Consider the following 57,671-nt stretch of genomic DNA (forward strand, 5'->3'; position numbering starts at 1 on the left):
TCGGTCATGGTGGAGGTGCTGGCCGCCTGGGCCAATACGGAGCCGTATATGCCCAGCCAAAACAGAATCGACAGGGGATTGGACAGCGACAAAACAAACCCGTAGAGCATGGAGCGCAGCAGCGAGGCCTCGCTTCCCCGCATCGGACCCGACAGAGGTTTACCCGCGTCCTTAATGCTTTCGATCCCGGTATACATCAGCACGAAGAAGCCAAACAGCCACAGCAGAGTCTGGACAAACGGCGTATCCAGCAGGTGGATGACCCCGAGATAGACAAGCAGCATATACAGAATATCCGCGGTGATGGCTCCCAAACCGACGAACCAGGCGTGCCAGAAGCCGCCGCGGATCCCCTTATCCAGCTGTGCGGTGTTGATGGGGCCGATTGGGGCGGATAAAGACAAACCAAGGACGATATAACCGATAAACGTGTTCAAACCAAGTTCCCCCTATACGTCAGGTAATGGCTGTTTGTCCTATCCTATTCGGCGAAGGCGGGTTGTACGACAGGTTTTGTCCACAAAATCGTTTTGCTTTATTGCTTTAACGCAGTACCTTGCAGATTTGCGTTTTTTTGATTAAGATAGCAGAAATGCCCGGCATGACTTCCCGGGCGGCATTACCGAAACGGACAATGACGAAGAGAGTAGGCGCACGATGCGAGTCGTGCCAGGGAGAGCGTGCCGGAGACTGGGAGCATGCTCGGATAAGCCGGCGCCGAAATTCACTTCCGAGTCGGCTCCTGAAGTGCCCGCTTGCAGAGCGGACATGCGTAGGGAGACCCGCGCCCCGCGTTACAGGGATACAAGTGAGAACAGACCGGCATGCGGCTGCAGCCGAAGAGAACGCGTAAACGCGGGAGCTTCGTCCAACCGTCCACCGGATACGTTCTAATTAGGGTGGTACCACGGCTTCTTCGTCCCTTGCGGCGAAGGGCCTTTTTTGCGTATTTTCGCAGGGATCTACAAGACAGGGAGTCAACACATTTAAAGGAGCGGGATAACGATGAGCAATAAAGAATTGGACCAACTGAGAGAACGCCTTGACGAAATCAACGGGCAGCTGCTGCAGCTGATCTCCGAGCGCGCTGAAATCGTACAGCAGATCGGCGACGTAAAAGAGAAGCAGGGTGTGCCGAAATTCGATCCGGAACGCGAAAAACAAATGATGGAAAAGTTGGTGGCAGCCAACCCGGGTCCGTTCACTGCGGAGACGATCCGTGCTTTGTTCAAGCAAATTTTCCAGGCGTCCTTGAATCTTCAAACCGAAAAGCACAAAAAGAACCTGCTGGTCAGCCGCAAGAGCCGCAAAGAAGATACGGTCATCGAGCTACCGGGCAATGTGCTGATCGGCGGCGGCGCTTCGCTGATGGTTGCCGGACCGTGCTCCGTAGAGAGCGAGGAGCAAACCCGGACAGTAGCTGCGGCGCTTAAACAAGCTGGCGTGCGCGTCATGCGCGGCGGAGCGTTTAAGCCTCGTACCTCGCCATACGACTTCCAGGGGCTTGGCATGGACGGCCTGCGCATTTTGCGTGAAGCCGCCGACGAATACGGCCTGCTCACAATTAGCGAAATTGTCGATCCGGCGCATATCGAGCCTTCGCTGGATTATGTCGATATCATCCAGATCGGCGCCCGCAACATGCAGAATTTCGAGCTGCTCAAAGCAGCCGGTGAAGTGAACAAGCCGGTGCTGTTGAAGCGCGGACTTGCCGCAACAATGGAGGAATTCCTGCATGCGGCCGAATACATCATGTCCCGCGGCAATACGCAGGTCATGCTGATCGAACGCGGTATCCGTACCTATGAGAAATGGACGCGCAACACGCTGGACATTTCCGCTGTGCCGATCCTGAAGCAGGAAAGCCATCTGCCGGTGCTGGTCGATGTTACCCATTCCACCGGACGCAAAGACATTCTTGTGCCTTGCGCCAAAGCAGCGCTTGCCGCCGGCGCGGACGGGATTATGGTTGAGGTTCACCCTGATCCGGCGACTGCTTTGTCGGATGCGGCCCAACAGCTCAACATTGACGAATTCAACCGCTTCTTCGATGATGTCAAGGCATCCGGCCTGTACCGCTAAGCGGACTTGAGAAGAACTGCGAAAAAACGTAAAAATTGAAGCATAACCAAGCTGCGGCATGTAAAAGAACGCTTACATGCCGCTTTTTCTTTTTGTGGATTAGGAAGAGGTCCGGTACAATACAAAACATTGGCGTTGCACCGGACCCGTGCCTCTGACGAAGCGGAGGCTTACTAATCATACCGCAGGAGGGAAACTCTCAACTTTATGAACACCAAACTAAATAGCAACGGATGGTTCACCAATGTCCGCAGCGACGTGTTGTCGGGAATGACGGTGGCCATCGCTCTGATTCCGGAAGCGATCGCTTTTTCGCTGCTGGCGGGGGTGAGCCCGATGGTGGGACTCTACGCGTCGTTCTGCATCGCGGTGATTACCGCATTCGCCGGAGGCCGGCCGGGAATGATTTCCGCGGCGACCGGAGCGATGGCGCTGCTGGTCGGCTCGCTTGTGCTTCAGCACGGCATTGAGTATTTATTTGCCGCGACCGTCCTGGCCGGTCTGTTTCAGATCCTGATGGGGTATTTGAAGCTCGGCAGGTTTATCACCTTTCTCCCGCAGCCGGTAATGACCGGCTTCGTTAATGCGCTGGCGATTCTTATCTTCATGTCGCAGCTAACGCATTTTAAGGGACAAGGGTGGATCATGTATGGACTGGTGGCGCTGACGCTGCTGATTATCTATACCGTTCCCCGTCTGACCAAAGCAGTGCCGTCCGCGCTCGTAGCCATTATCGTTGTATCCGTTCTTAGCATCGTGCTGAAGCTGGACGTGTATACGGTCGGCGACATGGGTGAAATCACGGCCTCCCTGCCTGTGTTCCATCTTCCGTCCGTTCCGCTGTCGCTGGACACGCTGCTGATTATTTTGCCGTATTCGCTGTCGCTGGCGGTGGTTGGTCTGTTGGAATCGCTGATGACGGCTACATTGATTGATGATATTACCGATACGCCCAGCGACAAAAACCGGGAAGCCAAAGGCCAGGGTCTTGCCAACGTGGTTACGGGCTTTTTCGGCGGCATGGCCGGCTGCGCCATGATCGGACAATCGATGGTTAATATGAAATCGGGCGGCCGGACCCGTCTGTCCACCTTTGTATCGGGGATTTTTTTGCTGTTCCTGATTCTGATTCTTGGCGATGTCGTGAAGCAAATTCCGATGGGCGCGCTAGTCGGAGTGATGATTATGGTGTCCGTTAGCACGTTTGAATGGAGTTCGCTGAAATCGTTGACCCGTGTTCCTGTGGCGGATGCGCTCGTTATGGTCGTCACCGTCGTGACGGTTGTAGCCACGGACAACCTGTCGATTGGCGTTCTGTTCGGCGTATTGCTCAGTGCGCTGACCTTTGCCTGGAAGATGGCCACGATCCGCGTGACGGCCAGCGAGGAGAAGGGGACCAAAACCTATATCGTCCGCGGACAGATGTTTTTCGGTACGATGAGCCATTTTGTCGACAGCTTCGACTATGCGTCTGATCCCAAGCAGGTCATTATTGACTTCAGCCACTCGCATGTATGGGACCAGTCGGCTGTGGGCGGTATTGCTAAAGCCATGGACAAATACACCCAGCAGGGCAAGGCTGTTACGCTCACGGGATTAAATGAGGAGAGCCGGCAGCTGGTCAACAAGGTTGGCCTGTCCTTCAGCGGGTCGCATTAAGTTACTAGAGCTCATCATTTGAATCATTTAAGTAATGCTGCAGAAGCCGTTCCCGCCGGGGACGGCTTTTTGGCGTACGGGAAAAGCGACAAAAAGGTAACCGTATCCTATCAATCCGGTAACGTAATTGCGCCTGCCATTAGGTATAATGCTGGGGAATGTACAGGTACAGCAATTCATGAGAGCGAGGATATCATCAATGAAAAATAGTTCCCGGCCGCCGTCCAGGCTGCTTGCGGGGATGCTGATAGCCGGAAGCATAGCGGCGGTGCTGGCTGCCTGCGGTTCGCCGTCCCCGAAGGCAGCGCCGCCCGATTTTGTAAACTCGGATTCGGCGCCCCCGGCATTTTCGCCGCTTCCTGCCGCATCGCCGGAGCACAAGGCGGTTCCCCCGGTTCAACTGGAATGGGAGCGGGTGGAACAGGCGCCCGAGGCGGTGCCGGACGCACCGCTTCCCCCGGACGCCGAGGTGGTCGGCACGCTTAACTTGCAGCAGTTTGGCGGGGTAAGCCTTGAACTCTACACGCGCAGCGGCGACATGGATTATGTCTATGCCCGCCTCCTGACCTCGTCAAAGAAGAGGATTCAAAGAATCCCTTTACAATCGCGGCACCTTTTTCTCATAAGACCGTATATACCGTAAAGCATTACGGCTATTATGGAGAAGGAGCAGATGAATTATGGAAGTAAATCCAAAGCTGAAATCATTTCGTCCCGGCAAAATCGCAGGCACGGCAGCCGCGCTGCTGGTGATCGCTGTGCTTGGGGTCAATTCGTTTACGTCCGTGGAATACGGTCATGTCGGATTATACAAAACATTTGGCAAGCTGAATGACAATGTGCTGTCCCCCGGCATTCATTTTAAAATTCCGTTTGTGCAGACGGTGATTCAAGTGAACACGCAGGTGACAAAAGCGGAGACCGATACTTCCGCCTCGTCCAAAGATCTGCAGCCGGTATCGACCCATGTGGCGGTCAACTATTCGGTTAACAAAGAATCCGCGTATAACCTGATGAACAATATCGGCGGCCGGTTTGATGCCGTCATCATCAATCCCGCGATTCAGGAAATCGTGAAGGAAGTGACGGCCCGCTATCCGGCCGAAGATCTGATTACCAAACGCGATTTGGTATCGGGCGAAATCAGCGAACATTTGACGAGCCGGCTGGCAAAATACGATCTGATTGTCAATGATATTAACATCGTGAACTTCCAGTTCTCCGAGGCATTTAACCAATCGATTGAAGCAAAGCAGGTTGCCCAGCAGCAGGCGCTTAAAGCCGAAAACGATCTGAAACGGATTGAAATCGAGGCGAAGCAAAAGGTTGCTCAGGCTCAGGCGGAAGCCCAATCGCTGAAGCTGAAAAAACAGGAAGTGACGCCCGAGCTGGTGCAGCTGAAGCAGATCGAAGTGCAGGAGAAGGCGCTGGAGAAGTGGGACGGCAAGCTGCCGAGCGTTACCGGCGGAGCGACACCGTTCATTGACCTCGACTCGCTGGCAGCCAAGTAATTCCCACAATGGGGCGTACCGGAAGTGATTTAAGTAAAAAAGACAGCTCCCAAGATACACGATTTGCCACTAAAAAAAGCCGTACCGAAGACGAGGAGCATATCATTCCTCGTGCGGTCCGGCTTTTTTTTGGCGGGCCATCGTATTGGAATTTACAAAGGATGAGGATTCAGTAGAGCGGCTCAAGCCGCATAAATGACGATCAATCCGATGAGGGCTTACGCGGCGCACCCATGGCTCTTTTGTACAAATAATCGTACAAATTTCCCCAAATGTCACACAATACGACTTATGGGCAGCCCCTTATGCAAGATTTTCCGGCCGGTTCCTGCTTACGCGCTACACTTCGATAATTTCGTAATTTTCTAGTTTGGCGGTCCGGGCGACACGTCCCAGCTGCATTTTGAGGACCGGGTTACGGGCGATGGCGAATATGATTTGATGAAAACCGGCATCCTTGTATAGACCGTAACACTGCTCCAGCACCGGCACGACGCACGGGGCGTTGACGTTCATGGAAGTGCAGTCAAGATAAACCGCGTATTCGGCGGGATTAATTCCCGCAATGTGTTCATTGGAAGCCTCGATGAAGCGGGCGGCGTCTTCCTGAGAAAAGGACCCTTCTACAGTTACCTTGAGTTCACGTTCGGAAGTGATTGGCTCAAACACGAATCTGCCCATGTCGAATCTCCTTTCATAACGGACTTTGATTCAGAGACGAGTGTTATGAAGCATAAGTACCATTATAAACCATGGCTTTTGGCGCATAAAGTATATAATGGAAATACTTATGGGTAGAGGCGCCGTATTCCGGTCCGGCTTTGCAAAGTTTAAACCAATTGGTATGATTACATAAGACCGAATCTACAACAACCCATTTTCCGGAGGAATAGATATGAGCGAAATTTCCATTACCCGTATGATCGATCACACCTTGCTGAAAGCGGATGCGCGCCGGGAAGACATTATCCGGCTGGCCGAGGAAGCGAAAGAATACAAATTTGCTTCGGTTTGCGTAAATCCCGCGTGGGTTTCGACTGCATATGAAGTGCTGAAAGCTACGCCTGAGGTAAAAGTATGTACAGTTATCGGCTTCCCGCTTGGAGCATCGACACCGGAGACCAAAGCGTTCGAAACCTCAAATGCCATTGCAAACGGCGCCGAAGAAGTGGACATGGTCATCAACATCGGCGCGCTGAAGGACGGGAATGATGAGCTGGTGAGACGCGATATTGCCGCCGTGGTGGAAGCTGCGCGCGGTAAAGCGCTGACCAAGGTAATTATCGAAACCTGCCTGCTGACGGATGAAGAGAAGACCCGCGCCTGCAAGCTGTCCGTGGAAGCCGGAGCAGACTTTGTGAAGACATCCACCGGGTTTTCTACCGGCGGGGCGACCAAAGAAGACATCGCGCTGATGCGCCAAGCGGTTGGTCCGGACGTAGGCGTCAAGGCATCCGGCGGCGTGCGGAGTGCAGCAGACGCACAGACGATGATCGGCGCCGGTGCAACCCGGATCGGAACCAGCGGCGGGGTAGCCATCGCCAAAGGCGAGCAGAGCAGCAGCGGCTACTAAGTGAATGCAGTCCGGCAGCTCAAAAACCGGCTGCGCTTTCCTTGTATAAAGGACGGCGCAGCCGGTTTTTTTCAAATGCAGAGTTTAATACTAGCGATTGTTTCATTAAGACAGTCCGGACTAGACCAGGCCTCTGTCCATGGCTTTGACGATCAGTGTGGCGAACAGGCTGTTGGACCAGGCGAACCACTCGCGCGAAAAATCGGCAGGGTTGTCAGGGTGGAAACCTTCATGCATATAGCCGGTATCGGCATCGGTCCGGATCAGCATATCGATCAGTTCCTTGATCTCCTCATCATTGTCTGCGGTCAGCGCCTGCATGGACAACGCCATATGCCACACGTAACCGCCCGGCGTATGCGGACTGCCGATGCCTTTGGCATGTTTGCCTTCAAAATAAAACGGATTGTCAAAGCTAAGGGCAAACCGGCGGGTGTTCTGGTAAATTTCATCCTCTACACCCACGTAACCAATATAAGGAATGGACATCAGCCCGGGTGTGCCGGCATCGTCCATCAGCGAATAGTTGCCGTAGCCGTCCGTTTCGTAGGCGTAGATTTTGCCGTATTTCGGATGGTTTACAATGCCGTAAGTCCGGATGCCGAAGTCGATTTCCTTGCGCAGCTTTGCGGCCCGGGCGGCCAGTCTTTCATCCTTGTACACCTCGGTTGCGATCTCCCGGATATACCCGAGAATCACCACGGCAAACATGTTGGAGGGAATATTGTAGCCGAACTCGCAGCTGTCATCGCTCGGACGGAAGCCGGACCAGCTCATACCGGTATAATTAACGGGCATGCCTCGTCCGTTGTTGTACAAGGTCTCTGTATCCTGAAGCGTCTGCCGGATGAAGTGGTACGGAGATTTTTCCCCGTGATGCTGCTCCGTTTCGATAACATTCACAATCGAGGTCAACGCCTGATAGCAGGCGGGATCGAAGATATCGGACTGCTCCGCTTCCTTCCAGTACATATAAGCCAGCTGCACGACGAAGCAGAGGGAATCCAGCTCGTATTTGCGCTCCCACATCCACGGATTCAGATTGCAGTCGTCGGTATCCCGGTAATGCTTGTCGCTTGCCGTTTCGTTAAAGGCATTGGTGTACGGGTCGATATTGACGTAGAACATCTGCCGGGCAATCAGGCCGCGGAGAATCCGCTGCAGCTCAGGGTCATTTTTGGCAAAAGGAATGTAATGGCGTACCTGTTCCGTGGAATCACGCAGCCACATGGCCGGGATATCCCCTGTAAACACAAAGGTTGTTCCGTCATCAAGCAGTTTTGTTGTGGTCTCCAGGGTATTCGGAAAACAGTTGCGGAACATTTTTTGCAGTTTCGGATGGTGGGCTAGGCGTTTGTCGGCCTCGTTCAGATATTCGGTAATGGAAGCTGGCAAATTCATCGTTTGTCTCCTCCTGGCATGTTGAGATTAAGACTGCACCGGCTGTAGCGCATAGGTAACAATTTGGGCTTTGCTGACAGAGCTGCGGAGGATACCTTCGTCTAAGGCTTCTTGGTGCTTCCGCCGCTCCAGAATATCGCTGGCATATACAGTCTTTACGGGAAAATGGACCTTAAGCGCAAAATCCTGCGCCTGATGCGCCAGATTGTACCACCGCAGGACAACGTCCTCATGGTTTTCCGACATTTTGAAGGCGGAGAGCGCAAGGGTGCGGCCCTGCCACTCCAGCGGCTGATAGATGGCAGGCAGGGAGCCCTGCTGCCGGCCGGTCTGGACGGTAAACCACGGGACCTGATATTGATAGGCCCAGGACCAGGCTTCCGGCTCCGCGGCGTCTCCGGCATAAGGCCGGACCGCAAATTCCACGGTATGTTCGCCCAGACACTGGGCCTCCGGAGTAGGGAACACGCCCCAATCTCCCATCTCTGACACGCAGCGCAGCAGAGTTACCGCAATGGTGTTTTTTCCGTCGCGTAGAACTTCGTATTCATTTAGCCCTTTATTTGCAACCAGAAGTCCTGCGCTGCCGTCCGACACGCTGACAAAAGCCTGCTGATGCTGCGCGTTGCTTGGATTAATCCAGTCAGGGGCCGGTTCAATGTCGCGCTGGGCTGCCTCAAAGATGGAATCAGCCCGCAGGGTAGAGGCGGTCAGGCCGGTTGGAAAAAGCACGCGCAGCCTGTGGTCCTTCGCCTGATTATTCAATCTGGCAGAGACTTGAACGCCGGTTCCCGAAGCCTCCAGGCTGATCCGGGTCACGATCCGCAGCGGCACTTGTTCAGCGGCACGTCCTGCTTTGCGCTGCCGGAAAGGAACCATACGGCGTTTCTCTTCTTCGAATGAAGCATCGGCTGAAGCCGGTATTTGCCATTCATGGACGATTTCGTAGGTAATGCGGTAGGGCTCATGCTCGGCCAGCGAAATGCGGGCCGTCAGACCACGGGTAGTTAGGGGAGTATCGCCCTCCGGCTGCCGGAAAACATACTCATTCCCGATATCCCCGCAGTTCTCATAGACGCCAAGTCCTTCAAAGACTTTACCGGTCCGCTTGTCTGTCACCTCATAAGAGCCGTCCTCCCGGATCTGGACAGCAAGGAAGTTGTTAGCCATTCCCCGCTCCGTGAGCTTCAGCGGACTGACAGCCGCTTCGGTGCGGGTGTCCGGCGACGGTACCCAAGCGTAGGTTTTGTAGCCAAGCGGCGGTACCTGTGCGGCCTCAAAGGTCAAGCGAAGCTTGCGGGCCATATACGGCTTGCGGAACTGGTCGTCCGGCAGCTCATAACCAAAGCTGGTGCCCAGATCCTCCGCCAGGCAGGAGAGGGTCCGTCCTTCACTATCCAACAGCCGGCCGCTCGACAGATCAAGCGGGAGCTGATCCAGCGCCTCGGCAATGGCCGCCGGATTTGGCCCTTCTTTGAAATAGCGTTTGGCGGCAATGACCTCCACGCTTACCGTACCGCTGCGCTCCCAGCCTGTTGTGTTAAAGACGGCTGCCGGAAAGGCGGATTCGCCCCAGGAAGCCACATCCAAAGTACCGATCTGTCCGATAATAGCCTTCAAGCTCTCTTCAATGATGGCTTCCCCTACATGCCTGCTTTTTTCGAAGCGAGCAATCATTTCCTGATGGACTTCATCCACGCTGCAGCCGCAGATGCTGTCATGCGGATGATTTTGCATCAGGGTCTTCCATGCGTAGGTTAGCAGGGCATAAGGATAAGCTTGTCCGCTGACCAGATAAGCCAGCGTGGCAAGCGGCTCGGCGCCTTTCTCCAGCAGGGTCTGGCCGCGCTGGTTCATCTGTTTCAGGTAGACACGGGCGGAAGCGGTGTTCACCAGTGTCCCCCAGCCGTCAGTGTGCTGGCTGCGCAGCTCGCCGTTTACGGTCACGAGATTTTCAGGCAGCGAAGCTTTAAGCGCCTGCAGATACTCTTCAAAACTGGAGTGGACAAAATCCACATCCGGGTATAGCTCCTTAGCAGTCTCCAGGGCATCGGCGAGATTTCGCTGCACAGGTTGATGGTCACAGCCATTCATGAACAACAGCTCAGGGGTAGAGGCGTATTTGCCGGCATCGGCCAGCTTTTTGTCCCAGAAGGCCGCAGCTTCCTGCGCTCCCACAGGCACCTCGTTACCGTTGCTGTACCAGTTCGCAAACAGCAGGCCAAGCACGCGGGAGCCGTCGGGAGATTCCCAGAACATTTCGGAATAAGGCGATTCGTAGCTGGTACTGTTCAGCTCACCGACCATATTGTCAAAGCCTGTCGGCTTCACGCCGCGGCCGAAGACGGCTGTCTCAATATCCGCCTGCCGGAGCAGCTGCGGCGCTTGTCCCATGTTGCCAAAGGAATCCGGAAAATACCCCAGCTTCGAGATGACGCCATACTTGGCCGCATCCTGATGACCGATCAGCAGATTGCGGACATTGGCTTCCGAGCTGGTCAGGAATTCATCCTGCAGCACATACCAGGGGCCGATGACAATCCGTCCCTCGCGGATGAACTGCTCCAGGAGTGCTCTTTTTTCAGGGTGAATCTGAAGAAAGTCCTCAATGATAATGGTTTGTCCGTCCAAATGGAAAGAACGGTAGCGGCCCTCCTTCTCCAGGGTCTCCAGAAGTTCATTCATCAGCTTGGCCAGCAGAACATGGTGACGTTCATAAGGCATGTACCATTCCCGGTCCCAATGCGTGTGGGAGATCAGATGGGCGGTTGTACGGGTCATGACAGAAACCTCCTATATCGTCCTGTATCGTCAGTCCATTTATGAGTCAGGCATTCGTAGCAAATGTTTGCATACCCGCCCTGCGATCACAATATGTAACTTTTGCAGCCTAGGGAAAGGTTCATAATTCACACATTTACGCCGGTTGGCCGCAGAAAGGCAGCAGTGGCGGGGCAGGCCGGAAAGTGCCGGAGCGGCGCGGTTTTACACTCCCTTAAGGTGACAATGCAGAACCTACATATTTACGATGTCAGCTAAGTTTCACTACACTTTGTGTTGTAAGCGTTAGCAGGAATTGCATTGTGAAGAATGCGAAGCAGCTACACGACTTAATGTTATGGAAACTAACATAGTGAGGAGTGGGAGAATGAAGGGGAGTAACGCTTCGGGTTCCGGAAGTCCTTCATTGAAGAATAATTCCCTGGGCAAAAGGATCTGGAAAAACTGGGAGCTGTATCTGTTTATGCTTCCGGCATTATTGTATTTCTTCATTTTTCATTACGGTCCGATGTACGGTATCCAGATTGCTTTTAAGAACTTCGTGCCTTCCAAAGGAATCACGGGGAGTGAATGGGTCGGTTTTGACCATTTCGAAAGGTTCTTCAATTCCTACTTTTTCTGGGACCTGCTCTGGAATACGTTCAGCATCAGCTTCTATGAACTGGCGCTTGGATTCCCGCTGCCGATTATTCTGGCATTGGCCTTCAATGAGGTCCGCAACGGCCCGTTCAAAAAGACAGTCCAGACCGTCACCTATGCGCCGCATTTCATTTCTGTAGTGGTCATGGCGGGGATGATTATTACCTTTTTATCCCCTTCTAGCGGAATGATTGTGCGGGTCATTGAGTTCCTCGGGTTCCAGGCGCCACAGTTTCTGACCGATCCAGCCTGGTTCAAGACGGTGTATGTCCTCTCGGGCGTCTGGCAGAGCACCGGGTGGGGAACGATTATTTATCTCGCGGCCTTGTCGGGTGTAGATCCCCAGCTGCATGAAGCAGCCATAGTGGATGGGGCCAGCCGGATCAAACGGGTGCTGCACATCAACCTGCCGACCATTATCCCTACAATTACAATCATGCTGATATTGAATATGGGGAATATTCTTGGGCTTGGCTTCGAAAAAATCCTGCTGCTGCAGAACTCGCTTAATATGGAAGCTTCAGATGTTATATCCACCTATGTATACCGCGCCGGCCTGGTGAACGCCCAATACAGCTTCTCGACGGCTGTCGGATTGTTCAACTCGGTGGTCAACGTCATTCTGCTGGTTACCGTTAACCGGATTGCCAAACGCACCAGTGAAAACAGCCTCTGGTAGAAAGGAGTGAAGTTTTTGGTTACTGCCATGAAAGAATCCAAGGGAGACAAGCTGTTTTTGATCAGCACCTACATTTATCTGTGTCTTGCGCTGGTGGTTGTCCTTTATCCGCTGGTTTATATTCTCAGCGCTTCGATCAGTTCGCCGCAGGACGTCAATTCGGGGGCCATGTGGCTGTTTCCGAAAAACGTGACACTGGACGGTTACAAGCTTATTTTTGAGAACCCCAAAATATGGAGCGGGTATTTGAACACCATTATCTATACAGTGTTAGGTACGCTGCTTAATCTTGCCGTTACTCTGCCAGCTTCCTATGCGCTGAGCAGGGCTGACTTTGTGGGACGGCAGCTGTTTATGGGCATCATTTTGTTTACGATGTTTTTCAGCGGCGGACTGGTGCCAACCTACCTGCTGGTCAAAAACCTGGGCCTTATCAACAGCATGGGCGCTTTGATCCTGCCGGTGGCCGCTTCCGTTTGGAACATTGTCGTGGCCCGCACGTTTTTTCAGACGACAATCCCCAAGGAGCTGCAGGAGGCGGCGCATATCGACGGCTGTACGAACCTGAAGCTGTTCATCCGTATCGTTCTGCCGCTCTCCGCACCAATTATAGCGGTTATGGCCTTGTTCTATGGTGTAGGGCACTGGAACAGCTATTTTCCGTCTCTGATCTATCTGAATGATGAAGCCAAGTATCCGCTGCAGATGGTTCTGCGCCAGATTCTTGTCCTTCAGGAAATGTCGGCTGAAACCACGGGCGCCGCAATTAACGGCGAGGTGGCCATGGCTATGAACTCGAAGGCAGAAACGGCATCGCTGATCAAATATGGAGTTATCGTCGTCTCCACCCTGCCCATTGTGGCTGTCTATCCGTTCCTGCAGCGTTATTTTGTCCAAGGGGTCATGATTGGCTCTGTCAAAGGGTAAGCGTTTAAAATGTAATGATAACAAGGGAGGAATTACTTATGCAGTCCACACGTAAACCATGGAAGCTTCTGGTGTCTTCGGCCTTGATCCTGGCACTGCTGGCCGGCTGCGGCAGCGGCAACTCAAATGAAGGAGCGGCGAACAAGAATGCCGCAAAGACGGATGCCGCTGTGAACAAAGAAGGATTCCCGATCGTTAATGAGCCCATTAAGCTGACGATGATGGCGCCGGATGTAGGGATTCAGAACTGGGAGAACATGCCTGTGCTGCAGCAGATGCAGGAGATGACCGGCATTACGCTGGAGTACCAGAATGCGCCGAAAGACAGCTTTGACACCAAAAAGAACCTGGTGTTTGCGAGCGGGAATTATCCGGATATCTTTTATGCTGCCGGTCTGACGACTGCGGAGCAGATGAATCATGGAGAGCAGGGGATCCTGATCCCCCTGGAGGACCTGATTGATGAATACGCCCCGAATTTTAAGGCGCTGTTGGAGGAGAATCCGGATGTCCGCAAGTCGATCACGGCGCCGGACGGGCATATCTACACCTTGCCGGTCGTTGAGCTTAGCCAGCATTGGTACCGCAACCCGATGTGGTATAACGGGGATTTCTTGAAAGCGCTAAAGATTGACAAGCTCCCTGAAACGACCGAAGAGCTGTACACCTTCCTGAAGCGTGTGAAGGAGGAAGATCCAAACGGCAACGGCATCGCGGACGAAATTCCGGTCTCCTCGGTAACGACCACCGCCGCCAACCTCCGCGATATCCGTACGTGGCTGCTGGGCGCCTTCGGCATCTATGAGGAAGAAATTTATGTCGATGACAACGACGTGGTGCATTATACGCCGCTTGAGGAAGGCTTTAAGGAGTATCTGACCTACATGAACCGTCTGTGGTCCGAAGAACTGCTGGACCATGAAAGCTTTTCGCAGACCGCAGAGCAGAAAAAGGCCAAAGCACAGGAAAACCGTGTTGCCCTGTTCTCCGACTGGCACGCTTATATGACTAAAGGCGGCGAACCTTCGACGGAAGATCCGATGTTTGCGCCGGTCCGCAGCGAATCGGTTGATGCCCCGGCCATTGCCAAAAACAGAGGGATCACGACCGGCGCGTTCGCCATCTCTGAAAGCAACCCGCATCCTGAAGCCTCTATGCGCTGGGTAGATTACCTGTATTCCTATGAAGGCGCGATGTTCTTCAATAAAGGGCCGGAAGGCATGCTCTGGGAATACACGGATAAAGAAAATAGAGTCAAGAAGTACCTGCCTGTACCGGACGGCAAGGAAATGGAAGACTACCGGGCGACCTTGACGCCTAACTACGGCATTCCGGCACCAACGCTGTCCATGGATGATATCAACAAAGGACTGAAGACAGATTTTGACCTGTGGGTAGAGCAGGAGACAAAGCAAAAGCTGCTTGATAAAGGCGCGCGGATTCCGTTCCCGGCCTTGTTCCTCACCGTGGAAGAGCAGACGGAAATCAACAGTCTGAATTCGGACCTGAGCACGTATGTGAAGCAGATGGAAGCGAAATTCATTACGGGCGCCGAGCCGCTGTCCGGCTGGGATAACTATGTTGCAACGATCAAAAAAATGGGCGGGGAACGTGTAGCTGAGATCTACCAGGCTGCCTATGACCGCTGGAAAACCAACTAATTCAAGTCCTTTGTGCAGAAAGGTGCTGTAGACATGATCTATAAGGATAAAACCCGCCCTGTGGCGGACCGGGTACAGGACCTGCTGCAGCGCATGACACCTGGGGAGAAGGCTGGACAATTAGTCCAGCCTTTCGGGTGGCAGTGCTATGAGAAGCGTCCGGACGGAAGCGTCGGGATGACGGAAGCCTTCAAGCGCCAGGTTGCAGCCGGAGGCGTGGGCTCATTGTATGGAACGCTGCGTGCAGATCCGTGGACTGGTGTCACACTGGAGACGGGCTTGTCCCCGAAGGAAGGGGCGGAGGCGGTAAATGCCATTCAGGCTTACGCCATGAAGGAGAGCCGTCTCGGCATTCCGATCCTGTTCGGCGAGGAATGTTCGCATGGGCATATGGCGATTGGCGCAACTGTATTCCCGGTGCCGCTGGCCTTGGGCAGCATGTGGAATCCCGAATTGTACCGGGAGATGTGCCGGGTAGTGGCGCTGGAGACCCGCAGCCAAGGCGGCGCGGCGACCTATTCGCCAGTGCTCGATGTGGTGCGTGATCCGCGTTGGGGACGGACGGAGGAGACGTTTGGCGAAGACCCGTTCCTGATTGCCGCGATGGGCGTGGAGGCGGTAAAAGGGCTGCAGGGGGAACGGCTGGATGCGGAGGATTCCGTACTGGCGCCCCTGAAGCATTTCGCCGCTTACGGCAGCTCGGAAGGCGGCCGGAATTCGGCGCCGGTGCATATGGGGTACCGCGAACTGCATGAGGTGGACCTGCTTCCTTTCCGCAAAGCGGTGGAAGCCGGAGCCTTGTCTATCATGACCGCTTATAACGAAATTGACGGGGTTCCCTGCACGACAAACCGTTATCTGCTGCAGGATGTGCTGCGGGAGCAATGGGGTTTTGACGGGTTCGTCATTACGGATTGCGGAGCACTTGGCATGCTGACGAACGGGCATAATACGGCGGACAGCGGGGAAGCGGCGGTTGCCCAGGCGCTGCTGGCCGGCATCGATATGGAGATGTCCGGAGAAATGTTCGAAAAGCATATCTCGGACGCTATGGATCATGGACGGCTGCAGGAGTCCGATCTGGACCGCGCGGCTGCCCGGATTCTCGAGCTGAAGTTCAAGCTTGGGCTGTTCGACCGTCCTTTTACCGATCCTGAGCTGGCGGAGCGGACGATTGGCAGGCCGGAGCACCGGGAGCTGGCACGGCGGATTGCCGGCGAAAGCATCATCATGCTGAAAAATGAAGGCGGAACGCTGCCGCTGAGCAAGCGGATTCCGAAGCTCGCCGTGATTGGACCCAATGCGGATGCGCCCTACAATCAGCTGGGCGATTATACCTCGCCGCAGCCCAAAGGTGCGATTGTCACCGTTCTGGACGGCATCCGGCAGGCGCTGGGCGGCGGGCCGGGCAGCGTGCTGTATGCGCCGGGCTGCCGGATTAAAGGCGATTCCCGGGAAGGGTTTGCGCGTGCGCTGGCCTGCGCGGCTGAAGCCGATGCCGTTGTGATGGCGATTGGCGGCTCAAGTGCCCGGGATTTTGGCGAAGGGACCATCGATCTGCTTACAGGCGCTTCGGTCGTTACGGAGCATTCCTGGAGCGATATGGAGTGCGGCGAGGGCATTGACCGGGCCACACTGAACCTGATGGGCGTACAGCTTGAGCTGGTGCAGGAGATCCACAAACTGGGCAAACCGCTGATTGTGGTCTACATCAATGGCCGCCCGATTGCGGAGCCATGGATTGTGGAGCATGCCGATGCCATTCTGGAAGCCTGGTATCCCGGCCAGGAAGGCGGGCATGCCGTTGCCGGCATTCTTTTTGGTGAGGTGAACCCTTCCGGGCGGCTGACGATCAGCATTCCGAAACATGTCGGCCAGCTTCCCGTGTACTACTACAAGCGGCGGACGAGAGGCAAACGTTATCTGGAGACAGATTTCCATGCCGAGTATCCGTTCGGGTTCGGCCTTAGCTTCAGCGAGTTCAAATACAGCAACTTGAGGGTAGAGCCTTCCGTTATTTCTGCAGATGAGGAAGCCGCTGTATCTGTTGATGTCACGAATACAAGTGACCGGCAGGGCAGTGAAGTGGTTCAGCTGTATATATCAGATCTGGCTTCCAGCATAACGCGGCCGGAGAAGCAGCTTAAGGCCTTCCGCAAGATCAGCATCCAGCCGGGAGACACGCAGACCGTTACGTTCAAGGTCGGCAGAGAGCAGTTGGAGTACGTATCCGCAGATTTAACGCGGATCGTGGAGCCGGGAGAATTTACGATCATGGCGGGACCTAACTCGGCGGAATATTTAACGGCACCGCTCCATGTCAGGGAGGAAGGCTGAGCCATGAAGCGTATGAACCGGTTTATCGGCTGGCTGGCCAACCGGCAGTGGGCGGAGAAGATCGAGCTGAAGGAATGGAGTATGCGCAAATCACGCTATATCACGCCCGGCGTATACGAGCATGAAGAGGAGTATCATCCTCATTACAGCATTTCCCGGCTGGATGGCGGATATGGGACTACGTATTTCCTGCAGCGTGAAGTCACGCTCCCGGAAGACTGGCCGCGCGAAGCGTCTGCGCTGCTGTATCTAGGCCGCGGGGAGGGCCTTCTGAGTATTAATGGAGAGCCGTACCATGGACTGGACAGCAACCATTGGTTCATCCCGCTGCCGCCCGGCGCTGTAGGAGAGGAACTGCAGCTCCATATCGAGCTGTATGATCCGATTCCTGAGCCGGAGGATCCGCTGAACCGCCAGGCGGTGATTAAGCCGCCGCTGGAAGGAATTGAGATCACACTGGTGCGTGTGAATCCTCCCGTATACAGCCTGCTGCATACGGTTAAGGCAGCGCATGAAGCCGCCATGCTGCTGCCTGCTGAAGACGGGCGCCGCATCCGTATCCTGAGGGCGCTTGAGCAAACGATGGATGCGCTCTACATGAAGGAGGAGCTGATCCATGACGGCAGCGCCGCCGCGGATGCTGAGCAGCATTTGCGGGCTGTGGCGGCGGCGGAACGGGCAGAGGGACTGTCCGCCGGAACGATGCACATGGTCGGCCAGTCGCATATTGATATTGCCTGGCTGTGGCCGGTCCGGGAAACGGTACGCAAGGTCAGCCGGACTTTTTCTACAGTCTGCGCATTGATGGACAAATATCCGGACTTCCGTTATTCCCAGAGCCAGCCGCAGCTGTACGCTTTTGCCAAAGAGCATTACCCGCAGCTGTACCAGCGGATAAAGGAGCGGATTGCCGAAGGCCGGTGGGAGCTGGTTGGCGGCATGTGGGTGGAGCCGGATTTAAATATTCCAGGCGGGGAATCGCTGGTGCGGCAGATGCTGTATGGCCAAAACTTCTATCTGGAGGAGTTCGGCAAACGGTCTGCGATTGAATGGCTGCCCGATACCTTCGGCTACTGCGCCTCCCTGCCGCAGCTGCTGAAGCAGGCGGGAATCGATTATTTTATGACGACCAAGCTCGGGTGGAATGATACCAATCCTTTTCCGCATACGCTATTCCACTGGGTGGGCATTGACGGGACAAAAATCGTGGCTTATCAGAATCATGGGGTGAACGAACATACCCATCCGAAGGATGTCCAGGAGCACTGGCAGGCTTTTGCCCAAAAGGAGCAGCATAACGAATTGATGCTGCTCTACGGGCACGGCGACGGCGGAGGCGGGGTTACGCATGAAATGCTGGAGTATGTGGAGCGTACCGGCCTGACGCCGGGCCAGCCGGCCATCCGTTACTCGACGGCGGAGGCTTTTTTCTCAGGGGTCGGCTTCCAAGAGCCGGAGCTTCCGGCATGGCACGGCGACCTTTATCTGGAGCTTCACCGGGGAACATTCACTACCCACGCCTTTAATAAACGCAGCAACCGCAAGGCGGAAGTGCTGTACCGGCAGGCGGAGATCTGGAGTTTGCTCGCAGAGAGGAGCGGGCTGCTGGAGCCTCTAAAGGCGGCCTGTCCGGAGCTTGCCGAAGGGTGGAAGCTGCTGCTGCTTAACCAGTTCCATGACATTATCCCGGGGACTTCCATCCCGGAGGTGTACACCACTTCGCGGGAGCAGTACGCGGAAATCTTCCGCCTGGGCCGGCAGGTGCTGGACACTTCACTCCGTGCGCTGGCGGGCGGAGTAAATACTTCCGGGGAAGGCCGCCCTTTTGTGGTATTCAACAGCCTGGGCTGGGAGCGGACTGAGCTGATCCGGATCCAAGGGGACAGCAGTCTGACCGCGGTGCAGGCGTTCGATGAAGACGGCCAGCTGGACAGCGAATGCTGGAACACGGATGGGACCGGCGGCAGCTATACGCTGGCTGTCCGGGTCCGCAAAGTCCCTGCGTTTGGCTGCAGGACTTTCTGGCTGCGTGAGGCATCCGAACAGCATAACCAGAAGGCGGACATCAGCTCAGGAGAAGCCTTCCCGGAGCAGTGGGAAACAGAACATTATCTCCTTACATTTAATGAAGACGGTGAAATCAGCCGCTGGTATGACAAGGAGGCCGGCCGGGAGCTGTTACAGCCCGGCAAGACCGGTAACCAGCTGCAGTTCTTCCATGACACCCCGCCTTTATGGGATGCCTGGGACCTCGACCCGCGGTATGAGCAGCAGCCTGCTGGCAGGGCGAAGCTGCTGGACCGGCGGGTTCTGGTCAGCGGACCTGTACTGACGGTGCTGAAATTCCGCTGGCAGCTGAATCACTCGCTGATCGAGCAGGAGATCACGTTGTCCCGGCACAGCCGCAGGGTGGACTTCAAGACCTGCGTCAACTGGAAAGAGGAGCATAAGGTGCTGAAGGCGGCTTTTCCGGTGGATATCGTAGCAGCAAAGGCAACATACGAGATTCCGTTTGGGGCACTGGACCGCCCGACCCACCGCAATACCAGCTGGGAGCAGGCTCAATTTGAGGTCTGCGGCCACCGCTGGGCGGATTTGTCCGAAGGAAGTTATGGCGTCAGTCTGCTGAATGACTGCAAATACGGTTATGACATTTATGACGGCGTGCTGCGCCTCTCGCTGCTGCGCGCACCGCGCTGGCCGGACCGCCATGCGGATCAGGGGGAACATGAATTTACGTATTCTTTGTATCCCCATGCCGGGGAATGGCGCCAGGCGGCAGTGGTACGGGAAGCGGCGGAGCTGAACGAGCCGATGCTTGCGGTCAGCGAAGAACCGCATCCCGGCCGCTATCCGGGCACTTATGGCTGGCTCGGCTTTCAGAGCGGGCATGTGGTGCTCGATACGATCAAGAAGGCGGAGGACGGCAGCGGGACCATTGTCCGGCTGTATGAATCCTCAGGCAGCAGAAGTACGGCCGTGCTGGACTGGAAGGACGGCGGTGTCCGCGTCTGCCGGGTGAACCTGCTGGAAACGGAGACCGGTCCCGCCGACGCTGCCGGCGGAGTGATCCCGCTGTCTTTTAGACCCTATGAGGTCCAAACGATCAAACTATACCCTAAACAACATTCGCAGGAGGAATAGACATGCAAATCACCAGACACCCCAATAATCCGATCGTCGTCCCCGGCGGTTACGAATGGCGCAAGGTTACGGTCTTCAATCCTGCGGTCATCATCGATAACGGGAAATTTTACATGATCGAGCGCACCGCAGGTTCCCTGACTCCATGCAAAAACTTCCTGGGTCTGCTGGAGAGCGAAGACGGCGTAAACTTCACCCATGTGAAGGATGAACCGATTGTGACGCCCGATATGCTGGGTTTTCCGTACGGAAGTGTGCAGGATCCGCGGATTGTCAAAATCGACGGTACCTTTTATATGAACTACGCTTTGCGCCCCTGCGCCATGAGCTATTATCCTACCGGTGCGGGTGTCCCGGAACGCTCCATTCCGAAATACCCGGATGGCTGGGGGGAAGAGGATGGGCATTGGCTGACCCGCTCCTCGATTCTGAAATCGGATAATCTGCTGGATTGGGAATTTGTCGCGGACACGACACCGCTCGATATCAATGACCGGGACAATATCCTGTTCCCCGAAAAAATCGGCGGCAAATTCGTGCTGCTGCGCCGTCCCGAGGAATATGTGGGCGAAGTCTACGGAACGGAGAAGGCAGCCATGTGGATTACCTACTCCGAGGATCTTGTTCACTGGGAGGAACCCAAGCTGCTTGCCAAAGCGGAAAACCTGTCCTGGGAATCCCGGAAGATTGGAGGCTCCACGCCTCCGATACGTACGGACAAGGGCTGGCTGGTACTCTATCACGGCGTCGATGAAGACATCGTTTATCGTGTAGGAGCCATGCTGCTGGATTTGGAGCAGCCGGAAAAGGTCATTGCCCGGACCCATAATTTTATTATGGAGCCGGAGACGTATTATGAGAAATTCGGGTTCCAAATCCCGAATGTCATCTTCCCGACTGGAAATGTAGTCAAAGACGGACTGCTCTACATTTATTATGGGGTGACGGACACGGCGATTGCGCTTGCAACCGTTCCGCTGGACGACCTGGTAGAGCATATTCTGAAGGAAGCGCAGTAGGCCCAAAAAACAGATCATTTACCTTTTTCGGAAGGACGGCAGCTTTGCCAATACCGCAGTTTGCCGATACCGCAGTTTTGCCAATACCGCAGTTTGCCGATACCGCAGTTTTGCCGATACGGCAGCTTGCCAATACGGAGCTTTGCCAATTTAAACCGGTCTTTTCGCAGCAGTTCCTTTCAGGGCATGGTCCTTGCGGTACTGCCCCGGCGTCAGGCCGGTTTCTTTTTTAAACTTGCGGATGAAGTTTGGCGCGTCCAGGTAGCCCACCTGTTCAATGATCTCCTTAAGCGGTGCGCTCGTATTCTCCAGCAGCCGGATGACCTCATCCACCCGCCGCTGCCAGATATACTGCGAGAAGTTGCTGCCGGTTTTCTCTTTGAAGCTCCGGCTTAAATAAGAGGTCGAAATGCCAAACTTCAGCGCCACATGCTCCAGGCTGAGGGTATAATCCGCGAACTGCTGGTCCACATAAGCCAGGATGTCGTCCATTAACGAGGATTCGCTAGTCTCCGTATTCCGCTCCACCTGCTCGCAGATGGCGGCGGACAGAGAGCGCAGGCGGCTCTCCAGTTCTTCCAGTGTTTCAAAGGTGGTGAGTCCGGCGATGTCCGTGAACACCTCGTCCATGCCCAGCTCGGATGCCGTACGTAAAAAAGCGTTCAGCAGATCGAAGCAGATGCAGCGCAGCAGATGGACCTGCAGCGGCTCCTCCCTGATGGTATCGATGATATCGGCAATCAGCTGGACGGTTACCGACTCATTGCCCTGCTTCAAGCTTTGCTCCAGCTTCAGCATGGATTTACGCGGAATCCAGAAGCTTTCGGCGGCGGGCGGATTCAGCTCGGTCAGCTGCTCGAAGTAGGTTACCTGCCCGCTGCGCCGGATCATCCGGTGTTCCAGTGCTGCCGCGGCTTCAATAAAAGATTGATTGAGCTGCGCCAGGTCCCTGTAGGCCAGGCCGACACCGATGCTCAGCGCGGTCTGCGAATGCTCGCGGATCATGGCTTGAACCCCTTCAATTACCTGCTCCATGCGGCTCTGAACGGGGCCGTCCCCGTCGCCGGGCAGCGAAATAATCAAGGCGAACTGGTCCTTGACGGAGAATTCAACGCCAAAGATCTGGGCGTCAGGACCAGGGAGGCAAATACTGCTGAGCATCTCCTGCAGCAGCTGGCGTTCATGCGGGGAGGCTGCATCCGGTACCGTGTTATCCCAAGACAGGATAGCCGAGAAATAAAGGCCCTGTCCCTGCGGATGCCTAAGTCCTGCGCTAAGAATCATCTGTTCAATCTCGGGATCATCCGGCTTGCCGTGCTTAAGCAGCAGCATCATGCACTGATTGCGGACGAACGGCTCCTGCAGATCGATTCGGGCGCTGTAGTCATGAAGCGTCTGCCGGATCCATTCCCATTCATTGCGGAGCTTGAGCGACTCGCTGCCGCTGCTTCTCAGCTTGGCGAACTCCATCAGATCCTTGATCGGATGGTACTGCCGTTTGGCCAGCAGCAGGGCGGCCGCTATGCCGGTGATAACCGTAATACAAAACACGAGCAGGATCAGCGTCTGGACATGGGCAACACGGCTGAAAAATTGGTAGCTCGGCATGGTAGTCACATAGGTCCAGCCATTTTCTTTGGACTGTACAGAGACAACCGAATACTGTTCACCGTCCAGCTCAAGATTATGTATGCCCGGTTCAAGTGCGGACAAGGTGCTGAGCTCTTCCTGAGGCAGGTTAACGCCGTGGCTGTTTGCGGTCAGAACCTCACCGGCTGCGCTGAAGATATAACTGCTTCCCGAAAAATCACTGAGGATCGAATCCATGACACCGGTCAGCTTGGATTCCTTCATCAGATACACAACGGTTCCATAAGGATACGGATCGTTGGGTTTAATCGGCATCAGCATGACCAGCATGGGTTCCTTGCGGGAATTGACGGTCACGTTTTCGGCGGGGCGCACCAGCGGCTGCGTGGTTTCATTCAAGTCCCGCCGCAGTTGTTCCGGGGTCCAGCGCTCGAACTGGTAGAGGGTATCAAATGTGACTTTGAGATCGGCCAGTCCGCGGTAAGAGTAGATGTTGGAATCTTCGTGGAAATAGAGAAAAAGATCTTCCGCAATGCTGCTGCTGGCTTTGTAGTTGCCCAGCGCCTGGACCGCCTCCAGGCTGTAATAAGGATGCCTTACCATGTAGGGGGTAAGATGCTTGTCGTAAGCGATTCTGCCCGCAATCTCCTGAAGCTCGGCCATACGGGTGTCGATCGTGTTTTTAACTTGGTTGAGCTGATTGACATTGGATTGCTCAATTTCGACCCGAAGGCCCTTTACAGCGTTTTCATAAACAAAAATAGTGACGACGGTTAACGGGATGAGAAATATGAGAATGTAGGAAAAGGCATATTTCATTAACAGTTTGGATTTGAGATGGTTCCAGTTAAACCGGAATTTGGCGAACAAGGATGACTTAGATGCCGGATTTGCCATGATGCGTCCCTCCAGTGTAAAGGTTCAAATTAGAATTATATAAATAATAAATCACGGTTCTCTTCTTGACCAATCTTATGCTAATATAAACATTATAACATTATAATCTTTAATGTGGTGCAGCAAGTTTTACTTTATATTGGGCGGGCTGCGATCCGGGTTGAAGAAGGAGATGGAAAGAGTGGGCACAAGGAATGTGCTGCGCAATTTGCAGCTTGTTGACGGGTGGATGGTTGATATTGCCATTCAGGACGGAATCATCTCTGCTATTACACCGCCAGGCCAGGCTGAAGGAGATGCGGTACAGGACTGCTCCGGGTTATATGGATCCAGCGGATGGATTGATTTGCATGTGCATGCCGTGCCTGAGTTTGACCCGTATGGCGACGAGATTGATGAAATTGGCGTGAAGCAGGGGGTAACGACGCTGGTGGATGCCGGAAGCTGCGGCTCTGACCGGATCGGGAATTTTTATGCGGATAGTCAAAAGGCGGCTACACGGGTGTTTGCTTTTCTGAATATTTCACGGATCGGCCTTGAACGGACCGATGAGCTGTCGCAGCTGGAGTGGATTGACCAGGCGAAGGCTGTGGAGGCGGCAAAAACTTACCGGGAATTTATTGTTGGTCTAAAAGCGCGGATCAGCCGGAGTGTCGTCAAAGACAGCGGCATCCAGCCGCTCAGACTGGCGCGCGGGTTGTCGGAGGCGACAGAACTTCCGCTTATGGTACATATCGGATCGGCACCGCCGGCGATCTCCGAAGTGCTGGAGCTGCTGCGGACGGGCGATGTCATCACCCATTATCTTAACGGCAAATCCAATAATTTGTTCCACGCGGATGGTACACCGCTGCAAGGGCTGCTGGATGCAGCCGCCCGCGGGGTTCATCTGGATGTGGGACATGGCACCGCAAGCTTTTCCTTTAAGGTTGCGGAACAGGCAAAAAAAGCGGGGATCGGGCTGAATACGATCAGCACCGATATCTACCGGGGCAACCGTCTGAACGGGCCGGTATACAGTATGTCGAACGTGCTGACGAAATTTTTGGTGCTCGGCTACAGTCTGGAAGAGGTCATCCGCGCGGTTACAAGCAGTGCAGCGGCATGGCTTGGCAGGCCGGAGCTTGCCCAGATCAGAGTAGGGCAGCAGGCGAATTTAACCTTGTTTTCACTTGAGACGGGGGAGAGGCGGCTCACGGACTCGGAAGGCGATGTAAGGGTGGCGCAGCACTATATCGAGGCTAAAGGAGTTTTTGCAAATGGATCATTCATTACATGCTAAATACGGATTAAAGCGTGTTATTAATGCCAGCGGAAGAATGAGCATCCTGGGCGTATCTGCGCCAACGGATACGGTTATGGAGGCGATGAAGCAGGGCGGACAGCGGTATGTGGAAATTGCCGATCTTGTGGACAAATCCGGTGCGTACATTGCCCGGCTGCTCCGCTCCGAAGGGGCGGTAGTTGTCAATTCGGCATCCAGCGGCATTGCGCTGTCGGTAGCGGCCATCGTGACCGGCGGAGATCCGCGGCTCAGCCTGAGGCTGCACCAGGAGCCGATAGCGAAAAACGAAATCATTATGCTGAAGGGCCATAACGTGCAGTACGGAGCTCCGGTTGAAACCATGGTATTCCTGGGCGGCGGCCGGGTGGTTGAAGCAGGGTACGCCAACGAAGGCCGCAAAGAGCATATTGAACAGGCAATCGGTGAACGCACCGCAGCCATTCTCTATGTTAAATCCCATCATGCCGTCCAGAAAAACATGATTTCCGTAGAGGAAGCCTGGGAGGTTGCGGAAAGCCGAGGGATCCCGCTGATTGTTGATGCGGCTGCGGAAGAGGATCTGCTTAAATATGTCCAATACTCCGACCTTGCGGTTTACAGCGGCTCGAAGGCTGTTGAAGGACCCACCTCAGGCATCGTCGCCGGCAAACAGAAATACATCGATTGGCTGAAGGTGCAGCTGCACGGAATCGGACGCAGCATGAAGGTTGGCAAAGAGACAACCTTTGGACTGCTCCAGGCACTGGAGGAATACCAGGACAAGGCAGACAACAGCGAAATGGAGAAGCAGGCGCTGGAAGCTCTTAATCCGCTGTCCCAGCTTCCGGGGGTATCCGTCCGCATCGTGCAGGATGAAGCAGGCAGAGCGATTTACCGCGGACGTATCCAGATTGATTCCTCCGCTGCTGGGCTGGATGCGAAAACCGTTAATGACCGTTTGCGTGAAGGCGGGATTGCCGTATATACGCGGGATTACGGCGTGAAGCAGGGGTATTTCGATATCGATCCAAGGTCGCTGCAAGGGGATGACCTTCAAATTATCGTAAGCAGAATAAGCGAAATTGTAGGAGGCGGACGCCATGAGTAATATGCATCAGCGTTTATATAAAAAGAGAGCCGCACTTAATGTGCTGGCGGGCGGGATCGAGAATGCCGAGGAGGTTTTTGCGGCGGCAGAAGGGTATGTCCTGGTAGGCGTGCTCTCCAAAAATTATGCAAACGCGGAAGAAGCCGCGGCTGCTATGGCTGAATATGGGAAGCCGATTGAAGATGCCGTGTCCATCGGATTGGGAGCGGGCGATAACCGCCAGGCGGCAGTGGTCGCGGAGATTGCCAAAACCTATCCCGGCAGCCACATCAATCAGGTGTTTCCGGCAGTGGGGGCAACCCGGGCCAATCTGGGAGCCAGGGACAGCTGGATTAACAGCCTGGTCTCTCCCTGCGGGAAGCCGGGGTATGTGAATCTGTCGACCGGCCCGGTCAGCTCGGGGATCGGGCAGCAAGCGGTTGTTCCGGTTGAAGCCGCCATCGCGCTCGTCCGTGACATGGGCGGCAATGCGCTGAAGTATTTTCCGATGCAGGGGCTGAAGCTGGAAGAAGAGTACCGTGCGGTTGCCAAGGCCTGCGGGGAAGCCGGGTTCGCTCTGGAGCCTACGGGCGGAATCGACCTGGACAATTTTGGCCCGATCCTGGAGATTGCGCTGCAGGCAGGTGTGCCGCAGGTGATCCCGCATATCTATTCCTCAATTATTGATCCGCAGACCGGGAATACCAACGTAGAGGATGTCCGCAGACTGCTCGATAAGATGAAATCGCTGGTGGACCGGTATGCCTAGGATTGCTGCTTTTGGCGAAGTGATGATGCGGCTGCAGGTTCCAGGCTATGAAACGCTGGCCCAGAGCAGCAGGCTGGAGTATTCTTTTTCCGGGAGCGGAGTCAATGTAACGGCGGCACTGGCCCGGTATGGCCATAACGGTGCGCTCATCACCACCCTGCCGGAGACTCCGGTAGGCGAAGCGGCCATTACTTATCTGCGGAAGCTGGGGGTGGACACTTCATTGATCAGACGGGGCGGCAGACATGTGGGGATGTATTTTCTGGAGAATGGCTTTGGTCCCCGTCCCGGCAGAGTCACCTACACAGACCGGCTGGGCAGCAGCTTTAATACGGCAGAGCCAGGCACCTATAACATGGCCGCTCTTGCTTCCAATGTGGACGTTCTTCATTTATGCGGCATCACGCTGGCTATGAACGAAGAAGTGCGCAGGCAGATGAAGCAGCTTGCCGCAGAGGTGAAGGGCGCCGGAGGCAAGGTGGTTTTTGACTGCAATTACCGCCCGGCGTTATGGGGGGCTGAGGGTTATTCCCAAGCCCGTCCGCATTATGAGGATCTGCTGGAGCTGGCGGATACAGTGATGATGAATGAGAAGGATGCGCAGTTTATCCTTGGCATCGAAACCGGAGAGTATGATAGAATAACACAGTTGAAACAGGCTATTCCGGAAGTGGCCAAACGCTTCGGAATCGAAACGGCAGCGGGAACCCACCGGGAGATTCATGCGGACAACACGCATTCGTTAACCGGATATGTGTATCATCAAGGCCAATCTGAGTTTTCCCGTAAGCTGACTTTCCCGGTGTTTGACCGGATTGGCGCCGGGGATGCTTTTACCAGTGCCATCATCCATGGGGAGCTGCAGCAGTACCCGTGGCGGCAAACGGTTAATATGGCAGCGGCGGCGGCGATGCTGGCGCACACGACCCAAGGCGATACCGCGCTTTTTACTGAAAGTGAGGTGCTCCGGGCGCTGTCAGACCATACCTTAGATGTTGAAAGGTAGTGAACGGCGCGTGTCTCTGAAACGCAAGCAAGGCCCTTTATATAAACAGATCCAAAAAATCCTCAAAGACCGGATTCTGCACGGTGTATACCCGCTGGGGAGCATTATTCCCTCCGAGCAGCAGCTGGAAAAGGAATTTGGCGTCAGTAAAATGACGGTCCGCGGTGCGGTCCAGGAGCTGGCCCAGGAAGGTTATGTGCAAAAGAAAAGCGGTATTGGAACCATTGTGATGCGCAATACCTCTTACCAAAAGCTTTCCAAAGGTAAAAGATTTACCGAGCTGCTTGTGGAAGAGGGCCATAAGCTTGAAAAAAAACTGCTGGGATCCAAGCTTATTGCGAATGCTGCCGGCAGCGAGGAATATAAGCGCCACGGACCGTACTGCCAGAGGATCGAACGTCTCTACACGCTGAACGGACAGCCGTATATCCATCTTGTCCACTTCCTGACAGCTGACGTGCTGCCCGGCGGAGGCGCCAAAGCAATGGATGCGGATATCCAGTCCCTGTACGACGCTTTGGAGGAAAACGATATTGTACTGGAGAACTTCAAGGACCGTTTTTTTGTGGAGCAGGCGCCTCCCGAGGTCTGTCTGCTGCTGGAGCTTCCGCCAGGAACCCATGTGCTCAAGCGGCTGCGCAACTCCTACGACGGGGAAGGCAGGCTGATCGAACACAGCGTCGGCAGCTATAACACAGAGCTCCAGCACTATCTGGTCAGTTACGATACTTGAAGCTGGCGGGAGACTGGAACAGGGCTTTGGTTGAATAGAAGGATTCGTTGATAGATCAATGATTGATGAAAGATCATTATGTGAAAGATCAATAATTTGAAAGATCAATAATTGATGAAAGATAAATAATAGTTCAATAGATCATCAATACACGTATAATCATTCAATAGCAGAAAACCACTCGTTGAATCGATAGAATCGGTTGAATCGATCAATGTTCGTTGAATCATTCAATAGTTGAAAACCACTAGAATGCAGTTCTTTTACAGGCTCCCGCTGTTTGCAGCGCGAGTCTTTTTTTAGGCGGAGTTCCTAATGTCATAAAACACAGTGGAATAATGTGAATTTTATCTTTTCAAATGACATACTTTGTGAGAGAATAGTTACAATTCTTGGTTGGTAACGTGTGCCAATATAATTATAGGGGAGGAAATACCCATGTCAGAAGACCGTAAGCTGTCGTTTGAAACTTTAGCCGTTCATGCAGGACAAGAGATCGATCCAACCACTTTTTCCCGGGCAGTCCCGCTGTATCAGACCACTTCTTACGGTTTCAAGGATGCGGAGCATGCGGCAAACCTGTTCTCTCTTAAGGAATTTGGCAATATTTATACCCGGATTATGAACCCGACGACCGATGTGTTTGAGCAGCGGGTGGCTGCACTGGAAGGCGGCGCAGGCGCATTAGGTACCGCATCCGGCCAGGCTGCGATTTCCTTCTCCATCTTGAACATTGCAGGAGCAGGGGATGAAATTGTGTCGGCGGCGAGTCTGTACGGGGGTACATATAACTTGTTTGCCTCGACGCTGCCCAAGCTGGGCATCAAGGTGAATTTTGTGGACTCGGATGATCCCGAGAATTTCCGCAAGGCAATTACGGATAAGACAAAGGCGCTGTTTGCAGAAACGGTTGGCAATCCGCAAGGCAACGTATTGGATATTGAAGCGGTGGCTGCCATTGCGCATGAGCATGGGATCCCGCTTATTGTGGACAACACGTTCCCCAGCCCGTATCTGCTGCGGCCAATTGAATTCGGGGCGGACATCGTTGTTCACTCGGCAACCAAATTTATTGGCGGACACGGCACCTCCATCGGCGGCATCATTGTCGACAGCGGAAAATTTGATTGGGCCGCCAGCGGAAAATTCCCGGGTCTGACCGAACCCGACCCAAGCTATCACGGCGTGGTGTACACCGACGCTGTGGGGCCGATCGCTTATATTATCAAAGCCCGCGTTCAATTGCTGCGCGACCTGGGCGCCGCGCTGTCGCCGTTTAACGCTTGGCTGCTGCTGCAGGGCCTTGAGACGCTGCATCTACGCATGGAACGTCACAGTGAAAACGCACTTAAGGTGGCACAGTATCTGGAGAACCATGAAGCGGTTGAATGGGTGAGTTATGCAGGACTGCCGAGCCATCCTTCCTACAAGCTGGCACGTAAATATTTGCCAAAAGGGCAAGGGGCGATCCTGACATTCGGCATCAAGGGAGGCAGCGATGCAGGACGCAAAGTGATCGAAAATGTGAAGCTGTTTTCGCATTTGGCCAATGTCGGCGACTCGAAGTCGCTTATCATCCATCCGGCCAGCACGACGCATCAGCAGCTTACCGAAGCAGAACAGCTCGCCGCAGGCGTAAAGCCGTCGCTGCTCCGCCTGTCGATTGGTACCGAGTCAATTGACGATATTATTTACGACCTGGAACAGGCGATCGCCGCCAGCCAGGCTTAAGCGACCAAGGCTCAAGGCCCGGTACCCGCAGACCAAGCGGGTATCGGGCATTTTTTTTATAAAACGCGGAAGGAAGAATAGCAAATGGATAAGAAGTATAAGAGTAAAAGAGTATAGGAGTAAAAGAGTATAAGAGTATAAGAGTATAAGAGTATAAGAGTATAAGATGAACCCCTTTGGCGCAGCTCTGTATGGGGCCCCTAAGGAGAGGTTGACGCTTCGTTGTTATGTGTTATAATTGAAATGAATAGGAACATTTGTTCGGTTTTGTATTGGAGATAATCTACAGCATCCACGGTGGCAAGCCGTTTTGGTGGAGTGAATAAAAAGTCAGGCTTTTACAGGCCGTTTTGCTACCACGCATCATTTGTCTCCGAGGTTTGCAGTTTCGGTAGAGAAAGAAGGTTATGGATACATATGAGAAAGGCATATAGGGAAGGCGATATATTTACGATTCCGATGCAGGACGGACGGTTTGCCGTATGCCAGGTGGTGTGCGCGCTGAAAGGCCGTTTCAAAAAGGCGTTTTCGTTTGGTGTCATTCGCCTGGTGCATGATGAGACAAATGTGGAGGATGGGAACTTTCTCAGCTACCGGTTCGGAAGCCGGCAGAGAAGCGTGATTTTCACCTCTCCGGAGAATCTTCGAAACGGAACGTGGAAGATCGTATGCAATATTCCCTTGACCCCTGACAAGGAAGAACTGAAAGTATTCGAGTGCGCCGGACATTTGTACCGTGGAGACGAATACATTCGGAGTCTTAGTAAGGATGAGTATGGCAAGTTCAATCCGCTGGGTGCGGCCGGTTATGAGCTGGTACAGACTCATCTGTCGGGGATGAAGGAATGACGGTTTTTGGGTAGGACGGAAGGGAAGCAACAGAAGCAGCAGACGTAACGGGCCTAAGTGAAAGGGAGTTCTCGATAAAATGTCAAAGCATTATGGGCGCCCTGGTCAACTGGAATCTGACTACAGTAGCCTGGTAGATCATTGCAGGGATTGTGGTCCTGCCGATTTCCCGCGGACGGTTGGCCCAGCCTGCCGATTCTACATACCAAGGTGTTTTGTTAATGCAATTTAATTATGAGAGGAGACGTTATGATGAAGGATTTGCTGAGCCCTATGGAGTCCATGTACAGCGATGGTTATTTCCCAAACTTCCTGGTGGACAAGGTGAAGAACGAGATTGAGGGGCTGGTGCAGTTTTTACAAGAGGGTAAGCATTCTGAAGCTGCCGTGCAGGAACGGCTGGACGTTATGACAAAAGCAATCAATGAGATTCAGGAAGAATTTTGGGAAAATGACAGCGAAATTGAGACCGTGGCACGGGATACCATTGCTGAGACGGTTGAAAACGTGCTTAAGGCGTTTGATTTTGATATTGATCTGGAAACGGCGCTGAGAGAACGGGAGTGGTAGAGCTAAATTAAAACTGAGAACGGGATGGGCAGAGCGAAATTAAAACTAGAGAACGGGACTGGTTGAGCTAAAATAAACCTGAGAACGGGATTAGCAGAGCTATATAAAGCCGTATGTAACCGGATTCCAAGAGGGCGCAGCCAGGAACGGCTGATCGTTAGGAGAAGCCATTCATTCAGTAAAAGTTTAGGGAGAACGCACCAGCAGGGGGAGCTATATAGACTGAACTATCGAATGAAAGGAGGGAGGGGAGGTGTCGCGGAGGCAATTTGGAGATGGAGGAGCGAACGCGATTGCCTTTATTTTCGGAGTTCTCCCGCTAAATCAGGAATACCATTCAAGAACTCCGAAAATAACAGCAACCGGAAGTCCCGAATTGGCCGCAGTGACAGCTCCGCCCAACCTGTCCCTCTTAAGTTCAGTTTATATAGCCGTTCGCCTGCTGTCATTTTGAGACCGCTAACATAATATCGCTGCACCGCCCGTATGAATTAATGAAAGGCCACCGGCTGGCTGTATCTGATATGAACGCCGGTTTTTAATCATATTCCAAAGGTGGGTGCGAGAATGAAGGGTGAATCGCGGCAGGAGCGGTTCGGAAATCAGGTGCATCACCCGCTGGGCGCCGATCTCTCCGCAGGCGGAAGATATGGCGCGAACGCTCCCGGGTACGCTGACCCGGTTCAAGTTTCCGGTGAAGGGCAGGAACAGAACGGAAGATCGTCCGGGAATCTGCCGGACATTTATTATGCCGCGGACGAAGGGTTTTACGTGCTGCCGGAAGGCCAGGACGATCTGCGGGAATTCCGGAGCGGGCCTTCTGGAGGCCCCAGGCTGATCCGGGCGGACGAGTGGCTGCTTGAGCCGCAGGTGCTGAAGCTGTGCGATACATGGCTTACGGAGGAAGGACGGGATGGAGAACGCGCATGGCAGCGTCTCCGCCTCCGGCTGAGCAGCGCTGCGCACCGGCTGCTCGATTCACCGGGGGGCGCCTGGACGGCCGTGACGCTGCTGCACATGCCCGAGCTGTCCCGGCGGCCCGCTCGGCTCGCCGCGCTGCGCGATGCACAGCTCGAAGCGCTGTTCACCGCGCTGGCTTCGCTCCAGCGCGAAGGGCAGGACGGCCGGCTCGATCTGCTGGCGCCTTACCCGGCCGGACCCGACGAATTCGCGGACATACGCGAATTCACCGAGCGCGTGGCCGAAGAGCTGCTCGGCCACGCGTTTGCGGCGGCGTGCCGCGTCGGGGCGCTGATTGCGCCCGACTGCCCGCCCGCCGCCGCGGGGGAAATCGCGCGTACCGCCGATTTCCTCGTGGTGGACGGCGCGGCGGCTGCGCCCGCGCCGGCGGAATCCGCCGCGCACTTCGTGCGCGCGGCGGAGGAGCTTGCGGCGGCGGTCCGGCGGGTGAAGCCGTCCGCCGCCGTGTTCGCCGCGGGGCCGCCTGCCGCGGCGAATATGGCCGATCTGTATGCGATCGGCCTGCGGGGGATCTTTTGCCGTCCGGAGCAGCGGACGGCTGTGCTGCTGCAGGCCGCCGGGCTGATCCGGCGGCCGCGGCAGGCACGGGCGGAGCGGCGGGAATAGCGCTGCTACTTCCGCCGCTCCGCCGATTAGGCAGAAACAGCCCGCCGGGTGCCCGGCGGGCTGTTTCTGTTGTTTGGCCGGCCGGCCGAAGTTTTCGGCCGGCCTACTTTTGCATTAACCAGCGAACCAGCGCCACCTTAACTAACCTCTTGCCCGACAAAAAGCGGGAAATCACCTGTTTACTTTCTCCTGATTTGTGGGTATAGTTAAAATATAAGTTGCACTGAAGAAAACATTTTGTACAAGTACAAAAATGATTATCATTCTCATTTATGCATGCTGTCCCGGCTGAGCCGGGGCAGCATGTGCCGTTTTAAGGGCTCTAATAATGGCTCTCATTCTCATTTAGAGGGAAGCACTGGCAGCCGTTCTTGGTCTATCGACGACACGCTAGCAAGTCTAGCACCACTTGGTCTACCGGCAACACGCTAACACGCTTGTACCGTTCTCGGTCTACCGGCGACACGCTAACACGCCTGTATCGTTCTCGGTCTACCGACGACACGCTAACACGCCTGTACCGTCCTCGGTCAACCGGCAACACGCCAAAAAGTACACGGGCTGGCGCCTCTCTCGCCGGCACACCGGCAGCAAAAAAACGACTACTCACAGGAAGGTGATTATCATGCAAGCAACAATGAAACCACTGCAATCTCCGGCGGCCCGGACGGGAGCAAACCGTCCCGGATCGCCAAAGCGGCGCCGGATCGACTATAAGGCGCTGCTGAGCAATACGGAAATGAGAGCGGCGCTTGGCAGCGGTATTTTGACATTGGCCGCTTGGGGAACGGCCGGCCGGCTGCCCGTGCTGTCGGTCCTGCTGTATATCGTGGCATACGCCGTCGGCGGCTGGCTCAAAGCCAAAGAAGGCGTGGAGACGCTGGTCAAAGACCGCGACCTCGACGTGAACCTGCTGATGATCGCGGCAGCGGTCGGGGCGGCAGCGATCGGATACTGGAATGAAGGCGCGGTGCTGATTTTTATTTTTGCGCTGAGCGGCGCGCTGGAGAGCTACACAACCGAACGCAGTAAAAAAGACATCTCCGCCCTCATGGCCCTGAAACCCGCGACCGCACTGCGGATCGAGCGGGGGACAATGAACGAGGTGCCCATTGATGAGCTGGCGATTGGCGACCTGCTGCTGGTGCGTCCGGGCGAGCTGATTCCGGCGGATGGAACTGTGGTCCGGGGGCAGTCGGCGGTGAACCAGGCTTCGATTACGGGCGAGTCGGTTCCGGTCGACAAAATGGCGGGCAGCGGCGTGTTTGCCGGAACGCTCAACGGGGAAGGCCCTCTGCAAATTGAGGTAACCAAGTCGGCAGAAGACACCGTGTTCGCAAAAATCATCCGCATGGTCGAAGAAGCCGAAACCGAAGTGCCGGACTCACAGCGTTTCATCAAACGCCTCGAGGCGATTTACGCCCGGGTCGTCGTCGCGGCGACCGTACTGCTGCTGGCGGTCCCGCCGTTTGTCCTGTCCTGGAGCTGGGACGATACCTTTTATAAAGCGATGGTGTTTCTGGTAGTTGCGTCCCCGTGCGCACTCGTATCGTCGATTATGCCGGCGATGCTGTCGGCCATTTCCAAAAGTGCCCGGCGCGGGATTCTTTTTAAAGGCGGCGTGCATCTGGAAAATCTGGCGAAAACGGCGGTTGTGGCGTTTGACAAAACCGGTACGCTGACGGAGGGACAGCCGAAGGTGACTGATTTTATCGCCGGCGAAGGTTATGACCGCGCTGAACTGCTCACGATTGCCGCTTCCGTTGAAAATATGTCCCGACACCCGCTCGCCGAAGCAGTGGTCCGGCAGGCGGAGGAAGAAGGCATCGAACTGCGCGGCGTGCAGGATTCCAAATCCCTGACCGGCTGGGGAATTGAAGGCCGGGTGGGTGGCCATCTATGGCGGATTGGCAAAAGCGACGGACTGGACGCGATAATGGATACGGATGGTGCGGTTACAGCTAATGAATGGCCGGTTAGCGAAATTGTCCCCGGAGAGGCAACCGGCGAATGGTCAGCACAGGACGCCACTCACAGTGCATCGGGCGGATGCCCAATTACAACACCTAATGCACACACCGTCGACGAAGCTGTTGCCGGTAAACAGATTGCTCCGTCTACTGCCGGCGGGAACAGTCCGCAGCCGGGCATGACAGCGGAGGACGCTGCATACTGGCGGGAAGTGCGCGCCCGACTGGAAGCGGAAGGCAAGACGGTGTCGGTGATCCTGGACGGCGGCAAAATAGCGGGGATGATCGCCCTGCAGGATGCCGTGCGGCCGCAGGCGGCAGCGGCGGTCCGAAAGCTGAAGGAGCTTGGCGTCACGGTAGCGATGCTGACCGGTGACCGCTCGGCAACGGCAAAGGTGATTGCCGAACAGGCCGGCGTCGATCTGGTGTATGCCGATCTTTTGCCGGAGGACAAAGTGACCCGCATCCGGGAGCTGCGCGAACGTTACGGCTCGACCGTGATGGTTGGTGACGGTGTGAATGATGCTCCGGCATTGGCCGCCGCGACAGTTGGCATGGGCATGGGGATGAAAGGCAGCGGGGCTGCGCTGGAAGTGGCCGATGTGGTACTGATGAACGATAATATTGAAGAAATCGCCGCGACCATATCGCTTGCACGCCGCACACAGCGGATCGTGAAGCAAAATATGATTTTTGCCGTCAGCGTCATCGCAGCCCTGATTCTTGGGAATTTCATTGAAGGGATTGCGCTGCCGTTTGGCGTGGTGGGGCATGAAGGCAGCACCATTTTGGTCATTCTGAATGGGCTCCGGCTGCTGCGCTAAATGGTCGATGGCAATTAGATTGTTCACAAAATATTTTTCGGATCCCCTTTCCGGCATATTGACAGAACTCCGTAAGGTACTCATAATAAATGCTACATTATAATTATTTTAAATAAGATGCTGCTGCTGATGCCTGCTGCTGATGCGTTCCATCTTAAGGAGGACTCTGTCATGTATAAATCGATTATTGTCGGCACCGGGCCGGCTGGACTGACCGCCGCGATCTACCTTGCGCGCGCCAACCTGAAACCGCTCGTGATTGAAGGATTGCAGCCTGGAGGCCAGCTCACCACAACAACGGAAGTGGAGAATTTCCCGGGGTTCCCTGACGGCATCATGGGTCCGGAGCTGATGGACAATATGCGTAAGCAGGCGGAGCGGTTTGGCGCGGAATTCCGTTCAGGCTGGGTGAACAGCGTGGAGCTCGGCGGACGGCCGTTCAAATTGAACGTTGAAGGCATGGGCACCATTGAGACGGATACACTGATTCTTTCGACAGGCGCCACGGCAAAATATCTGGGCATCCCCGGCGAAGAAGTTAATGTGGGACGCGGCGTCAGCACGTGCGCGACCTGCGACGGCTTTTTCTTCCGCGGCAAGGAGATTATTGTGGTCGGCGGCGGCGACTCCGCGCTGGAAGAGGCCGGTTTCTTGACCCGTTTTGCTTCCAAAGTAACGCTGGTGCACCGCCGCGAAGAACTGCGCGCCTCCAAAATCATGCAGGACCGCGTACGGGCAAACGAAAAAGTAGCCTGGGCGCTGAACCGCACGCCGCTTGAAGTCATTGCCGGGGAAAACGGCGTGAGCGGACTGAAGGTACGCAATAACGAGACGGGAGCGGAGGAGATCATCGAAGCCAGCGGCGTATTTGTGGCGATTGGTCATCATCCGAACACGGCGTTCCTGGGCGGACAAATCAATACGGACGCGAACGGCTACATCATGACTAATCCGGGCACGTCCGAAACAAATATTCCTGGTGTCTTTGCCTGCGGCGATGTGCAGGATACACGCTACAGACAGGCGATTACGGCGGCTGGCAGCGGCTGCATGGCGGCAATGGATGCGGAAAAATACATCGAAAGCCTGGAGCACAGCGCGGTCATTTTGTAATCTTTTCCCGGAAGTTTGTCCGGTGCTACAATACACAAGAGGGCTGCCCGCGCCGATCGCACAAGGCTTGGAGTAGAGCAGCGTGCCGCGCGCTGGCCCGAATTCGGCCATATTGGAGGGGAGACACCGCCTATGGAGAATGTCATTGTGTATACTTCGAGCAGCTGCCCGCACTGCCGGCAGGTCAAACGGTTTTTGAACGAAAAAGGCGTGTCATTTGAGGAACGCAACATCGAGCAGAGCGGGAAGTATGCCCAGCAGCTATGGGATTTGGGAATACGTGCGGTGCCGGTAACCAAAATCGGCGAGCATACCATTGTAGGCATGAACAAAACGCAGCTGAACAAGGCGCTGGAGGCTTAAATCCCGAATGCCCGCACTGGACGTTTGAGTCAGGGAGCCTGCACTGGGCGCTTAAGTCCCCGAAACCTTGCCGGGAAAGCTGCTGTTCACTGCGCTCTGTTAGTGAGCCCCGTGACGTACACGTATTGCCAGCAGTTGCTGTGCGGAATAAGCCTGTATCAAGGGTGCTGGGTGCTGTGCCAAAGCGCTGCAGCATAACGAAACGGCCATGCCGGGAATTTTCCCGGATGGCCGTTTTTTGCGTTGCTCTGTTTGCTTTTTTTGTGCGTGGTGCAGAAGCCATAAGGTTGATCGTGAAAAAAGCCGCGCCCAGGGCGCTACATAATGTTCGTAACGGACATAAACAGCTGGAACAGCCCATAGACGGCGGCGCCGCCGAGGATCAGCAGGAACCCCGACTTTTTCTTGGACTGGAACAGCCGCAGCACTCCCAGACTGATCAGCGGCGCGATCAGAACCAGAAACAAGAGAACGGTAATAAACAAGCGGGCCGAGACATCGGATGTATCCACATAAGTCATGGGCTTTCTCTCCAATCCGGAACCGAGTATCGGAGTGATATATATCACACCATGAAAGTATTATACCGGATGAAAAAGGCAATTTGTACAGGAAAAAGGAGCGGAAATGGGGCGATTTTGCGTCGGGTATATTTGTTAAATCTTGCTGGATGAAGAAAAAAACGTGCCGAAACGCGCAAAATGCGCGAAAACGCGCCGAAACCCGCCCGGACGAATCGCCCGAACCGGCGGCACGCTCCGTTGGGAAGGAGGGAAAGGGTCGCCAAAACGGCGCTCCCCCTATTCCACCCACAAAGCAATCCAGACAATGCCTGCATACATCAGGACGGTTACAACAAGGATGGTCAGGGGAATTGCCCAAGTTAAATGGGTTCTGAAGGGTTTGAGACAGTAGAGGACTTTTTGACCCGGAGACAACAACTTGAACTTGAGGTGTTCAATGATTTTTAGCGCTTTTTCTTCATCGGTTTCCAGGAGCCGATCCCAGCTATGGTTGTATTGGTTTCTTATGATTTCGAGATCCTCGCTGTCCTTCAAAACACCCATTTTCGTTACCCTCCCGAGCGTGAAATAAAGATCAGATACACCACCGCTTCTGAAAATAATTCTATCAAAATTTTGTTTGGATATAAATTACATAATAACTATTTTGAGAAAAAAATAGTCACCGTCCAGCAGCGTTCACCAGTGGGCCAAGGGAGGATTGGCAATCGGAAAAAACGCCGCGTACGTATCTATAACGCCGCCATTGCGCCACCGTTTGAGCAAACACAAAAACTGCTGCAGACGAACCTATAATGCCGCCGTATGACCAAACAAAAATTGCCACGTACGAAACCTATGACCCGCCGTATGACCAAACAAAAACCGCCGCAAAACCCTAAGGTTCTGCGGCGGTTCCGAGGTTCCGACTACAGCGTAACCCGCGTATGTCCCAAAAAATGCATCACGGCGGCAAAACCCGCCCCGATCATCGTTCCCCGGCCCCCGAGCCGGGAGAAGGTGATCTCCAGCCGCTGCTTATGATACGGCAGCGTCCGTTCGGCGACGACGGCCCGCATCGGCGGACCAAGCCAAGCTTCGGCTTCGGACAAGGCCCCGCCGATGACGATCAGCTCGGGGTTGAAGCCGTTGATCAGGTTCGTCACGCCGATGCCGAGGTAACGGCCCATAACGGCAAAATGCGCCAGCGCCTCCGGCTGGCCTTCCGCCGCGAGCCGCGCCAGCTCCGGCGTCGACCGTGCCGGCAGCTCGACCTCCGGCCAGTCGTAGGTGCGCTCGGAGGCGTACAGCTCCCAGCAGCCGCGGCTGCCGCAGCTGCAGGGGCGGCCGTCCGCCTCGATGCACATATGGCCGGTTTCGCCGGCGTAGCCGCGTGCGCCTTTATACAGCTCGCCGCCGATAATGATGCCCGAGCCGATCCCCGAGCCTGCGCTGACATATAGGAGATGGCGCACATTTTGTGCCGCTCCAAAGTTCAGTTCACCCTGCGCGCCGGCGTTTGCCTCGTTGTCGATCGTAACCGGCACACTAAAGGCGGTCTCCAGCATGCCGCGCAGGTCGGCCATCTCCCAGCCAAGGTTTGGCGCAAACAGCACAACGCCGTGTTCATCCACCATGCCGGGAACGCCGACGCCGATGCCGACAATGCCGTAAGGCGAAGGGGGCGCCTCCGCAATAAGGCGGGAGATCAGCTCTTTCATCCGTTCGAGCACATAAGGGAGATCATGCCGTTCCAGCGGCAGCGACGTCTCCTCCAGCACTGTGCCGCCAAGGTCGCACAAGACGGCAGTCAGCTGCTTCACCCGCAGCTCGACGCCAACGACAATGCCCGCCATGGCGTTAAAATGCAGCATCAGCGGCTTGCGTCCACCGCTGGACTGCCCGGGCCCAACCTCCAGCACCAGCTGTTCGGCGCACAGCTCGGCGACGAGGTTGGAAACGGTTGCTTTATTAAGTCCGGTCGTCTCGGACACCTTGGCCCGCGAGAGGGGGAAGTGCTTGCGGATGGTGTGGAGCACAAGCGACTTGTTGATTTTTTTGACCAGGGCCTGATCGCCGGTAACTTTCACGTTGCACACTTCCTTTTTTGAGTCTGACCGTTAGGTATACGAACCCTAGTCTAGTGCCACCCTACCTAAAAAGCAAGACAAAAAAGAGCAAATAAAAAACTTTGTTTAACCAATATACAAAGTCGAAAAGATGTGTTAATATGGTCCTGTAAACGCTTGCCGCAAGCATAAACCCAAGGAGGCATATGAATAATGGCTTATTTTGATAAAGTGTCGAAGATCGCCTATGAAGGCAGCAAGTCCACAAATCCGTTCGCATTCAAATTTTACAATCCGGAAGAAGTTGTTGCCGGCAAAACGATGGAAGAGCACATGCGTTTCTCCATGGCTTACTGGCACACCCTGACTGCTGGCGGTTCCGACCCGTTCGGCGCCGAGACGGCCAACCGTCCGTGGGATCACCTCAAAGGTTTGGATAAAGCAAAGGCACGGGCGGAAGCCGCTTTTGAATTCATGGAGAAGATGAACTTGCCGTTCTTTGCATTCCATGACGTGGACATCGCACCTGAAGGCGATTCGCTGAAAGAGTTCTACAACAACATCGACACCATCGTCGACATCCTGGAACAAGGCATGAAATCCTCCGGCAAAAAACTGCTGTGGAACACGGCCAACATGTTCACCAATCCGCGCTTCATGCACGGTGCGGGATCGACCTGCAACGCCGACGTCTATGCCTATGCCGCTGCGCAAGTGAAAAAAGGCCTGGAAGTGGGCAAACGCCTTGGCGCCGAAAACTATGTGTTCTGGGGCGGCCGCGAAGGCTACGAAACCCTGCTGAACACCGACATGAAGCTGGAGCAGGACAACATTGCAAGACTGTTCCAAATGGCGGTGGACTACGCGAAGGAAATCGGCTTCGACGCCCAGTTCCTGATCGAACCGAAACCGAAAGAGCCAACCAAACACCAATACGACTTCGACGCGGCGACTACCATCGCGTTCCTGCAAAAATACAACCTGGACAAACACTTCAAACTCAACCTGGAAGCCAACCATGCGACTTTGGCCGGCCACACGTTCGACCACGAGCTGCGCGTAGCCCGCATCAACGGCATGCTGGGATCGCTGGACGCGAACCAAGGCGACATGCTGCTGGGCTGGGATACCGACGAATTCCCGGTAGACGTATACGACGCTACGCTGACGCTGTATGAAGTGCTGAAGAACGAAGGCCTGGGCAAAGGCGGCATCAACTTCGACTCCAAAGTACGCCGTCCGTCCTTCGAGCCGGAAGACCTGTTCCTGGCGCACATCGCCGGCATGGACACTTACGCAAAAGGCCTGAAAGTCGCTGCCAAGCTGATCGAAGACCGCGTATTCGACGACTTCATCGAGAAACGTTACAGCAGCTTCAAAGAAGGCATCGGTGCTGATATCGTATCCGGCAAAGCCACTTTGGCTTCCCTGGCTGAATATGCGCTGAACAACGAGAACCCGCGCCGCAACGAATCCGGCCGTCAAGAGTACCTGAAAGGTCTCCTGAACCAATACATCTACGGACTGTAAGAAGCGAAGCGGTTTAATGGCAGAGTGCCCGTGCCCTGCGGGCGCTCTGTTTTCCGCTTTTGCCAACTTATGCGCTCTGTATAAGCCTGTACCCTGCAAACAAGGTTGCCTGAAGACGGTTTTCTTCGGCAGCCTTTTTGCGGATTGGGTGAAAACACATTTTAATTTTGTAGGAGGCCAATTATGAAATACGTTATTGGGATCGACCTTGGCACAAGCGCGGTTAAATCCGTACTGGTGACCCCGGACGGCACGGTGGCTTATGAGCATTCGGAAGCGTATCCGCTCAGCCATCCAGCATCGGGTTACAGCGAGCAAAACCCGGAGGACTGGACACGCCAGACGATCCTTAGTCTGAAGCGCGTTATGGAAAAAGCCGGCGCACGTCCGGAGGAAGTAGAAGGCATCAGCTTTTCCGGCCAGATGCATGGATTGGTGCTGGTGGACGAAAACGGCCAGGTGCTGCGTCCGGCCATCCTTTGGAACGACACCCGGACAACGGCGCAGTGCCGCCGGATCGAATCCGTATTGGGCGGCAAGCTAATCGATATCGCCCGCAACCGGGCGCTGGAAGGTTTTACCCTGCCTAAAATTTTGTGGGTGCAGGAGAACGAACCTGAAGTGCTGGCCAAAGCCAACTATGTGCTGCTGCCAAAAGACTATGTCCGCTTCCGCCTGACCGGCGACTACGCGATGGATTATTCCGACGCGGCGGGCACGCTGCTGCTGGACGTGGGCGGCAAACAGTGGAGCGAAGAAATCGCATCCGCGTTCGATCTGCCGATGTCGCTGCTGCCGAAACTGGTGGAATCGTTCGATATGACAGGCACGCTGCTGCCTGAAATTGCGGCTGAAGCGGGTCTCAGCCCGGACACGAAGGTGTTTGCGGGCGGCGCGGACAATGCCTGCGGCGCACTTGGCGCGGGCATCCTGGGTGAAGGACGGACGATGTGCAGCATCGGGACGTCCGGCGTGGTGCTTTCTTACGAGAGCCGGAAGGATTTGAACCTGGAAGGCAAAGTGCACTTTTTTAACCATGGCGAAAAAGATGCCTTCTATATTATGGGCGTTACGCTGGCGGCCGGCCACAGTTTGACCTGGTTCAAAGAAACCTTCGCCAAAGAGCTGAGCTTTGACCAACTGCTGGAAGGCATCTCGTCGATCCCGGCGGGCAGCCGCGGGCTGCTGTATACGCCGTACATTTCCGGCGAGCGGACGCCGCATCCGGATGCGGATATTCGCGGCAGCTTTATCGGTATGGACGCAAGCCATACGCTTCAGCATTTTGCGCGTGCGGTGCTGGAAGGCATCACGTTTTCGCTGCGTGAGTCGATTGAGATCATCCGCGACTCCGGCAAGGAGATCAACGAAGTCATCGCCATCGGCGGCGGCGCCAAAAACGAGACCTGGCTGCAGATGCAGGCGGATATTTTTAACGCATCCGTTGTGAAGCTGAAGAGCGAGCAGGGCCCGGCTATGGGCGCGGCTATGCTGGCGGCCTATGGCAGCGGCTGGTTCAGCTCCTTGTCCGAATGTGCGGACAAATTCCTGGCCCCGGCCCAGGTCTACAAACCGAATCCGGAGCAGGCGGAGCGGTATAACGGTATTTTTGCCCTGTACCAGGAAGTATACGGCGCAACGAAGGAACTGAACCGGAAGCTGGCGGCTTATCGGGGATAGTTAGTGGGTGTAGGGCATCTAGAAGCTAAAGGCAATTGCGGTTAGCGTAACAGAGGTATTGGGTGAAAGGACATTAGGAATTAAAAAGTAGCATAGGCAGAAGAAACACTATAGGCTATAAAGGCACGCACTTTTTCTGCAAAGAAAATTGGTATTTGGGCAAAAGAGTGAAAGCGGCTGGGCGGGGAGACTCGCCCGGCTGTTTGTGTTTCTTGACAGGAGACAGCGGATACGAGTCAAGCACTCCCTTGTATGTGTTGAGCTTTTTTTGATGGCCTGCTGGGGTGTGAACCTATAGTGCACATGGAATCCCCGGATCATTCGCACCTCGAAAAGTGTCGAAAATGAGAGTGTGATGTTGGAAAAGAAATGAATAGTTAGCGTCTTGTTACTCTCTGCATTGAAATAACTTTCTTGGGTCCCTATAATGGAAAAATAATGTAGAGAATCGCTGTCGCACTCCGTGTGGAGTGCGTGGATTGAAATACGATCTTGGCCGCCTGCGCCTTTACTGGCGGCGGGTCGCACTCCGTGTGGAGTGCGTGGATTGAAATGAGGGGTGGAGGAGGTAATGATGATGGAATTATTGGTCGCACTCCGTGTGGAGTGCGTGGATTGAAATGATGGATAAATACACGATGGAGGGTTCAGTCCCTTGTCGCACTCCGTGTGGAGTGCGTGGATTGAAATCCCACAACCCGACCCCAATCGTGTTTCTTTCAACGGGTCGCACTCCGTGTGGAGTGCGTGGATTGAAATAACTACGGTCAAGCCATCGGGCAGTTTGGAAACGTCGCACTCCGTATGGAGTGCGTGGATTGAAATGAGTGGAACAATGCCGAGCTGTTGAAAGCCTATAGTCGCACTCTGTATGGAGTGCGTGGATTGAAATATCGCCAAGGCGGACGAAGATGCGGTAACCGGCGAGTCGCACTCCGTATGGAGTGCGTGGATTGAAATAGCCGTGACGCTCAGGAGATCACCGACCGGACAAGTCGCACTCCGTATGGAGTGCGTGGATTGAAATAGCCGTGACGCTCAGGAGATCACCGACCGGACAAGTCGCACTCCGTATGGAGTGCGTGGATTGAAATTGCCACCGGTGCAGGACGTTGCATGTTGACCGGTGTCGCACTCCGTGAGGAGTGCGTGGATTGAAATACGTATGCGTCTACATTTTCGATGATGGATTCAAGTCGCACTCTGTATGGAGTGCGTGGATTGAAGTAAAATGTAGTCGATGAACGGCTTGATCGTCCCATATCGCACTCCGTATGGAGTGCGTGGATAGAAAACTGGCGAAAGTAGAGCGAGAGTTCCCGGAGATTAAGGTCGCACTCCGTAGGCTGGGTTGGTGTAAACCCGCGAGGACACCACTGCATTGACTCGTTTTGAAGGGTTGTTCTGGGGCAACAATGTATGCAAGGAGTTCTGCAAGGAACATATCAAAGTGGCTTTTCCAAAATGATGGAGGGGTACTATGAACAGCAACGTGACAAAGAACGACTTCTACGGGGATCTTCAGGAGGCCAGGAAGTTCAGGCAGCTTGAGCAGCGATTGCTCGGGGATTCGAATCTGCCGGGTCCACGAGCGAATCTGGGGGCGGCTTCCGCCTTCGCGGATGCCTTCGGCTCGGATTGGGTGACCGGTGAAGCCTGGGAGCTGCTTGTGAAATGGAGTGGCAAGACGGAGTCAGATGCACCTACGGATGATCCCCGTGAGTTCTTGCCTTTCTGCGCGTTACAGGCAATGGGAACCTATTACTGCTATGCGGAGCCTTCCCGACAGCAGCTCATTTTGGAGCGTTGCCAGGCGGCCATGAATGATTCCAGATGGCGGATGCGGGAAGCGGCAGCAATGGCACTGCAGCGAATCGGGGAACAGGACTTCGGGGCGCTTCGGAGCTTGATCGATGCGATGAAAGGCACGGCAAATGCGCTAGAGAAGCGGGCCTTCGTCGCGGCGCTGGCCCACCCGTCCATGCTGAAGGATTCTACCCATGTTTTGTATGCGCTGGAGCTGTCGGAGGAGATTCTGGATGAGATTGCTGCCGGGCAGACCCACTATGGCGCCGAAGATTTCCGTGTCCTCTCCAAAGGACTGGAATATGCACTCAGCGTATTCGTGGAACGCGCTCCCGAGGTTGGCTTTCGGCTGCTGGCCAAATTCGCTGTGACCGATGATAAGCGGATGCAGAAGATCGTTAAGACCAATCTCGGCAAAGCCCGGCTGGCCAAAAAATTCAGCCAGGATGTGGAGCGCATCCAGTTGATGATGAATGCTTGAGGAGTATACTCCTCCCAATAACCGCGACAAAGAAAGCTAAGCCTTAGCACCACAAACAGCCGAACTTACGCTTGCGTATAGGCTCGGCTGTTTGTGCTTTTAAATAGAAGAAGTAGTGGATAACGAAGTTAACTACTCCCTTGTATATGTTGAGCGTTTTGTTGATTGGCTTGCTGTGGTGCGAACCTATAGTGCACATGGAATCCCTGGATCATTCGCACCTCAAAAAGTGTCGAAAAGAAGAGAGGGATGTCGGAATACGAATGAATAGTTAACGTATTGTTAATCTCAGCATTGAAATCACCTCCTTTGGTCCCTATAATGGAAAAATAATGTAGAGAATCGCTGTCGCACTCCGTATGGAGTGCGTGGATTGAAATACGTCCCCAAGCCTGCAGCCGAGAAAATCAATACGGTCGCACTCCGTATGGAGTGCGTGGATTGAAATAAATGAAGCTCCTATACTACGGAGACCCCCACAGTCGCACTCCGTATGGAGTGCGTGGATTGAAATAAATGAAGCTCCTGTACTACGGAGACCCCCACAGTCGCACTCCGTATGGAGTGCGTGGATTGAAATAGCTTTGCATCTCAGGTGTACACGCTTAATCATGGTCGCACTCCGTATGGAGTGCGTGGATTGAAATATTATCGGATTCCTCGTATGGGAAGACGCCGAAGTCGCACTCCGTATGGAGTGCGTGGATTGAAATCGGGCTGCCGATCAGGCCAGTGTCCGGCGAAAGATCAAGTCGCACTCCGTATGGAGTGCGTGGATTGAAATAAATCCTGACTTTTGGTTATGCAAGAATTCGTGCGTCGCACTCCGTATGGAGTGCGTGGATTGAAATGTAACAATCACGCGCTCGCCCACCGCAGCTTTGGTCGCACTCCGTATGGAGTGCGTGGATTGAAATACCCGTCTCCCAACTCGTTACAGGCTCAGGCGCGTCGCACTCCGCATGGAGTGCGTGGATTGAAATTTTACTCGCAATCTGCTTGACCGGCAGTATGACCGTCGCACTCCGCATGGAGTGAGTGGATTGAAATATTGAGCTCGCGATTAAAGCGGCCAAGCCTGGCGTCGCACTCCGCATGGAGTGCGTGGATTGAAATTGATTATCCGGCACCATATCGCGCAGCACGCCGTACGTCGCACTCCGCATGGAGTGCGTGGATTGAAATCGAAATGATATGGATGCTTTCCGGGTCCTTCGAGTCGCACTCCGCATGGAGTGCGTGGATTGAAATCCAGCCGTTGACGTCTTCCCCAACGTTCAGGTCGGCGTCGCACTCCGCATGGAGTGCGTGGATTGAAATACCAGGCTGTCTATAATGACCTTGTCGCCTTCGGCGTCGCACTCCGCATGGAGTGCGTGGATTGAAATACACCGCGCCCGTTGCGGCCCCGTGGCTGGACAGTCGCACTCCGCATGGAGTGCGTGGATTGAAATACTATTTGGTATGACCAAAACGGAGGAGCTAACTCGTCGCACTCCGCATGGAGTGCGTGGATTGAAATTTTCATCAGTTTGACCTGGACCGGTTTTGTGTTGGTCGCACTCCGCATGGAGTGCGTGGATTGAAATCATCATGCCGTTTTCTGGCAGGCGGCGGTTAAACCGTCGCACTCCGCATGGAGTGCGTGGATTGAAATCGGAATTGGCCGGTGCCAGTGATGAGCAGCTGCTGTCGCACTCCGCATGGAGTGCGTGGATTGAAATGGCAATCTCACGCATAACTGGTTGACAATTGGCCCGTCGCACTCCGCATGGAGTGCGTGGATTGAAATAAGGCGTAGCGGATATGCAGCTGATGAAAGTAGCATCGCACTCCGCATGGAGTGCGTGGATTGAAATACCTGGGATGAAGAAGCTGGGGCTTACCTGTCTGGTCGCACTCCGTATGGGGTGCGTGGATTGAAATCTTCCGGATACAGTGGAGAATGCGGTTTGGGCCGTCGCACTCCGTATGGAGTGCGTGAATTGAAATATCCAAAATCGGCGAGTCTATCCGGAATTTTTTGTCGCACTCCGTATGGAGTGCGTGGATTGAAATCAGCTCCGCTGCCGGATCATCCACGAAGGAAAGCTGTCGCACTCCGTATGGAGTGCGTGGATTAAAATGACGACCAAGACTGGAAAGAGTACAACCAGCGCGTCGCACTCCGTATGGAGTGCGTGGATTGAAATCAGGAGCTCATCCATCTCCACGACACCCCGGTAGTGTCGCACTCCATATGGAGTGCGTGGATTGAAATACTACAGCCGCGGTTGCTGTTTGGACTTTTGCTGGTCGTACTCCACATAGAGTGCATAAATTGAAATCCAATTGATATCGTTAAAGGGTCTGTCTATCTGTCGTTTTTGATACGACTTTGCGGCAAAATAGCGGCAATGTTATAAGGTTATTAAGGAAGGTGAGCTATATGTTTACACCAAAATATTCAATAACCGATAACATGGCCCGAAAACTGATGGATATACAGCGTGGCAGTGCAGTGGTGGATCTGCTTCCACTGCCCGCATTTATTCTTGATCTTTTGAAAAAGGAATCGATGGAAAGTCGGTCATTCTTTCAACAAGAATTGAGGGGAATACGCTCGATGAGGTAACAAAAAGAAAAGTTCTGTACCACACTAGCACTGACAATGAAGATCAAGAAGTTTTTAACTTGATGAAAGCTCTCGAATATTTAGATGAGGCCGAGAGAAGACAACTCCCGGTAACGGAAGAGTTTATAAAAAAGATTCATGCGATTGTTAAAATACCCCATAGCCGAAGGCCTCGCGTTAGCGAATATCGTGAGGAACAAAATCAAGTAGGCAGTCGAAATGCCCCTAGATTCTACTTGCTGTCAGAATGGAAAAATGTTCCTGTTTTGATGGAAGACTTAGTTGCCTGGATCAATTCCCCTGAGACTTATTCAATCCCAACTCCTATCAAGGCGGGAATCTTTATGTGGCAGTTTTTAAATATCCATCCCTATATGAACGGGAACGGTCGGACTGGCCGAATATTACCATCGACTCCAGTTAGGCCTGCACCATAATTATTATTTTGGTCGAAATGAGGCAGAGCTGACGCCATGGCTAGAATTTTTTATCGAGGGGCTAGCCGAGGTGTTCCAGGAAGCAGCAGCCATTGTGACTGAAAAGTCAGCCCAAATGACAAAAATCGAACCGGATTTGATCCGGAAATTGGATCCGCAGCAAAGGATGGTTTTTGCCCAATTAACGTTTAAACAAGATACACTGACGACAAGTGAATTGGGAGATTTACTTCGTTTGTCGGACCGTTCCATTAGGGGAAAAGTAAGTCATTGGAGAGAAGAGGGCCTAATTGAGCCGCGTGACCAAGATGCAAAACGGGTTCGTTCTATAAAACTAACAGCCGAGTATGAGAATCTGGCGCAAGAAATCCGTAAAACACCGGATAAATTTGCTTATTTTCTTCAATAAAAAATAAACTCTCTTCTGACTGCGATCTCATTGAGATACGCAGTATTTTTTTGTATTTGAACATATTTAAACAGGTAGTGTATATGGTTCTCCTCAAGTGAACTTAGTTTTATTTCGTCTGGGATTACTAAAAGAAACATTATCTCTTGATATGAAAAGAATTGTGTTAGTTTCTAGTTCTTAGGAAGGAATAACCAGACAAAATGTCGAATTCCAGTTATGAGAAAGTTTTACTTTATACCATTGGACCTACTTAATAGTACTAGTTTTGTTTTTCGATGCAGGAAACACATTTATTTCTACAAAAGGAGCATGGTTATGTCTTACATCGCTCATATCCGGCAGAAAGATAACAAAATTCAGACGGTCGAGGAACATCTTCTTGAAGTGCAGAGAGGCTGCGAGCAAATAGGAAGTAAGATTGGCGTTTCGCATTTGGCGGGACTTGCAGGCCTACTGCATGACATGGGCAAATGTACGGACCAATTTAAAAATTATATACAAACAGCAGTTGCTAACCCGGATGCACCACCACGAAGAGGTTCCGTAGACCATTCAACAGCAGGAGGACGTTGGATCTATAAACGCTATCACCAACCCGACACTCCTGCAGTTGAAAAATTCACTGTGGAATGGATCGCAAACTGTATCATCTCGCATCATCAAGGACTGCGGGATTTCATTGCTCCTGATCAGAGCTCTCCTTTTCTTGAACGTGTCGTAATTAAAAATTTGGATGGATACGAACAGGCAGAGCGGCAGATATCAGAGCTCTATACATCCGAGCAGTTTGACAACTATTTTAAACAAGCTGCCATCGAATTGGCGTATTACTTGGATGTAGTGAAAAAACACAAACTCCCTCCCATCGCAACCTCACTACTCTTAAAATACCTATTTAGCGCTGTGATTGATTCAGATCGAACCAATACGAGTCAGTTCGAGGAGGGAGAAACCTCACAAATTTTACCTGATAATAATAAGGAGTTTTTTGTGAAATGCCACCAGACATTGATGGAGTATCTAACTAGACTTGAAAAAGGTGCGGGCGCCGCGTCCCCCATCAATCAACTGCGGCGTGAAATGTCGAATCAGTGTGAGCAATTTGCTTCGCGTCCTTCAGGAATCTATACACTCTCTATTCCTACAGGCGGAGGGAAAACGCTTGCCAGTATGCGTTATGCATTATCCCATGCGATCCAACATAACAAACAAAGAATTATCTATGTTGTCCCCTACACCACAATTATTGAGCAAAACGCAGCGGAGATTCGAAGAATATTGCAAGTAGACGACCAAGTCCTTGAACATCACTCTAATGTGGTGGATGACCTTGAGGAAGAGCAAAGCAATAACCAAGGGGAGAGTTATGACGTACGAAAGAAAAATCTCCGTCTTGCCAGAGATCACTGGGATCGGCCGATTATTTTTACAACCATGGTGCAGTTTCTGAATACGTTTTATGCCAAAGGAACCCGAAATGTAAGACGGCTGCATCAGTTATCCAACGCTGTAATCGTATTTGATGAAGTCCAGTCAGTACCTGTTCATTGCATCTCATTGTTTAATGCGGCATTAAACTTTCTTAGCAGGATTGGCCGGTCCAGCCTAGTGTTATGTACGGCTACCCAACCTGCATTGGATTATGTGAAGCATAAGCTGCATGTGTCCGAGGATGCGGAAATGATCAGAGACTTGGATATAGTCGGGACTCAATTTAAACGGGTTGAAGTTGTGGATCAAACAACTCCATTAGGCTGGGATGCTCAAGCGTTGGCAGCTTTTGTAGCGGATAAAATAACCGAGCTCACCAGCATACTCGTCATTTTAAATACCAAGACAGCCGTCCGTAAATTGTTTGATGAACTGGATGCAGGTGTGCGAGCGTCAGGGGAAGAGGTTTTACTCGTCCATCTAAGTACCAGTATGTGCGCAGCACATCGAAAGGATAAACTTACGCAACTTATTGCGGCCCTGGAGAAAGGACAACGGGTTATATGTGTAAGTACGCAGCTGATCGAGGCGGGAGTGGATATCAGTTTTGAATGTGTTATACGGTCTCTCGCCGGGCTGGATTCAATTGCTCAAGCGGCGGGGCGCTGCAATCGGCACGGCAAAGATCCGACTCGGCAAGTGTACATTATCAAGTCTAAAGACGAACATTTAACACGATTGCCCGAGATTCGAATTGGCGGAGAAAAGACCGAACGGGTGCTGCGTGAATTTAAACAAAATCCTGAAGCTTTAGGCGGCGACTTATTATCTGCCCAATCCATCGCTTGTTACTTCCGCTACTATTACTCTGAGATTGGGAATGAAATGCATTACCCGATTCGTGAACTGGAATGTAATCTGTTTGACTTGCTGGATAAGAACCAGCATTACTATGGAGCATATACGAGAAAAAGAGGAGCAAGGCCTGAAATTCTCAATCAATCGGCTATCTCCTCAGCGGAAAAATACTTCGAAGCGATCGCTACCCAAGCGACTTCAGTGCTGGTTCCATACCGGCAGGAAGGCAAAGAATTAATTGCTGAGCTAAACGGAAGTCTTTCGCCAGATGAATTAGGTAACCATTTGCGAAGGGCGCAGCAATATACGGTCAATCTCTTTAAACACGAATTAGATGAACTCGTCAAGAATGGAGAGATTTATCCGTTACTTCATGGACATGTTTTTGCCTTAAGGGAAACCGCTTATTCAGATTATTTCGGTGTTGGCGGAGACCAAGAAATGGAAAATTTAGTTTTTTGATGATTCCATAGTTACTATGAAAAGAGCTCTTAAACTGAAAATCCCGCCGAAGGCGGGTTTCCAGATAATTCTGTATAATTTTCAATCCACGCATAAAAGCGACGGATAAAGTGTAGCACAGCAAACTTCGCAAATCAATTTAGAATTATTTGGTTGTTCTTCCTTGTATTTTTTTGGAATCTAGTATACTATTTCATTATAGATAATTCTTTATAAGAAGTTGAGGTGAGAATATGCGGAATCAAATCGAATACGTAGTGCATGGTAAATACGCGTTATTCACCGATCCACTTACGAAATTAGGAGGGGAGAAGTTTTCGTACCAAGTGCCGACCTACCAGGCTTTGAAAGGAATAACGGAGTCAATCTACTGGAAACCGACATTATCATGGTACATAGACGAAGTGCGAATTATGAACCCAATTCAGACCGAGTCAAAAGGAATGCGCCCGATAGAATATGGGGGCGGTAACACTCTTGCTTATTATACCTACCTTAAGGATGTGTCCTACAAGGTACGCGCTCATTTTGAATTCAATCCTTACAGGCCTGAATTGGAACATGACCGTAACGAACACAAGCACCATAATATTGCGCGTCGAGCTGTTAAGGCCGGGGGACGAAGAGATATTTTTCTGGGAACTCGTGAATGCCAGGGTTACGTGGAGGCATGTGATTTTAATGAAGGTAAAGGAGCATACGACGATGTCCCGGAACTGGATTTCGGAACTATGGTGCACGGCATCAGTTACCCGGATGAAACTGGACGGCCAGAACGCGAAATCCGCCTGTGGCGTGCCAAGATGGAGAACGGCATCATACGTTTTACACGTCCCGAAGAATGCACGCTTGTTCGCACTGTGGGTGAGGGCAAGATTAAATCTTTTAACACCGATAATGTGCAATCTATAGACATTTTACACGATGAATGGTTTGGAAGCGAGGGGGAAATATGACTTGGCTAGCGAACTTGAGTCGTACCTATGACGAACATGCCAGTTATGTTGGACAATTTGAGAAGAAGCGTAACGGGAAGGAATATGCGTTAATTCCCATCTCTCATACTACGCAATCTGCTCATATTGAACTTCTTCTGGATGATAAGGGGAATTACCTGTCAGCCAAGGTTGTCAAAAAGGACGACAGCAGTACGATTATTCCCTGCACAGAAGCGGCCGCTAGCCGTACAAGTGCTCCTGTGCCGTATCCTCTATTCGATAAGCTGGTCTATATAGCAGGTGACTATGAGAAGTATATGGGTGCTGTTAAAGGAACCCCATACAACGATTATCTCGAACAGCTAAAGCGATGGTGTGAATCGGAATACAGCCATCCGAAGGTCAGAAGTGTTTACGAATATGTGAGAAAAGGTTCCCTAATGACCGATCTGATACAGAACGGCATTTTGTATACTGACCAGGAGGGGAGATTGCTCGATAAATCCACACCCGAACTGGAAGAGCGCCTGGGGCATAAACCTGAGATTTTTGAAGTTCTGGTTGGGGAGCAGAGCGGGGCGTTCGTCCGGTTTGCTGTGGAGACGGCAGGGGAGCCTGAATCGAGATTATGGCGAGATGCTTCAGTACAGCAATCTTTTATTCGTTACTATGACGAGAGTCTAAAAAGTGCAGACCTATGTTATGTTTCGGGCGAATGGCTTCCTGCAGCGGACAAACATGCCTCCCGAATTCGGCACTCGGGTGATAAGTCGAAGTTAATATCAGCCAACGATTCCAGCGGTTTTACCTATCGTGGACGTTTTCGCAATAGCCGGGAAGCGGCGTCGGTCAGCTATGCAGTGTCACAAAAGGGACATAATGCGCTGAAATGGCTGATTGAGCGGCAGGGGATCACCATCGATGGAAAGGTATTTTTGGTATGGGGAAGCAGCCAATTAGATATTCCCGTACCTTATGAAGATACTTTCAGTTTATATGATGAGACAGAGTCTGACATAGCTGCTATGAGTGACAGCACACATAAACAATTTGCACTTCAGATAAGACGGGCTCTTGGTGGATACCGATATGACGGAGATTATCAATCCAAGGTTACCATTATGAGTTTGGATGCGGCGACGCCTGGGCGCATGTCGATTGTGTATTATCGTGACTTGGATCAAAAGGTATATTTGGACCGTTTGGAAACATGGCATAACACGTGCTGCTGGCTTCACCGGTACCGTAAAAAGGATAACCAGTTTGTCGCTTTCATAGGAGCGCCAGCTACACGTGATATTGCCTTTGCTGCGTATGGAGAAGGCGCAAATGAAAAAATTGTAAAAGGGCTAATGGAACGGATGCTGCCCTGCATTGTCGATGGAAAGGATATCCCACTGGACATTGTACGAAGCGCCATCCATCGGGCGTCCAATCCGGTTGCTCTGGAACCGTGGGAGTGGGAAAAAACGCTCAGTATAACCTGTGCGCTGGTAAATAAAACATTCCATAAGGAGGGCTATGAAGTGGGCTTAAACACAGAATCAAATAATCGCAGCTATTTGTTTGGACGTATGCTTGCGATTGCGGATGTAATTGAAAGACGTGCGCTTGGACGGGATGAAAAACGTGCTACCAATGCAATTCGATATATGAATGCTTTTGCACAGCGGCCTGGACGTACTTGGACGATCATTCAATCTAATTTGCAGCCGTATCAGGAAAAACTTGGAGCCGAGGCGGGATACTATAATCGTTTGCTTGATGGAGTAGGGGCCGCATTAAGAATTGAAGACTTTACGGACAAGCCCCTGTCCGGGCTATATTTGCTGGGCTTTTACAGTCAGAGAAATGATTTGTACACGAGCAAGAAAGATAGAGGAAGTGAGTTATCCCTGGATTCTGAAAGTGAAGATGTAGAAGGAGGAGAAAGCGAATGAGTATTCTTGACCATAAAATTGATTTTGCCGTCGTGTTGTCTGTCCGTAACGCCAATCCCAACGGAGATCCGCTTAATGGAAATCGTCCCCGCCAGAACTATGATGGCTATGGAGAGATTTCGGATGTCTGCATCAAACGGAAAATCCGAAACCGGCTGCAGGACATGGGAGAGACGATTCTGGTGCAATCCGATGATCGCCGAAACGATTCCTTCCGCAGTATCAAAGAGCGGGTAGACGCGAATCTGGAAGTTCAGGAGTTCGCCAAAGGGAAGAAGCAAAATAACGAGCTATATGCACAAGCGGCTTGCCAGGCTTGGATGGACGTTCGCAGTTTTGGGCAGGTGTTTGCTTTTAGCGGAACTGACGTATCGGTAGGGATCCGTGGCCCGGTTTCAGTACATACGGCTGTCAGCGTCAATCCCGTTTATATATCCAGTATGCAGATAACCAAAAGCGTAAATGCAGTAACTCCAAAAGATCCGAATAAAAAAAGCTCCGATACCATGGGAATGAAGCATCGTGTTGATTTCGGGCTTTATGTCGTATATGGAAGCATCAATACGCAGCTGGCTGAAAAAACCGGATTTACTCGGGAAGATGCAGATAAAATTCGTGAGGCATTAAGAACTTTGTTTGAAAATGATACCTCGTCCGCACGCCCGGATGGCAGTATGGAAGTGCATCGTGTGTATTGGTGGGAACATAACACCAAACTGGGTCAGTATTCCTCAGCTAAGGTACACCGATCCCTAGAAATTACATTAAAAGATAATGTTGAAGAACCACGATCATACCTCGATTACAATTTTGTAGTTCACGCACTGGACGGGCTGCCGGTGCAGGAATACGATGGACTTTAACGAAGACGACTACCTGCTGCTGTCCGGTCTCCAGCATTTTAATTTCTGTAGACGGCAATGGGCACTCATCCATATCGAGCAGCAGTGGGTGGATAATGTTCTAACTGTTGAAGGGGACCATCTGCATCGGAAAGCGGATCAGCCGGAACTTCGGGAACGCCGTGGAGACAAGCTGATTGTCCGGGCTATGCCGGTACATTCCAGAACTCTCGGAATTACAGGGATATGCGACGTAGTAGAGTTTGTCCAAGATCCAGCCGGAATAGCTATAGCAGGGGAGGAAGGGTTATACCTTCCTTTTCCTGTTGAATACAAACGCGGGAAACCGAAGAAGGACGATTCAGACATCTCTCAACTGGTGGCACAGGTGATGTGTTTGGAGGAAATGCTGGTGTGTAGCATAAACGAAGCCTGTTTTTATTATCATGAGATCAGGCATCGGGTAGAGATTACGATCAGCCAAGACGACCGGGAACGAGTTCGTAAGAGTCTTGCGGAGATGAGACGATATTATGATCGAAATCACACACCTAAGGCAAAAGCCGGTCCTCACTGCAAAAGCTGCTCTCTGTACGCCATCTGTATTCCCGAATTGTTCTCCAAACGGTCTGTGTCCAGCTATATTGAAAGCAGGTTAGCCGAATGAAAAAGCTGCTCAATACGCTATTCGTTACTTTACCGGATACTTACCTGTCGCTTGATGGAGAAAACATTGTGATCAGGCAGGAGGAACAAACGCTGGGAAGATATCCGCTGCATAATCTGGAGTCGGTATGTTCTTTTGGATATGCGGGTGTAAGTCCTGCATTAATGGGAGTATGCGCGTCGCGTAACATCGGATTAACGTTTATGACAAAAAACGGGCGGTTTTTAGCCCGGGTGATCGGAGAAGATCGCGGAAACGTGATCCTTCGCAGGCAGCAATATAGAATTGCTGATAATGAGACGTTGAGTGCGGAGCTTGCAAGAAACATGATTTTTGGCAAGGTATATAATCAGAAATGGATCGTGGAGCGGGTCACAAGGGATCATCCGCTGCGAGTGGACGTGGAACGCTTAAAGAAGGTGAGTACTTCATTAAGTGAAGTCCTTAAGCTGATACGTATGGTTGATAATCTGGATACCTTGCGCGGGCTTGAGGGGACGGCAGCCGTTCAATATTATTCCGTATTTAACGATTTGATTCTTCAGCAAAAGGAGTCTTTTTACTTTGGTGGTCGTTCCAGGCGTCCTCCACTTGATAGAGTAAATGCGCTTTTATCTTTTGCCTATACTTTGTTATCGAATGATATGAAATCTGCTCTGGAGTCTGTTGGGTTAGATGCTTATGTCGGTTTTTTGCACAGAGACCGGCCAGGCCGGGCTTCACTTGCATTGGATATGATGGAGGAATTGCGGGGAGTATATGCCGACCGGTTTGTGCTGTCGCTTATCAACAAACGGGTGGTTAATGATAAGAGCTTTTATACAAAAGAAAACAGTGCTGTCATTATGGATGATGATTCTCGCAAAAAAGTGTTAAAAGCATGGCAAGAGCGGAAGCAGGAAAAAATCAGTCATCCCTATTTGGCCGAAAATATTTCCTGGGGTCTTGTTCCTTATGCCCAAGCTCTTTTGTTAGCTCGATTTATTCGAGGCGATCTGGACGAATACCCACCTTTTTTGTGGAAGTAGGTGTCTACAGTTGTTAATACTGATTACCTATGATGTAAGCACGGCAGATGCGGAAGGAAGAAGAAGACTTTCTAAAGTAGCCAAAAAATGCGTGGATCACGGGCAGAGAGTTCAGAACTCTGTATTTGAGTGCATACTAGATACTGCACAGTATCGGAAGCTGCGATATGAACTGGAAGAACTAATTGATAAAGAGACGGATAGTTT

At 53.0% G+C, this 57,671-nt stretch carries 43 protein-coding genes and 2 CRISPR repeat arrays (2 of these 45 running past the window's edge); of the genes, 36 read left to right on the forward strand and 7 right to left on the reverse strand.

The genetic code is table 11. From position 1 onward, the window contains the following. Positions 1-437, reverse strand: the 5' portion of a protein-coding gene (locus tag ACE6ED_RS02140) for a LysE family translocator (protein WP_410825301.1). It extends 199 nt beyond the left edge of the window; the window shows 437 of its 636 coding nt (coding positions 1-437); its start codon is at positions 435-437; its stop codon lies off the left edge, out of view. A 568-nt stretch (positions 438-1,005) separates the two neighbouring features. On the opposite strand from ACE6ED_RS02140, the gene ACE6ED_RS02145 reads away from it, so the two are divergent. From ACE6ED_RS02145 to ACE6ED_RS02160, 4 genes are all read left to right on the forward strand, one after another. Continuing rightward, complete coding sequence (locus ACE6ED_RS02145) at positions 1,006-2,082, forward strand: bifunctional 3-deoxy-7-phosphoheptulonate synthase/chorismate mutase (RefSeq protein ID WP_410825302.1); 1,077 nt, start codon at positions 1,006-1,008, stop codon at positions 2,080-2,082. A gap of 207 nt (positions 2,083-2,289) precedes the next feature. Next, positions 2,290-3,741: a SulP family inorganic anion transporter gene (locus ACE6ED_RS02150; protein ID WP_410825303.1), complete on the forward strand. Its 1,452-nt coding sequence runs from the start codon at positions 2,290-2,292 to the stop codon at positions 3,739-3,741. A 199-nt stretch (positions 3,742-3,940) separates the two neighbouring features. Then, the gene (locus ACE6ED_RS02155; RefSeq protein WP_410825304.1) at positions 3,941-4,384 is read left to right on the forward strand and encodes a hypothetical protein; all 444 of its coding nucleotides are present in this window, start codon (positions 3,941-3,943) and stop codon (positions 4,382-4,384) included. A gap of 37 nt (positions 4,385-4,421) precedes the next feature. After that, the gene (locus tag ACE6ED_RS02160) at positions 4,422-5,252 is read left to right on the forward strand and encodes a prohibitin family protein (protein WP_410825305.1); all 831 of its coding nucleotides are present in this window, start codon (positions 4,422-4,424) and stop codon (positions 5,250-5,252) included. Positions 5,253-5,591: 339 nt separating this feature from the next. On the opposite strand, the gene ACE6ED_RS02165 is transcribed toward ACE6ED_RS02160, so the two are convergent. Then, on the reverse strand, positions 5,592-5,933 hold the full coding sequence (locus ACE6ED_RS02165; protein ID WP_410825306.1) for a hypothetical protein: 342 nt from the start codon (positions 5,931-5,933) through the stop codon (positions 5,592-5,594). Between the two features lie 214 nt (positions 5,934-6,147). Here ACE6ED_RS02165 and deoC point away from each other — a divergent pair, with 214 nt between their 5' ends. Further along, positions 6,148-6,825: a deoxyribose-phosphate aldolase gene (deoC, locus tag ACE6ED_RS02170; RefSeq protein WP_410825307.1), complete on the forward strand. Its 678-nt coding sequence runs from the start codon at positions 6,148-6,150 to the stop codon at positions 6,823-6,825. 120 nt (positions 6,826-6,945) lie between these two features. Here the strand turns inward: deoC and ACE6ED_RS02175 are convergent, their stop codons facing one another. Together ACE6ED_RS02175 and ACE6ED_RS02180 are read right to left on the reverse strand one after the other, a co-directional pair. After that, on the reverse strand, positions 6,946-8,226 hold the full coding sequence (locus ACE6ED_RS02175) for a glycoside hydrolase family 125 protein (protein WP_410825308.1): 1,281 nt from the start codon (positions 8,224-8,226) through the stop codon (positions 6,946-6,948). A gap of 27 nt (positions 8,227-8,253) precedes the next feature. Next, a complete protein-coding gene (locus tag ACE6ED_RS02180; RefSeq protein WP_410825309.1) occupies positions 8,254-11,007 on the reverse strand; it encodes an alpha-mannosidase in 2,754 nt (917 codons plus the stop codon). A gap of 367 nt (positions 11,008-11,374) precedes the next feature. Here ACE6ED_RS02180 and ACE6ED_RS02185 point away from each other — a divergent pair, with 367 nt between their 5' ends. From ACE6ED_RS02185 to ACE6ED_RS02210, 6 genes are read left to right on the forward strand one after another with little or no spacing between them, the layout of a single operon-like run. Further along, positions 11,375-12,325: an ABC transporter permease gene (locus tag ACE6ED_RS02185; protein ID WP_410825310.1), complete on the forward strand. Its 951-nt coding sequence runs from the start codon at positions 11,375-11,377 to the stop codon at positions 12,323-12,325. 15 nt (positions 12,326-12,340) lie between these two features. Continuing rightward, positions 12,341-13,252, forward strand: a complete 912-nt coding sequence (locus tag ACE6ED_RS02190; RefSeq protein ID WP_410825311.1) for a carbohydrate ABC transporter permease — start codon at positions 12,341-12,343, stop codon at positions 13,250-13,252. A gap of 38 nt (positions 13,253-13,290) precedes the next feature. Continuing rightward, on the forward strand, positions 13,291-14,913 hold the full coding sequence (locus tag ACE6ED_RS02195; RefSeq protein WP_410825312.1) for an extracellular solute-binding protein: 1,623 nt from the start codon (positions 13,291-13,293) through the stop codon (positions 14,911-14,913). A 33-nt stretch (positions 14,914-14,946) separates the two neighbouring features. Next, positions 14,947-17,250 (forward strand): glycoside hydrolase family 3 N-terminal domain-containing protein, encoded by a 2,304-nt coding sequence (locus ACE6ED_RS02200; RefSeq protein WP_410825313.1) that lies wholly within the window; start codon positions 14,947-14,949, stop codon positions 17,248-17,250. A 3-nt stretch (positions 17,251-17,253) separates the two neighbouring features. Beyond that, a complete protein-coding gene (locus ACE6ED_RS02205) occupies positions 17,254-20,394 on the forward strand; it encodes an alpha-mannosidase (protein WP_410825314.1) in 3,141 nt (1,046 codons plus the stop codon). 2 nt (positions 20,395-20,396) lie between these two features. Further along, positions 20,397-21,413 carry a glycoside hydrolase family 130 protein gene (locus tag ACE6ED_RS02210; RefSeq protein WP_410825315.1) on the forward strand — a complete coding sequence of 339 codons (1,017 nt, stop codon included), beginning with the start codon at positions 20,397-20,399 and terminating at the stop codon, positions 21,411-21,413. A gap of 150 nt (positions 21,414-21,563) precedes the next feature. On the opposite strand, the gene ACE6ED_RS02215 is transcribed toward ACE6ED_RS02210, so the two are convergent. Next, a complete protein-coding gene (locus tag ACE6ED_RS02215; protein ID WP_410825316.1) occupies positions 21,564-23,900 on the reverse strand; it encodes a helix-turn-helix domain-containing protein in 2,337 nt (778 codons plus the stop codon). 181 nt (positions 23,901-24,081) lie between these two features. On the opposite strand from ACE6ED_RS02215, the gene ACE6ED_RS02220 reads away from it, so the two are divergent. The 12 genes from ACE6ED_RS02220 (at position 24,082) to ACE6ED_RS02275 (ending at position 37,766) form a co-directional block, all read left to right on the forward strand. Then, positions 24,082-25,182: an amidohydrolase/deacetylase family metallohydrolase gene (locus ACE6ED_RS02220; protein ID WP_410825317.1), complete on the forward strand. Its 1,101-nt coding sequence runs from the start codon at positions 24,082-24,084 to the stop codon at positions 25,180-25,182. Beyond that, positions 25,160-26,272, forward strand: a complete 1,113-nt coding sequence (locus ACE6ED_RS02225) for a DgaE family pyridoxal phosphate-dependent ammonia lyase (RefSeq protein ID WP_410825318.1) — start codon at positions 25,160-25,162, stop codon at positions 26,270-26,272. Before ACE6ED_RS02220 ends, ACE6ED_RS02225 begins: the two co-directional genes overlap by 23 nt. Then, on the forward strand, positions 26,265-27,020 hold the full coding sequence (dagF, locus tag ACE6ED_RS02230) for a 2-dehydro-3-deoxy-phosphogluconate aldolase (RefSeq protein ID WP_410825319.1): 756 nt from the start codon (positions 26,265-26,267) through the stop codon (positions 27,018-27,020). Before ACE6ED_RS02225 ends, dagF begins: the two co-directional genes overlap by 8 nt. Next, positions 27,013-28,026: a sugar kinase gene (locus ACE6ED_RS02235; protein ID WP_410825320.1), complete on the forward strand. Its 1,014-nt coding sequence runs from the start codon at positions 27,013-27,015 to the stop codon at positions 28,024-28,026. Before dagF ends, ACE6ED_RS02235 begins: the two co-directional genes overlap by 8 nt. Positions 28,027-28,036: 10 nt before the next feature. Then, positions 28,037-28,759, forward strand: coding sequence for a GntR family transcriptional regulator (locus ACE6ED_RS02240; RefSeq protein WP_410825321.1), 723 nt, complete (start codon positions 28,037-28,039; stop codon positions 28,757-28,759). Positions 28,760-29,197: 438 nt separating this feature from the next. Then, positions 29,198-30,490 (forward strand): homocysteine synthase, encoded by a 1,293-nt coding sequence (locus tag ACE6ED_RS02245; protein WP_410825322.1) that lies wholly within the window; start codon positions 29,198-29,200, stop codon positions 30,488-30,490. Positions 30,491-30,907: 417 nt separating this feature from the next. Then, a complete protein-coding gene (locus ACE6ED_RS02250) occupies positions 30,908-31,339 on the forward strand; it encodes an immunity 26/phosphotriesterase HocA family protein (protein ID WP_410825323.1) in 432 nt (143 codons plus the stop codon). Positions 31,340-31,591: 252 nt separating this feature from the next. Beyond that, on the forward strand, positions 31,592-31,909 hold the full coding sequence (locus ACE6ED_RS02255) for a DUF5713 family protein (protein ID WP_410825395.1): 318 nt from the start codon (positions 31,592-31,594) through the stop codon (positions 31,907-31,909). Positions 31,910-32,476: 567 nt separating this feature from the next. Further along, on the forward strand, positions 32,477-33,496 hold the full coding sequence (locus tag ACE6ED_RS02260) for a hypothetical protein (protein ID WP_410825324.1): 1,020 nt from the start codon (positions 32,477-32,479) through the stop codon (positions 33,494-33,496). Positions 33,497-34,121: 625 nt separating this feature from the next. After that, positions 34,122-36,290, forward strand: coding sequence for a heavy metal translocating P-type ATPase (locus tag ACE6ED_RS02265; protein ID WP_410825325.1), 2,169 nt, complete (start codon positions 34,122-34,124; stop codon positions 36,288-36,290). Between the two features lie 171 nt (positions 36,291-36,461). After that, on the forward strand, positions 36,462-37,403 hold the full coding sequence (gene trxB / locus ACE6ED_RS02270) for a thioredoxin-disulfide reductase (RefSeq protein ID WP_410825326.1): 942 nt from the start codon (positions 36,462-36,464) through the stop codon (positions 37,401-37,403). A 132-nt stretch (positions 37,404-37,535) separates the two neighbouring features. Beyond that, on the forward strand, positions 37,536-37,766 hold the full coding sequence (locus ACE6ED_RS02275) for a glutaredoxin family protein (RefSeq protein ID WP_410825327.1): 231 nt from the start codon (positions 37,536-37,538) through the stop codon (positions 37,764-37,766). Between the two features lie 317 nt (positions 37,767-38,083). On the opposite strand, the gene ACE6ED_RS02280 is transcribed toward ACE6ED_RS02275, so the two are convergent. Beyond that, positions 38,084-38,287, reverse strand: coding sequence for a hypothetical protein (locus ACE6ED_RS02280; RefSeq protein ID WP_410825328.1), 204 nt, complete (start codon positions 38,285-38,287; stop codon positions 38,084-38,086). Between the two features lie 489 nt (positions 38,288-38,776). Between ACE6ED_RS02280 and ACE6ED_RS02285 the strand changes: the two genes are divergently transcribed. Then, positions 38,777-39,085, forward strand: a complete 309-nt coding sequence (locus ACE6ED_RS02285; protein WP_410825329.1) for a hypothetical protein — start codon at positions 38,777-38,779, stop codon at positions 39,083-39,085. Positions 39,086-39,198: 113 nt separating this feature from the next. Here the strand turns inward: ACE6ED_RS02285 and ACE6ED_RS02290 are convergent, their stop codons facing one another. Continuing rightward, a complete protein-coding gene (locus ACE6ED_RS02290; protein WP_410825330.1) occupies positions 39,199-40,359 on the reverse strand; it encodes an ROK family protein in 1,161 nt (386 codons plus the stop codon). Between the two features lie 192 nt (positions 40,360-40,551). On the opposite strand from ACE6ED_RS02290, the gene xylA reads away from it, so the two are divergent. From xylA to cas2, 12 genes are all read left to right on the forward strand, one after another. Continuing rightward, the gene (gene xylA, locus ACE6ED_RS02295) at positions 40,552-41,868 is read left to right on the forward strand and encodes a xylose isomerase (RefSeq protein ID WP_410825331.1); all 1,317 of its coding nucleotides are present in this window, start codon (positions 40,552-40,554) and stop codon (positions 41,866-41,868) included. 183 nt (positions 41,869-42,051) lie between these two features. Continuing rightward, a complete protein-coding gene (gene xylB / locus ACE6ED_RS02300; protein WP_410825332.1) occupies positions 42,052-43,548 on the forward strand; it encodes a xylulokinase in 1,497 nt (498 codons plus the stop codon). 453 nt (positions 43,549-44,001) lie between these two features. After that, a CRISPR array of direct repeats spans positions 44,002-44,843; the repeat unit is 33 nt; unit sequence GTCGCACTCCGTGTGGAGTGCGTGGATTGAAAT. Positions 44,844-45,028: 185 nt separating this feature from the next. Beyond that, on the forward strand, positions 45,029-45,835 hold the full coding sequence (locus tag ACE6ED_RS02305; RefSeq protein WP_410825333.1) for a HEAT repeat domain-containing protein: 807 nt from the start codon (positions 45,029-45,031) through the stop codon (positions 45,833-45,835). 347 nt (positions 45,836-46,182) lie between these two features. Further along, positions 46,183-48,162: direct repeats of the CRISPR family, unit length 33 nt; unit sequence GTCGCACTCCGCATGGAGTGCGTGGATTGAAAT. A gap of 349 nt (positions 48,163-48,511) precedes the next feature. Continuing rightward, positions 48,512-48,886 (forward strand): Fic family protein, encoded by a 375-nt coding sequence (locus ACE6ED_RS02310; RefSeq protein WP_410825334.1) that lies wholly within the window; start codon positions 48,512-48,514, stop codon positions 48,884-48,886. 70 nt (positions 48,887-48,956) lie between these two features. Next, entirely contained in the window at positions 48,957-49,295 is a 339-nt protein-coding gene (locus ACE6ED_RS02315) for a hypothetical protein (RefSeq protein WP_410825335.1), read from the forward strand. A 318-nt stretch (positions 49,296-49,613) separates the two neighbouring features. Beyond that, positions 49,614-52,049, forward strand: coding sequence for a CRISPR-associated helicase Cas3' (cas3, locus tag ACE6ED_RS02320; RefSeq protein WP_410825336.1), 2,436 nt, complete (start codon positions 49,614-49,616; stop codon positions 52,047-52,049). A 233-nt stretch (positions 52,050-52,282) separates the two neighbouring features. Beyond that, positions 52,283-53,005 carry a type I-C CRISPR-associated protein Cas5c gene (gene cas5c, locus ACE6ED_RS02325; protein WP_410825337.1) on the forward strand — a complete coding sequence of 241 codons (723 nt, stop codon included), beginning with the start codon at positions 52,283-52,285 and terminating at the stop codon, positions 53,003-53,005. Next, positions 53,002-54,927: a type I-C CRISPR-associated protein Cas8c/Csd1 gene (gene cas8c / locus ACE6ED_RS02330; protein WP_410825338.1), complete on the forward strand. Its 1,926-nt coding sequence runs from the start codon at positions 53,002-53,004 to the stop codon at positions 54,925-54,927. The genes cas5c and cas8c overlap by 4 nt, the downstream gene beginning before the upstream one ends. Beyond that, the gene (gene cas7c, locus ACE6ED_RS02335; RefSeq protein WP_410825339.1) at positions 54,924-55,790 is read left to right on the forward strand and encodes a type I-C CRISPR-associated protein Cas7/Csd2; all 867 of its coding nucleotides are present in this window, start codon (positions 54,924-54,926) and stop codon (positions 55,788-55,790) included. Before cas8c ends, cas7c begins: the two co-directional genes overlap by 4 nt. Further along, entirely contained in the window at positions 55,780-56,436 is a 657-nt protein-coding gene (gene cas4, locus ACE6ED_RS02340) for a CRISPR-associated protein Cas4 (protein WP_410825340.1), read from the forward strand. The genes cas7c and cas4 overlap by 11 nt, the downstream gene beginning before the upstream one ends. Then, positions 56,433-57,464 carry a type I-C CRISPR-associated endonuclease Cas1c gene (gene cas1c / locus ACE6ED_RS02345; RefSeq protein WP_410825341.1) on the forward strand — a complete coding sequence of 344 codons (1,032 nt, stop codon included), beginning with the start codon at positions 56,433-56,435 and terminating at the stop codon, positions 57,462-57,464. The genes cas4 and cas1c overlap by 4 nt, the downstream gene beginning before the upstream one ends. Before the next feature lie 10 nt (positions 57,465-57,474). Continuing rightward, positions 57,475-57,671 carry the 5' portion of a CRISPR-associated endonuclease Cas2 gene (gene cas2 / locus ACE6ED_RS02350; protein ID WP_410825342.1) on the forward strand. 94 nt of this gene lie beyond the right edge of the window, so 197 of the gene's 291 nt are visible here — the first part of the coding sequence; the start codon lies at positions 57,475-57,477; the stop codon falls past the right edge of the window.

This window comes from Paenibacillus nanchangensis (genome assembly GCF_046543445.1).
In the GTDB taxonomy this organism is placed as follows: Bacteria; Bacillota; Bacilli; order Paenibacillales; family Paenibacillaceae; genus Paenibacillus_AQ; species Paenibacillus_AQ nanchangensis.

Coding starts and splice junctions, on each gene's coding strand:
- ACE6ED_RS02145 (WP_410825302.1), top strand. CDS start 1,006: ATGAGCAATAAAGAATTGGACCAACTGAGAGAACGCCTTGACGAAATC.
- ACE6ED_RS02150 (WP_410825303.1), top strand. CDS start 2,290: ATGAACACCAAACTAAATAGCAACGGATGGTTCACCAATGTCCGCAGC.
- ACE6ED_RS02155 (WP_410825304.1), top strand. CDS start 3,941: ATGAAAAATAGTTCCCGGCCGCCGTCCAGGCTGCTTGCGGGGATGCTG.
- ACE6ED_RS02160 (WP_410825305.1), top strand. CDS start 4,422: ATGGAAGTAAATCCAAAGCTGAAATCATTTCGTCCCGGCAAAATCGCA.
- ACE6ED_RS02165 (WP_410825306.1), bottom strand. CDS start 5,933: ATGGGCAGATTCGTGTTTGAGCCAATCACTTCCGAACGTGAACTCAAG.
- deoC (WP_410825307.1), top strand. CDS start 6,148: ATGAGCGAAATTTCCATTACCCGTATGATCGATCACACCTTGCTGAAA.
- ACE6ED_RS02175 (WP_410825308.1), bottom strand. CDS start 8,226: ATGAATTTGCCAGCTTCCATTACCGAATATCTGAACGAGGCCGACAAA.
- ACE6ED_RS02180 (WP_410825309.1), bottom strand. CDS start 11,007: ATGACCCGTACAACCGCCCATCTGATCTCCCACACGCATTGGGACCGG.
- ACE6ED_RS02185 (WP_410825310.1), top strand. CDS start 11,375: ATGAAGGGGAGTAACGCTTCGGGTTCCGGAAGTCCTTCATTGAAGAAT.
- ACE6ED_RS02195 (WP_410825312.1), top strand. CDS start 13,291: ATGCAGTCCACACGTAAACCATGGAAGCTTCTGGTGTCTTCGGCCTTG.
- ACE6ED_RS02200 (WP_410825313.1), top strand. CDS start 14,947: ATGATCTATAAGGATAAAACCCGCCCTGTGGCGGACCGGGTACAGGAC.
- ACE6ED_RS02205 (WP_410825314.1), top strand. CDS start 17,254: ATGAAGCGTATGAACCGGTTTATCGGCTGGCTGGCCAACCGGCAGTGG.
- ACE6ED_RS02210 (WP_410825315.1), top strand. CDS start 20,397: ATGCAAATCACCAGACACCCCAATAATCCGATCGTCGTCCCCGGCGGT.
- ACE6ED_RS02215 (WP_410825316.1), bottom strand. CDS start 23,900: ATGGCAAATCCGGCATCTAAGTCATCCTTGTTCGCCAAATTCCGGTTT.
- ACE6ED_RS02225 (WP_410825318.1), top strand. CDS start 25,160: ATGGATCATTCATTACATGCTAAATACGGATTAAAGCGTGTTATTAAT.
- dagF (WP_410825319.1), top strand. CDS start 26,265: ATGAGTAATATGCATCAGCGTTTATATAAAAAGAGAGCCGCACTTAAT.
- ACE6ED_RS02235 (WP_410825320.1), top strand. CDS start 27,013: ATGCCTAGGATTGCTGCTTTTGGCGAAGTGATGATGCGGCTGCAGGTT.
- ACE6ED_RS02245 (WP_410825322.1), top strand. CDS start 29,198: ATGTCAGAAGACCGTAAGCTGTCGTTTGAAACTTTAGCCGTTCATGCA.
- ACE6ED_RS02250 (WP_410825323.1), top strand. CDS start 30,908: ATGAGAAAGGCATATAGGGAAGGCGATATATTTACGATTCCGATGCAG.
- ACE6ED_RS02255 (WP_410825395.1), top strand. CDS start 31,592: ATGAAGGATTTGCTGAGCCCTATGGAGTCCATGTACAGCGATGGTTAT.
- ACE6ED_RS02260 (WP_410825324.1), top strand. CDS start 32,477: ATGAAGGGTGAATCGCGGCAGGAGCGGTTCGGAAATCAGGTGCATCAC.
- ACE6ED_RS02265 (WP_410825325.1), top strand. CDS start 34,122: ATGCAAGCAACAATGAAACCACTGCAATCTCCGGCGGCCCGGACGGGA.
- trxB (WP_410825326.1), top strand. CDS start 36,462: ATGTATAAATCGATTATTGTCGGCACCGGGCCGGCTGGACTGACCGCC.
- ACE6ED_RS02275 (WP_410825327.1), top strand. CDS start 37,536: ATGGAGAATGTCATTGTGTATACTTCGAGCAGCTGCCCGCACTGCCGG.
- ACE6ED_RS02280 (WP_410825328.1), bottom strand. CDS start 38,287: ATGACTTATGTGGATACATCCGATGTCTCGGCCCGCTTGTTTATTACC.
- ACE6ED_RS02285 (WP_410825329.1), top strand. CDS start 38,777: ATGGTTGTATTGGTTTCTTATGATTTCGAGATCCTCGCTGTCCTTCAA.
- xylA (WP_410825331.1), top strand. CDS start 40,552: ATGGCTTATTTTGATAAAGTGTCGAAGATCGCCTATGAAGGCAGCAAG.
- xylB (WP_410825332.1), top strand. CDS start 42,052: ATGAAATACGTTATTGGGATCGACCTTGGCACAAGCGCGGTTAAATCC.
- ACE6ED_RS02305 (WP_410825333.1), top strand. CDS start 45,029: ATGAACAGCAACGTGACAAAGAACGACTTCTACGGGGATCTTCAGGAG.
- ACE6ED_RS02310 (WP_410825334.1), top strand. CDS start 48,512: ATGAAAGCTCTCGAATATTTAGATGAGGCCGAGAGAAGACAACTCCCG.
- cas3 (WP_410825336.1), top strand. CDS start 49,614: ATGTCTTACATCGCTCATATCCGGCAGAAAGATAACAAAATTCAGACG.
- cas5c (WP_410825337.1), top strand. CDS start 52,283: ATGCGGAATCAAATCGAATACGTAGTGCATGGTAAATACGCGTTATTC.
- cas8c (WP_410825338.1), top strand. CDS start 53,002: ATGACTTGGCTAGCGAACTTGAGTCGTACCTATGACGAACATGCCAGT.
- cas7c (WP_410825339.1), top strand. CDS start 54,924: ATGAGTATTCTTGACCATAAAATTGATTTTGCCGTCGTGTTGTCTGTC.
- cas4 (WP_410825340.1), top strand. CDS start 55,780: ATGGACTTTAACGAAGACGACTACCTGCTGCTGTCCGGTCTCCAGCAT.
- cas1c (WP_410825341.1), top strand. CDS start 56,433: ATGAAAAAGCTGCTCAATACGCTATTCGTTACTTTACCGGATACTTAC.